Source organism: Bradyrhizobium sp. 164, from assembly GCF_023073715.1.
Classification (GTDB): domain Bacteria; phylum Pseudomonadota; class Alphaproteobacteria; order Rhizobiales; family Xanthobacteraceae; genus Bradyrhizobium.
The window spans coordinates 111,700-168,622 of record NZ_JADPKA010000006.1 but is presented as its reverse complement, the minus strand read 5'-3'; the positions used below and the strand labels follow the sequence as shown (position 1 = coordinate 168,622).

Below are 56,923 nucleotides of genomic sequence, written 5' to 3'. Positions count from 1 at the left end.
GGACGTCGTTTTGATCTCGCTTACCCTCCCCTCCCGGGGAGGGTAAGCAAATCACCCTTCCCCCGGCGCCTGCGCGTGGATCGCGAGCGCGTGCACGCCGCCGGCGAGTTCCGCGGCCAACGCCGAATTTATCATGCGGTGGCGATCGACCCGGCTCTTCCCTTTGAAGGCGGCAGATACGATATACACACGGAAGTGCGACTCGCCGCTCGGTCGATGGCCGGCGTGGCCCTCATGCAAATGTGACTCGTCGACGACTTGCAGGCTTTCCGGCGTGAAAGCTTCCTGCAACTTGTTGCTGATAACGTCTCTGATAGCCATGTGAGCCATTAAGGGACGCGATCGCGCTCCGTCAACACCATAGGCCGCCTCTGGCGGCCGTTCTGAAAAACGCCGAAGTGAAACTTCGGCTACGGGTTTCAAGCTAATTGCAATGTCAAGACTTGAAGGTTTTTGCATTGCGTAGTCAAAGTCAGCCATGCCGATCGATTCATCAAAGTTCTTCGACTCCATCCGGGTCAAGCCGCGGGGCAAGCAGCCGGAAGTGAAGCCGCGCGACACCGTGGTCAATTGCGAATGGACCGGGTGTCAGAACAAGGGCGCGCATCGTGCGCCCAAGGGTCGCGACAATCAGCGTGAGTACTGGCACTTCTGCCTGAACCACGTGCGCGAGTACAACCAGAATTACAATTTCTTCTCCGGCATGAATGCCGACGCGGTCGCGCGCTACCAGAAGGATGCGCTGACCGGTCACCGCCCGACCTGGAAGATGGGCGCCAATGGCGGCGTCAAGAAAGGCGCGGAGGCGGAGATCGACAGCGCCTTCGATCCGTTCAGTATGTTCCAGGAGCTCAACGGCCGCGCCAACTGGCGCGGCGGCCCGCAAGCCCCGCCCAAGGCCGAGACGCGCAAGATCATGAACGCCGAGCGCAAGGCGCTCCAGGTCATGGGCCTCGGACCCGAGTCCACCCTCGCCGACGTCAAGAGCAAGTACAAGGCGCTGGTGAAGCAGCATCATCCCGACGCCAACGGCGGCGACCGCTCCACGGAAGACCGTTTGATCGAGATCATCAAGGCGTATAATTACCTGAAGACGGTGGTCCGCGAGGCCTAGCGCATTCGGGAAGCGTGCATCGGCCTTCAGAGGATTTGCTTTGGCGACAGTCCAAAGCGCGATGACAAAGCGCGATGACGATGCATCCGGATCTGGTCGCGCTTACTTAGTGACGTCCGGGAACGCCATCTGGCACACCAGCCCTTCCGGCTTCCACTGCCGGGTGATCCTTCCGCGCAAGGTCCGGATGATGCCATCGACCGCGCCGATGCCAAAGCCCTTGCGCGTCGGCGGTTCGTTGACCGGGGGACCGTCGCGCTCTGACCAGTGCAGCACGAGAGGGTCTGCACCATTGGTCTCCCAGCGGATCTCCAGCCTGCCTGAAGGCGTCGACAGCGCCCCGTATTTAGCGGCGTTGGTCGCAAGCTCGTGCACGGCGACCGCGATCGATTGGGCGAGCGTCGCCGGCAGCCGGAGGTCGTCTCCAGCGATGCTGATACGTTCGCCGTCTGCGCCTGCGTACGGCCGGAGTTCCTCTTCGACGATGGTCTTCAGACTCGCACCGGTCCAGCGCGATTCCGAGAACAGCCTCTGCACATTGGCAAGCGCGCTGAGACGGCCTTGAAACGCGGCCTGGAATTCTGCAGCGGTCTCGGCCTTGGTCAGCCGCAGCATCGCCTGGGTCACCGCGAGCAGATTGTTCGAACGATGATCGACCTCGTAAGCCAGGAGCATCATCCGCTGCTCGGCCTGCTTGCGAGCCGTGATGTCGACCAGCATGTTCACCGCGCCGACCAGTCGGCCGCCTTCGTCGCGCAGCGGCGTCGGATACGGCATGAAGCAAATCCTTGAGCCGTCCGGCCGTTCGGCCACAGCCTCGACGTCGCGCACCGGCCGGTTCTGCTTGAGCGCGACGGCCATTGGGCACTCATCGTGGGGGAGCGGCGTGCCGTCGGGCAGATAGAGCTTCCATGTCACGCACCACATCTCGCCGATGTTTGGCGTGCGTCCGGCGAACTCGATGCAGGCTTGATTGAAGAAGGTGATGCGGCCCTCTGCGTCGGTGGTGTAGATCGCGGCGGGCAGCGCCTGGAGCAAGTCCCGGAAGCGCCTCTCGGAATCCCCACCGGCAGCGCTCCTGTTCGCTGCTTGCCTCGCGATCTCGCCGATCCTGGCCTCGTCCGAATGTCCAAGCAAGTCCAGCATCGCGTTCCTCTACGGGCCAGATCAGCTAATTCGCCGGCCGCGTATACGTTCCACGGTGCTCGCCCGGGACGTGCAGATCTCCTCAACCTGCACAGATCAGGACTTCGCCCGCACGACAGCGGAGTGGGAGCTCCGCTGTCGCCTTTCCCTTAGTCTTTAGTCGCCTGAAGCCTTCGGCATGGCCCCCACATAGGACGAGCTCGGCCGGATCAGCCGTCCCGTGCGCTGCTGCTCGCGCGCATGCGCGGTCCATCCTGCCGCGCGCGCCAGTGCGAAGATCGGCGTGAAGGCCTGCCTCGGAATTGCGAGTGCATCGAGCAGGATGGCGGTGAAGAACTCGACATTGGTCTCCAGCGGCCGGTCCGGATTCTTCTTGCGCAGCGCGCTGCGGATATAGGCCTCGACCTCGCCGGCAAAGGGCAGGTCGGCGCCATTGGAAGCCAGGGCCTCGATCGCGGTCTTCAGCACGTCGGCACGCGGGTCGCGGACGCGATAGACGCGGTGACCAAAGCCCATCATCCGCTCGCCGCGTGCCAGCGCCGCGTCGACCCAGCTCTGGATGCGTTCGCGCGAGCCGATCGCGTCGAGCATTTCCAGCACGGGCTCCGGCGCGCCGCCATGCAAGGGACCGGTGAGCGCGCAATAGCCCGCGGTCACGGCGGCGAACAGATCGGCTTGCGTCGAGGCCACCACGCGGGTCGTGAAGGTCGAGGCATTCATGCCGTGGTCGCAGACGGTGACGAGATACGCATCGAGCGCGGTGACCTCGCGCGTTGCAGGCGCCTGCCCGTGCAGCATGCGCAGCGTGTCGGCGGCGTGGCTCATGCTGCGATCGGGCGCGACCGGCTCGAGCCCCCCGGCACGGCGGACCAGCGCGCCCGCAATCACCGGAAACGCGCCGACGATAGTTGCTTCATGCTCCAGGCCGTATTCGGCGCGAAGGCCCGCGACGGCCGCACGAAACCCGTCGACGATGCCCATGCCGCGGGTTGCCGGCAACAGGTCCGGCAATCGAGCGAAGGCGCGCTCCCGCGCGGTGCCCAGGCTCGCCCGCACATTGGCCTCGCTTAAGCTGGTCTTGTTGGCGCCGTTCCAGAGCCGGGCGGTGACGCCCTCAAAACTCGATCTGGCGGCGAGGCTGCCGACATGCTCGCCGGCGATGATCAGCTCGCCGCGCTCGCCGTCGACATGGCTCAGCACGGTCTCAGCGGCGGGAACGCCGTCCAGTCCGATCTGGCTTTTGGTGAGGTGGATGTTCATGGCCCAATCTCCTGTTTGACGCAGGGGGAAGGGTCAGGCCTGTCGACAGATTGATCAATCTTGATTACATAAATCAATATGAAAAATTCCAACGAGCTCTACCTCTCCGCCCGGGAAGCCGCCGCCGAGCTCGCGATCTCGCCGGCCACGCTCTATGCCTATGTCAGCCGCGGTCTGATCCGCTCCGAGCCGACGCAGGATTCGCGAAAAAACCGCTACCGGGCCGAGGACGTCCGCGCGCTCAAGGAGCGCCGGGTGCCGTCGCCGGAGCCCAGGGGCCTGCGCAGCTTCGACGCCGATTTGCCGGTGATGGACACGGAGATCTCGACCATCACCGAGGAGGGCGCGATCTACCGCGGGGTGAATTGCGTCGATCTCGCCGAGAACGATGCGCTCGAGCATACGGCGACGCTGCTGTGGGACGTCTCTGGCGTCGATCCGTTCGATCAGGACAATCAGCCGCTTCTCTCCGAGGAGATGCGCATGATCGGGCAAGCCGCGCGTCGGGCCGCGCCGATCGACCGCGCCATTGCGGTGCTCGCGCTGGCTGCGAGCGCCGATCCCCGCGCTTTCACCCGCGCGCCCGATGGCCGTGCCATGGTCGGCGCGCGCATCGTCCGCCTGCTGGTCGCGACCATGCTCAATGCCGAGCCGTCGGCCGAGCCGCTGCATCAGCAGGTTGCGAAGGCATGGGCCGCGGACAACAAGCACGCGAGCGATCTGATCCGCCGCGCGCTCGTGCTGCTTGCCGACCATGAACTGAACGCCTCGACCTTCACCGCGCGCTGTGCCGCGTCGACCGGCCTCAATCTCTACGACTCGGTGATCGCCGGCCTCGCCGCGCTCAAGGGGCCCAAGCACGGCGGCGCCGGCGTGCTGGCCTCGCAGCTCGTGAAGACGCTGATCGATCGCGACGTCGAGCCGATGGTGCGCGAACGCGTCGCGCTCGGCGAGCGCTTTGCCGGCTTCGGCCATGGCGTCTACAAGCGCGGCGATCCTCGCGCGCAATCACTGCTGAATGCCTTGTCGCGCGCAGGCGCACCGCGGAAGTTCACCCGCGAGGTGCCGGAGCGGATCGCGGAAGCGACCGGCGAGTTCGTCAACATCGACTATGCACTCGCCGTGCTCGTGCACGCCCTGCGCCTGCCTGCCGGCAGCGAGCTCGCTCTGTTCGCCATGGCCCGCAGCGTCGGCTGGATCGCCCATTCCAGCGAGCAATTGCAATTCGGCAAGCTGATCAGGCCAAGGGCCAGGTATGTCGGACCGGCACCGGGACGGCGGGCGGGGGTTTTGGAGTCGAAGACCTGACCAGGAGCGCGCCTTCACCCTCCCCTGGAGGGGGAGGGTCGATCGCGCGTAGCGCGAGCGGGGTGGGGTGATCTCTCCACGCGGGCAGTGTTCGACGTAGAGAGACCTTCACCCCACCCCGTCTCACATTTCGCTGCGCTCCATGTGAGCCGACCCTCCCCCTCCAGGGGAGGGTAAGATCTACGCCCGCGGCTTGGCCGCCGCGATGCTACCGCCGTTGCGCCGGCGATGGATCAACACTCCCACGCCAAGCACGATCGCCACCCCTACCACCGTCAGCATCCAGATGTGCTTGCCGATATGGCCGTGATGATGCAGCCCGGCATATTCGTGGAGCGCTGAGACCGCCAGCACGCCGGGCAGCACATGCGCGGGCGCCCAGGCCAGGATCGCCGGGATGTTCACCGCGTAGAATTTCGCCGGCGCCATGCCGAGCGCACCCGCGGTAACAGGCACGAAGGCGCGGATCGGGGGCACGAAACGGGCGAAGAACACCGCCCAGGTGCCGAAGCGATGGAAGAAATTCTCGCTCTGCTCGACCACGCGCGGGTAGCTGGTCAGCGGCCAGGTGTTGAGGATCTCGCGCTGTCGCCGGTGCCCGATCCAATAGGCCGATCCGTCGCCGAGCACTGCCCCGAGTGCGGCCGCCAGCAACACCCATGGCAGCTTCAGTTCGCCGCCCGGAACCAGCGCGCTCAGTGCCAGGATGATGGTCGAGCCGGGGATTACCGACCCCACCACCGGCACCGCTTCGAGCAGCGCCGCGAGAAACAGGGTCAGATAAGCCAGCCACGCATGGGCCGAGACGAAGGCGATGAGGGGATCGAGGAAGGATGTCACGTCGTCTCTATGGTGGGCTGGAGCACTGGAAGTCAGACCCTACATGGGTAAGTGCATGCGGCAACAGGGCCATCCGCGCAGGCAGAGGGGTCAACCGCCCGAAATTCGAGCGTGATTCGCAAGGCAGCCCTCCAAAAACTGCGTTCCTTGCCTATCTAAATGAAAAGACACTGGAACTTTGATTAGGGGGCGGGCTTCTGCCCGCTCGTTGTCTCTGATAGGTTGATTTTCAGCACCCAGCCGCAGCCAACGTGCAAATAACCGGTTTCGGGACCGCCCGGGACCTCGGAGGATTGATGACGACCGCCGCTCTGTCCAAAGTTGAGGAAGTTTCCGGTCTGCCCGACATGAAGGTGTCGGTGCGCCAGGTGTTCGGAATCGACAGCGATCTCGAAGTCCCGGCCTATTCCGAAGTCGATCCTCACGTGCCCGAAGTCGATTCCGACTACCGCTTCGACCGCGCCACCACGCTTGCCATTCTCGCGGGCTTTGCCCGCAACCGCCGCGTCATGGTGACCGGCTATCACGGTACTGGCAAATCCACCCATATCGAGCAGGTCGCCGCGCGGCTGAACTGGCCCTGCGTGCGCGTCAACCTCGATAGCCACATCAGCCGTATCGACCTGGTCGGCAAGGACTCCATCGTGGTCCGCGACGGCAAGCAGGTCACCGAATTCCGCGACGGCATTTTGCCCTGGGCACTGCAGAACAACGTCGCGCTGGTGTTCGACGAATACGACGCCGGCCGCCCGGACGTGATGTTCGTGATCCAGCGCGTGCTGGAGGTCTCGGGGCGCCTGACCCTGCTCGACCAGAACAAGGTGATCAAGCCGCATCCGGCGTTCCGGCTGTTCGCCACGGCGAACACCGTCGGCCTCGGCGATACCTCCGGTCTCTATCACGGCACCCAGCAGATCAACCAGGGCCAGATGGACCGCTGGTCGATCGTCACCACGCTGAACTATCTCAGCCACGACGAGGAAGTGGAGATCGTGCTGGCCAAGGCCAAGCACTATCGCTCCCAGGAGGGCCGCGACATCGTCAACAAGATGGTGCGCCTCGCCGACCTCACCCGCAACGCCTTCGCCAACGGCGATCTGTCGACGGTGATGAGCCCGCGCACGGTGATCACCTGGGCGGAAAACTCCGACATCTTCGGCGACATCGGCTTTGCCTTCCGCGTCACCTTCCTCAACAAATGTGACGAGCTCGAGCGCCCGCTGGTCGCCGAGTTCTACCAGCGCTGCTTCAACGCGGAGCTGCCGGAATCGGCGGTGAACGTGGCGCTGAGCTAAAGGTTTGAGATGTCGTCCCGGCCTTTCGGGACGACGGATAGGGTGAGATGACCACCTCCAACTCCAAATTCCGCAGCAGCAAGGAAGCCCCGACCGAGCCGTTCAAGCGCTCGGTCGCCTCCTGTCTCAAGGCGATCGCGAAGACGCCCGAGCTCGACGTCTCCTTCGCCGCTGAGCGCCCGGGCCTTGCGCCCGGCAAGGCGCGGCTGCCCGAGCCTGCGCGCAAGATGACCAAGCGGGACGCCGCGGTCGTGCGCGGCCACGCCGATTCCATCGCGCTCAAGCTCGCCTGTCACGATCCGAAAGTGCATCGCAAGCTGATGCCCGGCAATCCGCAGGCGCGCGGCGTGTTCGAGGCGGTGGAGCAGGCGCGGGTCGAGGCGATCGGCGCGCGCCGCATGGCGGGCGTTGCGAAAAACCTCACCGCGATGCTCGACGATCACTTCCATCGCGGCAAGTTCGACGAGATCACCGACCGCGCCGATGCGCCGCTGGCCGACGCGCTGGCGATGCTGGTGCGCGAGCGCCTGACCGGCATGGCGCCGCCGGCGGCCGCCAGGAAGATGGTCGACCTCTGGCGTCCCATTCTCGAAGACAAGATCGGCAAGCGGCTCGACCGGCTCGACGGCGTGCTCGAGGACCAGACCCGGTTCGGCGATGCCGTGCACGATCTTTTGTCGGCGCTCGAGCTCGGCGACGAGCGTAACGCCGACACCGAGGACAATGACGAGAACGACGAGAACCAGGACGGCGACAACGACCAGTCCGGCGCCGAAGGCTCGCCCGATTCCGACGCCGCGCAGGAGATGAGCGCCGACCAGGCCGAGGCGACGTCGGAGGAGATGAGCGAGAGCGCGATGGAAAGCGCGCAGGCCTCGACTTCGGACACCTTCGACGACGGCGAACTCGGCGACGACGAGACGCCGGGCGAGGCGACGCGGCCGAATTCGCGCGGGGCCAACGAGCCGCGCGGGCCGGAATACCATGCGTTTGCGCCGAAATTCGACGAGGTCATCGCCGCCGAAGACCTCTGCGACCATGACGAGCTGGAGCGGCTGCGCGCCTATCTCGACAAGCAGCTCGCGCACCTGCAAGGCATCGTTGCCCGCCTCGCAAACCGCCTGCAGCGCCGCTTGATGGCGCAGCAGAACCGCGCCTGGGAGTTCGATCTCGAAGAGGGCATCCTCGATCCCGCGCGGCTGTCGCGCGTCGTGACCGATCCCTATCACCCGCTGTCCTTCATGCACGAGAAGGAGGCGACGTTCCGCGATACCGTGGTGACGCTGCTGCTGGACAATTCCGGCTCGATGCGCGGACGTCCGATCACGGTCGCCGCCACCTGCGCCGACATCCTCGCCCGCACGCTGGAGCGTTGCGGCGTCAAGGTCGAGATTTTAGGCTTCACCACGCGCGCCTGGAAGGGCGGGCAATCGCGCGAGGCCTGGCTTGCCGCTGGCAAGCCGACCAATCCCGGCCGCCTCAACGATCTCCGCCACATCATCTACAAATCCGCCGACGCCCCCTGGCGTCGTGCGCGGAAAAATCTCGGCCTGATGATGCGCGAGGGGCTCCTCAAGGAGAACATCGACGGCGAGGCGCTGGACTGGGCGCACAAGCGCCTCTTGGCGAGGGCCGAGCAGCGCAAGATTCTGATGATGATCTCGGACGGCGCGCCGGTCGACGATTCCACGCTGTCGGTCAATCCCGGCAACTATCTCGAGCGGCACCTGCGCCACATCATCGAGGAGATCGAGACCCGCTCGCCGGTCGAGCTGATCGCGATCGGGATCGGCCATGACGTGACGCGCTATTACCGCCGCGCGGTGACGATCGTGGACGCCGAGGAGCTCGGCGGCGCCATCACCGAGAAGCTCGCCGAACTCTTCAGCGAGACCAACACCGCGCCGAGCCAGCCGGCCAGCCGGCAGCGCCGCAAACTGCATTCGTGAGCGCAGCTTCGTCCCGCCGCAGCTTTCTCGGCCACGCGGCGGCGGGATTTTCCATTCTGACGATGCCGCGATTGGCGCGAGCGCAGGCGCAATTGCACCCTGCGATCGAGCCGCCGCCGCGCGCGCTCCACCTCGAGCACGCCGTCGCCGCGCTCGTCAGCGTGGAGGTCAATGCGCGCACCATCCCCAATTTCGAGCCGCGCGACCGCGCGCGCACGCGCTTCGGCTCGCTGGATTTTCGCAGCGGCCTGGTGCTGACCTCGCCCTATCGCGGATTTGGCGGCCTGTCCGGCCTCCGCTTCCTCGACAACAAAGGTGAACGCTTCCTCGCGATCTCCGACCAGGGCGGCTGGTTCACCGGTGCCATCCGCTATTCCGGCCGCGAGATGGTTGGGCTCGCAGACGTCGAGGCCGCGCCGCTGCTCGGTGCGGACGGGCGGCCGATCACGGACAAGCGGCTCTGGTACGACACCGAGGCGCTCGCGCGCGACGGCAACCTCGTCTATGTCGGGCTCGAGCGCGTCAACCAGATTCTGCGCTACGATTTCGCCAAGGGCGGCACCCGCGCCCGCGGCGAGGTGATTGCCGTGCCGCCGGCGTTGCGCAAGCTGCCCTCCAACAAGGGGCTGGAGGCGATGGTCATCGTGCCGAAAGGGCAAGGCCAGAGCCAGCCGCTCGCCGGCACGCTGATCGCCTTCTCCGAGCGCGGGCTCGATGCCGACGGCAACCTCACAGCCTTCCTGATCGGCGGCCCGGCCCCGGGCCAGTTCAGCGTGCGGCGCTCCGAAAACTTCGACATCAGCGACGCCGTGCTGCTGCCCTCTGGCGATCTCCTCATCCTCGAGCGCAAATTCTCCTGGTTCACCGGCGTCAATATCCGCATCCGCGCGATCCCGCTCAAGGCAATCGCGCCGGGTGCGCTGGTCGACGGCCTCACGCTGTTCGCCGCCGATCTCGGCCACGAGATCGACAACATGGAAGGCATCGACGCCCACGTCACGGCCGGGGGCGAGACCGTGCTGACCCTGATCTCCGACGACAATTTCTCGATGCTCCAGCGGACCCTGCTGCTGCAGTTTACGCTTGTGGAATAGCCGGCGGTCTCTCCCCGTCATTGCCGATGCGGAGGCGGGCTCGCGCCAAGCCAACAGCGCAATGCGTGGCGCCACTATCGGCCATTCCCCCGCGCGCCTAGCAATCCGCACGTCGCTCACTACACTCCTGCCATTGCCCCTCCATCCTTCGGAACCTCCCCGCATGTCCGTTCTGTTTTCCCCGATCAAGCTGCGCGGCCTGACGTTGAAGAATCGCGTCGTGGTGTCGCCGATGTGCCAGTATTCGGCCGACGACGGCGTCGCCACCGACTGGCACTTCACCCACATCAACAATCTCAGCCTGTCGGGCGCGGCGATGTTCTGCATCGAGGCGACGCATGTCGAGGCGATCGGCCGCATCACGCCGGGCTGTCTCGGGCTCTACAGCGATGCCTGCGAAGCGGCCTTGAAGCCGATCCTCAATTCGGTGCGCAAATATTCCTCGACGGCCATCGCGATGCAGCTCGCCCATGCCGGCCGCAAAGCCTCCAGCGCGCGGCCCTGGGAGGGCGGCCAGCTGATTCCGGTTGAACACGGCGGCTGGCAGACGGTTGCGCCGTCGGCCGTGCCGCACAAGGAGGGCGAGGCCGCGCCGCTGGCGCTCGACGCCGCGGGCCTCAAACGCATCCGCAACGCCTTCGCCGACTCAGCAAAGCGCGCCGCCCGCCTCGGCATCGACGCGATCGAGGTGCACGGCGCGCACGGCTATCTCCTGCATCAGTTCCTGTCGCCGATCTCGAACCGGCGCACCGACGAATATGGCGGCAGCCTCGAAAACCGCATGCGCTTTCCGCTGGAGGTGTTCGATGCGGTGCGCGCCGCATTCCCTGCTGACAAGCCGGTCGGCATGCGGGTGTCGTCGACCGACTGGGTCGAGGGCGGCTGGGACCTGGCGCAGACCATCGCATTTGCGAAAGCGCTGAAGGCGCGCGGCGTCGACTGGATCGATGCCTCCTCCGGCGGCGTCTCGCCGCAGCAGAAGATTGCGCTCGGCCCCGGCTATCAGGTGCAGTTCGCAGAGGCGATCAAGCGCGAGACCGAATTGCCGACTATCGCCGTCGGCCTGATCAGCGAAGCCAGGCAAGCCGAGGAGATCGTTGCATCCGGCAAGGCCGACATGATCGCGCTCGCCCGCGGCATGCTTTACGACCCGCGCTGGGCCTGGCACGCGGCCGCCGAGCTCGGCGGCGAAGTCGAAGCCCCGCCGCAATATTGGCGCTCGCAGCCCTCGACGCAAAAGGCGCTGTTCGGCAGGACCACGTTCGGGGCGCGGTGATTTCTTCACCTCTCCCCGCATGCGGCGCCGCGTGCGGGGGAGTAAACTCACGCATCCGTAACCCCGCTCACCTTCCACCTCCCGCAAAACTGGCCTAACCTCCGTCCCCTCAACGGCTCACGGAGGCCGGCCATGCGTTTTGGTGTTCGCAAAACTGCCCATGTGTTCGAGCGCGTGGGTCTTGCGATGGCGGGCGCGGCGTGCGGATTGTTCGTCGGCGCCTATGTGGGATCGGCGATCCCCACGCTCACCACGCAGGGGTTCTTGCTGCTGATGATGGTGCTCGGCTTCATCGGCTTCTATATCGGGATCGACACGCCGCAAATGCCGTTCGACGAGGCGCACAGCCAGATCGACGCCGCGGAGTTTTTGAGCTCGGCCGGCACGCTCTGCGCCACGCTTACCGCGCTCGCCTCCGTCGCCGTCATCGTGCTCCGCCTCGATCCGCACATCGCCTGGACCTGGCTCGCTCTGCTCGGCTGGATCGGCGGTGTCGCCATGCAGATCGTCGCGGGGACGAAGGCGCGTATGCGGGCGTAGCGCGGCTCTTACCCTCCCCTCCAGGGGAGGGTAAGCGGGGCATCTCGGCCTTCGGCCCTAGAACACCACGCCCACCCGCGTGCCGCGCTTCCACGCGATGCGGCAGCGCTTCTTGGTGTTGACCTGCAAGAGCTCGAACCGATCGGGAATGCTCACCTGTCCGCCGAGATCGACGCAGGCCCCGCCGGGCGAATAGTCGATCAGCGTGCAGGGAATCACCGGCGCGCGCGGGTCGGTGATGATCTTGGCCTGGCGCGACACCAATCCCGAAGGTTTCACGCGGGCATATTTGCGCGGATACATTGGCACTCTCCTCCAATTCCGCAGATATCGCGGGGATCGGTTCCAATGTTGGAAGAGAGATGATGCGATCCCGCTAAAGCAGGCTTGAGAATTTTAACGAAAAGTAGCGGCGAAAGAACAAAGCGGCGGTAGCGGGCTGCCACCCTCCCCTGGAGGGGGAGGGTCGATCGCGCGCAGCGCGAGCGGGGTGGGGTGATCTCCCCACACGGACAGCGCTTGCGTGGAGAGACTGTCACCCCCCGTCTCACATTTCGCTCCGCTCCATGTGAGCCGACCCTCCCTCTCCAGGGGAGAGTGGCAGTATGCCCGCATCGTCTCCCCCATGCGGCCCCACCGGCATCGGCACGGTCACGTAACTCTTCGGCAGATTCACCGGCCGATAGTCCGGCCCCACCGCCATCCGCTTGACCACGCTCTCATGCACATGCGCGCCTTCCGGAATGACGCGCGGCTCGCTATCGGGAATGTAGAAGCCGAGCACCACCTTCCGCTCCGGCCACTCCTTGTACTTCGCGCGCTTCGGCAAATATTCCAGCAGCCGCCAAGCTGCCGTCATGGAATCGTGCAGCTCGCCCGTCTTCCCGGTAAAAGCAGGCGCGACATAGCTGAACGGCGAGTTCTTGCGCTGAATGCCGAAGGCGAGCTGGTTCACCGTGCGCGGGTTGAAGTTCAGCCCCGCCTTTGCGGCCTCCTCGATCATCCACAGCAGCGGATATTTCGACTGCCCGCTCTCGGCTTCCGGATAGCCGCCGCCGACGTCGCCATGCACGCCGGCGAACCACACCTGCAGAATGTCCTGCGGCACCTTCTTCTCGTCCGGCACATAGCGGTTGCTCCAGAACTCCTGCGGCGCGTCATACGCCTTGAGGCGGAACATGCAGCGCCGCTCGTCGATCGCGATCGCCTGCCGGAAGATTTTGACGCTGGGATTGCGCAGCGTGAAGGCGAGCTCCTCGAAGCTCGGCCAATACAGCCGGTCGGCGCGGGGCACGATCACGCTCGCCACGGTATCCCAGACGCCGATGAAGTGGATGGTCGGCCAGCGCGTCGAGGTGATGCGCGCGAACTGCGCTGCGAGGTCGAATTGGTCTTTCGGTAGCGGCCCCTGATCGTCGAAAGTGACGTCGCTGAGGTCCTCGACGTCGTTGCCGCGCCCGGTGCCGGAATATTGCTTGTAGGCGATGAGGCCGCTGCCCGCGAGGTTCACCTGCTCCGGCGAGACCAGCCCGAGCTTGTGGATCAGCCCCGCCAGCACCCGCACGGTATAGGCACCGCGCGAGAAGCCGAACAGGTAGATCTTGTCTCCGGCTGCGTAATGCTGAACCAGGAAGCAATAGGCGCTGAGCACGTTGTGATCGAGCCCATAGCCGGTGGCGAGCCCCAGCACCATATTGATATTGGCCTTCCAGCGATGCCACGTCGTCGGCTCCGTCACCGTGCCGACTCCCGGATCGTAAAACACCATCTGCCGCGGCTGCGTCTTGTCGGTCTTGCGCAGGCAGCGATAGAGCTTCAGGACGTTGGAGATGTTCTCGCTGATCTCGTTGCCGGTGCCGTCACAGCAGATGACGAGGTTTTTCGGCTCGGGTTTGCGGTCGGTGCTGGCTGCATGCTCCATGGGATGCGCCTCCGGGTGATGCGACTGCAGTATAGCGGAAATGGATGGCAGCGAGGAGACGAAGCCGGCGCCGCCGGCGTGGTGCCTCATTTATCTTCTGTTGACATTAACCACTTGTTAACCATGCCGTCGCCTAATGTGGACGAGTGGGGGATCACCATGTCGGCCCATGTGACGCGACCGAAGTTGATGCCTGTTTCGGCCCGTCCAGCCTTTGCTGAGCTTGCCAGGCTGGCGGTTCGCGCCACGGCCGTCCTACGGACCAAAACGGCTGTCGTACGGAGCAAAGCCATGTTTGGAAAGGACGACTTAGTGGACAATCTCAGCCGCGATCTCGAGCGCGCGCGCGGAAGACGCGATGCACTCGCATCCGAAGCCACGACCCTGACGGCCCAGATCGCCGAAATTGAAGCCCGCCTTTCGGAGGAGAAGAAAAGGCGGGAGCGTGAGCGCGTTTTGGTCGAGATCGAAGCGATCAAAACCCGAATCAAGCAAGCCGCCGGCGCGTTTGCGCCCGTCGTCGATGGCCTCTCCAAGGCGATCGAATCGGCTGCGGCAATCGTGCCCGAGGCGCGCGAGCTCAATAGTTTCCTGGTGTCGGTGGCGACCGAAATCGACAGTGTGCTCGATCCTCTGTTGCGCGAACTGGATCAGCGCGCGGATGCGGTGCGAACCGGCCACGTCGCGCTGGACCTCCCGAGTTCGCCCGATGAACCTGCCATCGAGCTGCCGAAAGACAGCAACGAACGCCTGCTTCGTTTTCCGGCATGGCTGTCCCGCGACAAGGAGACGGACAAGAAGGAAACACCGGAGAGCCCGCGCAGCACGGCAGCGTGAACTGGCGGCTGGCTTCCTTGCGCATCCTTCGAGACGCCCGCCTTCGGCGGGCTCCTCAGGATGAGGTCTCGTTTCGCGGCGAGCTATCAGACCCTCATGGTGAGGAGCCCGCCACTCATCCGGCAGCCTCCAACTCTCATATGCGATAGCCTTCTCTGCAAGCCGCTCCGTCATCGAGCTGACGAAAGACAGCAACGAACGCCTGCTACGTTTTCCGGCGTGGCTGTCCCGCGATAAGGAGTCGGAAGAAGGAAACACAGGAGGGCCCCCGCAGCACGGCAGCGTGAACCTGGCGGGTGGCTTCCTTGCGGCGCATCCTTCGAGACGCCCGCCGTCGGCGGGCTCCACAGGATGAGGTCTCGTTTGGCGGCGCGATATCAAACCCTCATGGTGAGGAGCCCGCCAAAGCGGGCGTCTCGAACCATGCAGGCCGAACTCATCCGGCAGCCTCCAACTGTCATATGCGATAGCCTTCTCCGCAAGCCGCTCCGTCATTCCGGGGTGCGCCTCTTGGCGCGAGCCCGAGAATCCATTGCTCAACAATCACCGCGGTTCGATGCATGCTCAGATGCGCCATGGCGCATCATAGCTCGCGATGTCGTCGCGCCCCGGTGACGACCGTAACTCCCTCCTGCCACCGTTCAGTTGGCGGCGCGGCGCAGGAAGGCCGGGACGTCGAGAACGGCCTCGTCGGGCGCATTGCGCATAGCGGTGCGGCCGTAAGGATCGAGCGGCCGGTCGGCCGGCTGGCGTGCATGTTCCAGGCTCGGCCTTGCCGGCGGCCCCACCGGGTGGTGCGGCTGCGGGCGGAGCGGCGGACTTTCCACCTGCGCAAGGGGCGCACTGCGCTCGATGCGATCGGCGATACGGCGGCCGTCGTTGCGCAGCCTGCCGGCGAGCTGCGTGAGGGCGGTCTCCACCGGCTGCGCCTGCTGCGCCGGGTCGAGATTATCGATTCCGGTCGCCACCACCGAGACGCGGACGATGCCTTCGAGGCTGTCATCAAACGACGCGCCGACGATGATGTTGGCGTCCGGGTCGGCCTCGTCGCGAATGCGGGTCGCGGCTTCGTCGACCTCGTACAGCATGAGATCCTTGCCGCCGGTGATGGAGATGATGAGGCCACTGGCGCGCTTGATCGAGGGATTCTCGATCAATGGATTGGAGATCGCGGCCACGGCGGCGGCAAGCACGCGCTTCTCGCCGGAAGCCTCGCCCCGTCCCATCATGGCCTTGCCCTTCTCCTTCATGACGGAGAGGACGTCGGCAAAATCGAGGTTGATCAGGCCTTCCTTGACGATGAGGTCGCTGATGCAGGCGACGCCCGAATAAAGCACCTGGTCGGCAAGGGCGAAGGCATCGGCGAATGTGGTCTTCTCGCTGGCCACCCGGAACAGGTTCTGGTTCGGGATGATCAGGAGCGTGTCGACCGTCTTCAGCAGCTCCTCGATGCCGGCTTCGGCAAAGCGCATGCGGCGCTGGCCCTCGAAGTAGAACGGCTTGGTGACCACGCCGATCGTGAGAATGCCAAGCTCGCGTGCGATCCTGGCGACGATGGGGGCAGCCCCGGTGCCGGTGCCGCCGCCCATGCCGGCCGTCACGAACACCATGTGCGCGCCGGTCAATTGATCGCGAATCGTATCGATCGCCTCTTCGGCTGCGGCGCGGCCCAATTCCGGCTGCGAGCCGGCGCCGAGGCCTGCGGTCACCTGTGTGCCGAGCTGGATCAGGCGCCTCGCCTTCGACATCGCAAGCGCCTGCGCGTCGGTGTTGGCGACCACGAACTCGACCCCTTGCAGCCCGGCTGTGATCATGTTGTTGACCGCATTGCCGCCGGCGCCGCCCACGCCAAACACGACAATGCGGGCCTTCATTTCGTGGATATCGGTGGTGCCAGTCATACTTCCCTCGTGATTGCTCCGGCAAGCCGGGGATGGAGATGAGTCTCGAGTGTTACCTGCGAGCCGCCCGGTCTGCCTGCACGATCGCAGCGGCCAGATGTCCCAATCGAAGCGCGGCTTGCCCCGCGATCGTGCCGCCCGCCCGGCGACCGGCCTGGAGAACCGCCACTTCGTCTTCCAGTCGTGCCGCCCACGCATTGGCGGCGGTCGTCTCGGCGGCCGCCTGCGTCAGCTCGACGGCCAGGCGATCGGCACGTTCGCGCTCGCGCTCGAATACTGCCCTGTAGGCGGTTGCGACGGCCTCGAGCCGCGCCACCTCCGCCTTGAAGGCCTGGATCTTGATGGCCTCGATCTTCGCCAGGGAGACATCGATCGGGTCTGCCCGGCGGACGCGTCGTGGGCGGGGTGTGTAGCGGAGCTCGGCGAAATCGACCCTGACCAGGGCCTTGCCGTCCTCCGACCGCGAGCGCGGCAAATGGCGGCGTCGCGCAAGCGAACGCGCGGCCTCTCGGGAGATGTCGAGGCGGGCACTGAGATCGGCATACGTCAACAATGCAACGCACATCGGCGCTTCTCCTGGAGCGAACCGGGACGGCATTTCGGGCTAATGATGGCTGGACGATTACCGCAGGCTAGGCTGCGTTGGTTAATGCACGGTTAACGCGCGAGGGGTGTTGTTTACAAGTGCCGTCACCGTGCCGACCGCGGATTTTCAGGACGTTGGAGATGTTCTCGCTGATCTCGTTGCCAGTACCGTCACAGCAGATGATGAGGTTTTCGGCTCGGGTTTGCGGTCGGTGTTGGGTGCGTGCTCCACGGAATGCGCCTCCGGGTGATGCTATCTGGGCAAGTATAGCGGAAAATGGGGAAAATTGGACAACACGCATTTGCTAGCTGGGTCGAGAACAATGAATCTACATAACGTACCGCGCAATTCCAGTTACCCCTAGAGCACCATCATAGGCAAACGTGACGCTGTGCCGGGCACGAGAAACTCCGACATACATTTTCGAGGCCGACTTTTCCACGTGTCTGATGTCGCCACTAGCCAGCCAAGATTTGGCGAGCTTGTGCGGAAATATTACGACTCGTTCAAAGGTGAGTCCTTTCGATTCGCCAAAATTCATCGCCTCGTAGCCGTGGCAATCTGTCTTGACATCCAGGCGGAGTACTTGCGGTCGGAATCTTTCAAGGTAGGCTGCTATATCGCTGTTATTAACGGCAAAGACTCCGTCGTGGCCGATTAGCTTATCGTTGAGTGATCTCGTCTTGGGCTCCCGCGGAAAGAAACCATCGGCAATATCGGCAATGCCCTGATTGCAGCGATGGGTCTCGGCTTGGTAGGTGGTCTTGCATAGTTTGAGTTTTTCCCACTCTCGAACTTTCTTAATGACCTTGATGCCGGAATAGGCGCTGTTCCTAACGGAGTTGTTTGTGCGAAATGTTGCCTGTCGGTGGTCACCAACAAGGTTCACTTGTACGCGTGAGCGCAAAATCAACTCGATTAAATCGAGATCATAGCCGGCGAGATCCTGAAATTCGTCGATGTAGATCATATCAAAGCGCTCTTCCAGCCTGCGGATCACGGCGCCGGCGGACGCTTCGTTGCAGGCGAGTACAAACTGCGCGATCTTGTCGGAGTAGATAAGGCCCTGATTTCCGAAGTAGAAACGTTTGATCTCAGTCTGCTTGGCGTATCTGTCAGATCGCCCTTGAGTCCAATGAACTCCTCGTATCCGAGAGCCGATTAGGCTCGATTGATAGGGTCGAGCAAGTTCGCGGAGCAGAAAGGAGTACCATGACCATACTTCTACATGTGCTGGGATGCAGCGATTGATTTGATAGATCTTCCCTTTGATCTCAGCGACATTATTTTGGGTATAAGTTACTAGAGCGCAGCGCCTTGTGGTCTCTCCAAGGGCTTCGGTGACAATTCTAGTGGTTTTTCCTCCGCCGGCAGCGGATACCACCACGTTATTCATGGACAACATTTTTGATGTAGGTCGGAATCGTCCAACAATGGTCAGTCTCGAAGAATTTTAGAGCGCATTCAGTCTTGTTGTCGGCCATGTAAGAGAGCAAATCCTCCGCGGTCTGGAATGACTTTCCAATAATGGAATTGACGATGTCCAGGCCATTGCTCTTGACCAATTGCGGCTCCAGCGTCTTCGCTGTCTCATCCTTGTCATATTCGAACTCGACTGAAGGGAAATTGAAGTAGTCTTTGTACCTCTTTTCAAGTCTGCTGACGTCTCCGTCGTTATCAGTAACGACATCTACGTCGATGGAAAGAAGAGCTGCGATATCTATGAAACGCTTAAAGGCGAGGGAGCTTACCGAGATCACGTCTACTCCCATCGCGAGGGGCATCTTGCCAAAGCGCATTAGAAATGCCTTTTGAACGATGAGTTCGTCGGAGGGGCCTTCAACTAAGATCGCCCGCTTTGCCAAGATGAGCCGAAGGGTGTCGTATCCTGGCAGCTTCATGAAGTAATTGTACGTGTCTTTGGGTAGATCCTTTAGAGGTCTTGCATTGCCCGACCTGAACAGAAATACAGAATCCATTCCAAGCTTGTTCAACACAAAGCTGCTGTGAGTTGTCAGTACTAGTTGTCGACCACTTAATCTGGTCGAGATGTGGCTGATGAGAATGCTTAAGTTCGAAAACGAGAGGTGGTTTTCTGGTTCTTCAATAAGAAATACGTGTGACTGCGCTGAGGCTTCCATCGCGAGTTTGATTTTAACGCTGTTTTGCTCCCCCTTACCTACAAGCGGCATCGGAATGTCATCAAGGTGAGGAACGACGCTCAGCTCCCAGCTTGCTCGCGACGATGTATCCAAGGAAATCGACAGTGTCTTCTGAGATACGATTCCCTTCTTTTGGTCGAGCGATCCATTTATTTCACGCACCCGCTCGTCCGTGAGAAATTCGTCCTTCATCAATCGATATGAGAGAGCGAGATCGACCTGCTCCTTTTTACTCAGGCCGTCCTTAACAAGATCAAGAACGTAGCGACTTGCTGCGGAGTTGTTTCTTATCGTGCTGGCATCAATGAAGCTGGATTTGATCGGTATCGATCTCGCTGTAATGTCGTTGTCAGCAAAGTCGCGCCATCGCACGACATAGTATTCGACAGGTATCGTTCTTATAATTGTCGGGTCTGCTACGTACTCGGCATATTCTTCCTGATATTCTTCGTTGAACTCAATCAATAACTTTACGCCAGCGGCGTCCTGCCGCAGCGAATTGTTCTTTCCCCTAAATCTTGCGATCCCTGGGTCATCAAGAAAGTAGAGTTCGATTAGGATCGTTGGCGGAGCCTTGGAAAACATACTGCCAAAAGATTTGACATATTGCCTCACCGCTTCGGCGTTGAAGAGGTGTGGGTGGAGTTCGGCTTGAATGGGGCGACCGTTTAACTGTCCGGACAATGCTAGGTGAATTGCTTCTAGGAAAGTCGATTTCCCGCACTCGTTGTCGCCAACAATTATGTTCAGGTGCTCGTTCAGCGTAACTTGGCTATTAGATAAGCAGCGGTAGTTCTTGATGATGACTTTGGATATCTTCACGATGTCTGCCACTCAAAGTGGGCTTCGTCGAAACGACTATTGGCGTAAAGAATTCGTTGCTTCAACAATGCGCGTAATGCCGTCGTTCTGCCCATAATATTGAATAGTCCGAAAGATTGTTGGGATTCCCAAGGCCATCAATGTTACGAGACCTTGGCCGACCTGCAATTCATGATGACTGTGATCGGGATTCTCATAGGAGGCCGATGCCACCTTGTTGGTCCCGATATCGCGAAAGCAGAGAATAACTGGCTTTCCGTTGGATTCTGCTAACTGGAGTTCGATGCCAAGACCGGTGGATGGAAAGCTGGCTTCAGCGATGACTAGATCAGCCTCTTCCACCATTGCTCGATCCCAAAGATAGCAAAGTCGAGCTCGCTCGGTTTCCGGTTTTGTGGCGAGTTGAGGGTCACTGTTTACGAGGGCGTACTTGACTGCTGCGGTTGGATCATTCTCCCGGAGTCTTTTGGCTAACTCGTGAATAAAGGCGACATGCTCGTCAAACAGCGAGCGCGGAACGTGGGTCAGAGCGCACGCGATGTAGATATTCATCAGCTCGCTGCCCGGATGTTTGGAACTAGGAATTGAATGCCTGTTAGCTCCGATGCAATCTCGTCGATGAACTGTTCAGCAGACATCTGAATAAATTCGCTTAGTAACCAATTCTTCTGTCCAGCTAGGAGGGATGCCATCTGCGGCGGATTATAACGGCTGATCTCGCTGAGCCGGTGCATCGCGCCTAAGATGAGCGTAGGCAGTTGGCGTTCAATGCGCTTTGGGCCGCGCGTTCGAGACCTGATGTACCAAAGTGGCTCCGTGCCGTTTATAAAGAATAACTCGCTGCGCAGGCTCTGGTTTAGATCGGCAATGTTGGCTAGAGCCCTCGCGCCCAACTTACCGGGCTTTTGGCAGGCCGCGGAGGCTACAGACCGAATTGCCCGAGGGCCAAACTTCTCGTCGGCAACAAAAAGGACTGGGAGTCGCTTAACGGCCGTCGCGAAGGGAATGTTCTTCGTAATGTCTGCGCGAAAATATACTTGCTTGGATGGCCTATCTGCAACGAAACCGCAGTTAGCGATTGGAATAAACATTTCGGATTGCGATGTATAGGTTAGGCAATAGGTTCGGTGTATGAAAACCATGTTGAAGAATAGTTCTTGAAGAGTGTGAGTCTTGTTGGTTTCGGATTCTTGGTAGTAAGTCGACAGGCTTGGCAATACTCCATGTTGCTGGATTTTGATGCCAAGGTGATTGAGAGAGGAACTTCCTCGTTGCGAGGCCGGAGTGTGCTCTGAAACGCCGTGACGTTCGTTAAATACAATTCCCTTGGCTGATAGAAGCGCCTTCGTTGCATTCAAGAAAGAATAGTAAAGCAGCAGAGGTGCCGATTGAGGAGGAAGGCCGAGGGATACCTTGTGGAATTCCTGCGCTTGCTGCCAATAGAGGAGTGCCTTGTCCTTGCCTCCTCTCTTGAGCCACAAGGCAACGTATGTCCACGGGCTGTTCGTCAGAACATTTCGAGCTCCAATTACCGGAGCAATTATTGCCTTATGAGGCGGAATCGCTCGCCCTCTAAACTTTATCTGAAGTAGGTCCTTTGAGATATCGTCCATTGCTCTATCTGATTCGAGGCGCAGTTAGCTTACGCCGCGCTCTGTAGTTGCAGAAGAGCAAAGCTTCCCAAACAAAAACGGCCGGATCTTCCGATCCGGCCGCAACGCAACTCTACTGGCTAAGCCTACGCCACGCGACGCAACTTAGCCCCCGCCCAATTCTGAAATCTTAGCTCGCCTTCTTCGCCGGCGCGTCGCCGACCTTTTTCTGGATGGCGCGCTTCAGCTCGAGGGCGCGCGGCGACAGGACGTCGGCGCTGGCCTTGAGCAGGAAGGCATCTAAGCCGCCATTATGGTCGACGCTCTTGACCGCGTTGGTGGAGACGCGCAGGCGCACGTTGCGCTCCAGGGCTTCCGAGATGAACGTCACGTTGACGAGGTTCGGCAGGAAGCGACGCTTGGTCTTGATGTTGGAGTGGCTGACCTTGTGGCCGACGAGGGGGCCCTTGGCCGTCAGTTCGCAGCGGCGAGACATGGTAGAAATCCTCAGGTTCGAGCCCCCAACGATTTGCGGCCGCCATTCGGGGCGCCACGGGGGCAAATTCTTTCGTCCTTGCAGGGAGCGGGCGGACGTATAGGGGGGAAGGGGCGGGACGTCAAGGCGACGGGCCGTTTTTGGCCCGTCGTCCCGGGGCGCGGGGAGCGCGAACCCGGGATCTCGCGCGGCACCCGCGGTGCGCTCCCTCCCCCGCGCGCGGGGGAGGGTTGGGGAGAGGGCTGTCTCCGCGGAGGGGCAGTCGCGACAGTGCCCCCAAAGGAGAGAGCCCTCACCCGCGCTTCGCGCGACCTCTCCCGCAAGCGGGAGAGGTGACCGCGCCCGCGACCACACCTTCCCCGATCACCAAAACGGCAATGATCGGAACGCCTTACCATCACATAAAGGGCGTATTCGCGGCCGAAGAGTCCTGGGGAGTTCCGCCGCTTTTGGCGCCCAGCACATTGTTTGCCGCTGTTTTTGGCTTAACTAACAAGGCCTGACGGCCCCATTGGATGGCTTCGTGAATATCCTGACCTCTCATCCGCCGCGGCGGCGCGCCGGCCAGTTGGCCCTGGCGGCGCTGTGCGGGCTCGCCTTGGCGTGGGGGGCGGCGCCGGCAGCGGCGCAAGGCAAGCTCGAGGCGCAATATGAGGCGACGTTATCAGGCATTCCCGTCGGCAAGGGCGCCTGGAACATCGACATCCAGGACGACGTGTTCGCCGCCGCGGCCTCCGGCGGCACCACGGGGCTGCTGAAATCGTTCGCGGGTGGCTCGGGCACCGGCGCCTCGCAGGGCCGCGTCGTCAACGGCGCGCTGGTTGCGACCGGCTATCAGGCCTCCACCACCACCTCGAAGAAGACCGAAGAGATCCGCATCACGCTCGACAAGGGCAATGTGAAGGATTTTGCGATCCTGCCGGAGCCGCCGGTCGACCCCGATCGCATCGTCGTCACCGAAGCGCATCGCCGCGGCGTCTGGGACCCGATGACGGCCTCGCTGCTGCGCGTGCCCGGCAATGGCGATCCGGTGTCGCCGGAAGCCTGCCATAACAGCGCGCCCGTCTTCGACGGCCGCATGCGCTACGACTTGAAACTCGATTTCAAGCGCATGGAGAGCGTGAAGGCCGAGAAGGGATACAAGGGCCCGGTCGTGGTCTGCGCGCTCTATTTCGTGCCCGTGGCCGGCTACATCCCCGACCGCCCCGTAATCAAATACCTCGCCGCCCAGCGCAACATCGAGATCGCCTTTGCGCCGGTGGCGGGAACGCGCATCCTGGTCCCGTTCTGGCTGAAAGTGCCGACGCCCTTGGGGCCTGCGATGCTGGAAGCGACGAGCTTCATCACCTCCCCCCAGCCGCCACGCGTCGCCAAGACGCAGTAGCAGTTCTTAACCCTCCCCTGGAGGGGAGGGTCGGCGCACATGAGCGCAGCGAAATGTGCGACGGGGTGGGGTGATCTCTCCCCACGGGCGCTGTGCCGGGCGGAAAGATCACCCCACCCCGCTCGCGCTGCGCGCGATCGACCACGGGCGAGCTACGCTCGTCCCGGACCCCTCCAGGGGAGGGTAAGAACGTATGAGATATCAATGACTTCCCTACTGTGCATGGGGTTGTTTTCGCATTTTTGTTTTGGCAGGTCGGGGAACCTGGAATCCATTTGACTCCCGCCCGATTCTGATTCGACTCCCCGCCGCCCCAGCTTTAAGGAATCCGTCATCAAATCGTCGCTTGTACGGCAGCCCGAGCCTTCATCTAGTGCGCACCTGTGGCGAGTCCCGCGACATGTTGCGTGAACGGAACGGGACGCAATCGGGAGTCAGCGATTCGGCCGCGATTCGTTCTAGAGTCGTTCCGAAGCTTAAGGCGAGCGGGAAAAGCGTCGCAAACTGAGACAGTTGCGCGAGGTTGGGAAGACTGCTCCGCGCTCGCTGTCATCGCCCGGCTTGACCGGGCGATCCAGTACGCCGAGGCGGTCGTGGTTGAGCCGATGAGCCACGGCGTGCCACATGCCCCGGTCAAGCCGGGGCATGACAGCGGAGCGCGTGGTGGCGTTCGGAGACATCGCTGACACCTGATCGCCTCATCGCCTCAAACAGCACTGACATTCGCCCAAATCGGCACTACCTATCTCCGGAATGGCTTTTTCTTCCTCCCCCTTCGCTTCCGAGCGTGCCCCCGGCGCCGGCGTCACTGCGGTGCTCGGGCCGACCAACACCGGCAAGACCCATCTCGCCATCGAGCGGATGCTCGCGCATCCCTCCGGCATGATCGGGCTGCCGCTGCGCCTGCTTGCGCGCGAGGTCTATAACAAGATCGCCGATCGCGCGGGGCCAGAGAGCGTCGCGCTCGTGACCGGCGAGGAGAAGATCAAGCCGAAGAAGCCGCGCTATTGGGTCTCGACCGTCGAGGCGATGCCGCGCGATCTCGACGTCTCCTTCCTCGCCATCGACGAGGTCCAGATCGCCTCCGACCTCGAACGCGGCCACGTCTTCACCGACCGCATTCTCAACCGCCGTGGCCGCGACGAGACGCTGCTCTTGGGCGCCGCCACGATGCGCCCGATCATCGAGCGCCTCTTGCCGGGCGTGTCCATGATCACGCGGCCGCGCCTGTCGCAGCTCGAATTCGCCGGCGACCGCAAGATCACGCGCCAGCCGCGCCGCACCGCCATCGTCGCCTTCTCCGCCGACGAGGTCTACGCCATTGCCGAGCTGATCCGCCGCCAGCATGGCGGCGCCGCCGTGGTGCTGGGCTCGCTCAGCCCTCGCACCCGCAACGCGCAGGTGGCAATGTTCCAGAACGGCGACGTCGACTATCTCGTCGCCACCGACGCGGTCGGCATGGGCCTCAATCTCGACGTCGACCACGTTGCCTTTGCCTCCGATCGCAAGTTCGACGGCTACCAGTTCCGCCGCCTGACGCCCTCGGAATTTGCGCAGATCGCCGGCCGCGCCGGCCGCGCCACGCGCAACGGCACCTTCGGCACCACCGGCCGCTGCGCCCCGTTCGAGCCCGAACTCGTCAACGCGCTCCAGAACCACACCTTCGACGCCGTGAAGATGCTGCAATGGCGCAACTCGAAGCTGGATTTCTCCTCGCTCGGCGCGCTCCAGGTGTCGCTGAACCTGGCCCCAGGGCACGAGGCGCTGACGCGCGCCCCGATCGCCGAGGACATGCGCGTGCTCGATCATGCTGCGCGCGACGTCGATGTGCGCGATATCGCGCATGGCAAGGTGGCCGTGGAGCGCCTCTGGGAGGCCTGCCAGGTCCCCGATTACCGAAAGCTGTCGCCGGCCGCCCATGCCGAGCTGGTGACGACGCTGTACGGCTTCCTGATGCAGAAGGGATGCATCCCCGATAGCTGGTTTGCCGCCCAGGTCGATCAGGCCGACCGCGTCGATGGCGACATCGACACGCTGTCGGCCCGGATCGCGCAGATTCGCACCTGGACCTTCGTCGCCAACCGCCCGGATTGGCTGAAAGACCCCGAACGCTGGCAGGGGATCGCGCGCGAGGTCGAAAATAAATTATCGGATGCGCTCCATGAACGCTTGACTGAGCGTTTCGTTGATCGCCGGACCAGTGTATTGATGCGCCGCCTGCGGGAGAACACGAGCTTGAATACTGAAATCGGCAAGACCGGCGAAGTCATCGTCGAAGGCCACGTCATCGGCCGCCTCGACGGCTTCACCTTTGCACCGGACGCTGCGGAAGCCGGCTCCGATGCGAAAGCCTTGCAGGCTGCAGCGCAAGCGGTGCTCGCCGGCGAGATCAACGCGCGCGCCGAAAAGCTGGGCAATGCACCGGACGAGCAGTTCGTGCTGACCTCCGAAGGCATCATCCGCTGGACCGGCGATGCCGTGGCGCGCCTGTCCGCCGCAGACGACGCGCTGCATCCGCGCATCCGCATCATCTCGGACGAGAGATTGACTGGGGCGCCCCGCGAGAAGGTGCAGGCCCGACTCGAGCTCTGGCTCAAGACGCATATCGAAAAGCTGCTCGGGCCGATGTTCGAGCTGTCAAAGGCCGAGGATGTCATCGGCATCGCCCGCGGCATCGCCTATCAGCTGGTCGAGGCGCTCGGCGTGCTGGAGCGGCCGAAGATCGCCAGCGAGCTGAAGGATCTCGACCAGTCCTCGCGCGCGGTCTTGCGCAAATACGGCGTCCGCTTCGGGGCCTATCACATCTATTTCCCCGGTCTGCTCAAGCCCGCCGCGCGCGCGCTCGCAGCGCTGCTCTGGGCGTTGAAGCAGGACAATGTCGATCTCTCCGCGCTGTCTGGCGCTCAGCATCTGGCATCTTCGGGCCGCACCTCGTTCCCGGTCGACAAGCAGCTGCCGCGCGATGCCTATCGCGTGCTCGGCTACAAGCAGGCCGGCGAGCGCGCCGTGCGCGTCGATATTTTGGAGCGGCTTGCCGATCTGATCCGCCCGGCGCTGGCCTGGCGCGAGAACTCGCCCGGCGAAAAGCCGGCCGGCGCGTTCGACGGCCGCGGTTTTGTGGTGACGCAGGCGATGACCTCGCTCACCGGGTCGGCCGGCGAGGACTTTGCGTCCGTGCTGCGCGCGCTCGGCTATCGCATGGAGAAGCGTCCGCCGTTGCCGCCAAAGCCTGTGGTGACCGAGACGGTCGCGGCAGAGACGCCGCCCGTCGAGGGCAGCGCGGAGACGTCGACCGAGACCGCAGCGGAGGCCGTAGCGGGTCTGTCGGCAGAAGCATCCGGTGAAGTCGCTCCCGAAGCCGTCACGGTCGAAGACGCCCCCGGCATGGAGCAGCACGACGGGGGCGCGCAGGACGCAGAGCCTGCGCCGGAAGCTCCGCCTGAGGCTGCCGTCACGCCCGAAGATGCGCCCGGCATCGCGCCACCGGCGGAAGAGATTGCTGCGCCGGCAGAGGCTGCCGGCCTCGAAGCCGCTGCCGCCGAGACCGCGGCAACGGAAGCTGCTGCATCGCCTGATGCTGCCGCGCCTGAAGCCGTCGCGCCTGAGGCTGCGGCGACGCCGGCCGAGCCCGAGCTCGTCGAGGTCTGGCGTCCCGGCGGCCGTCACGAGGATCGCAAGCCGCGCCACGAGCGCCATCGCCATCAGCGTCACCATCAGCCGCGTCCGCAGGCGAGTGCAGAAGGCAGCACGGCCGCGTCCGGCGAAGCAGCCGAAGGCGCGAAGCCGGGCGAGCGCCATCGTCATGGTGGTGGTCATCGCCGCGACGGGGCCAAGGATTTTCGCAAGGGCCGCGAAGGTGGTGGAGACGGTGCGCCGCGTCCCGAGGGGCGTGACGACAGGAATCGCCGTTTCGAGGGCAAGGACCGCGACAACAAGGATCGCGATCGCAACCGCGACAACAAAGGCAAGTTCGGCGGCGATCGCGACAAGGGCCGCGACAACCGTGGCCGCGACCGCGACAAGGGCCGCGACCGCCGCGACCGCGAGTCCGGTCCGTCGCTGCGTCCCTATGCCTCCAGCGCGAATCCGCGCGAACGCGATCGTCCTGTTGATCCGAACTCGCCCTTCGCAAAGCTCGCAGCGCTGAAAGAGCAACTGGCGGGGCGCAAGGAGTAATCCTACGACCGAGCGGCAGCGCATCGACAAATGGCTGTGGCACGCCCGGGTGGTGAAGGCGCGCACCTCCGCCGCTGAGCTGGTGGTCACCGGCCACGTTCGCGTCAACGGCGCACGCGAGACATCGCCGGGGCATGCGATCAAGGTCGGCGACGTGCTCACCATCGCGCTCGATCGCACCGTGCGCGTCTTGAAGGTCATCGCCTTCAACGAGCGCCGCGGCGATGCCGCCTCGGCCCGCGTGCTCTACGAAGAGCTCGGCGAGCGCAATTAATTGCGCGGTGCATTCATTTCTTGGCTGGTCAAACGCACACAAGTGTCATGATCGGCCGTTCCCGACCTTGCGGCGCCGGGCCATCCGCGCTACGCAAGCCGCGACTTTTGAAAGAGCTTTTCGGAGCGTTGGATGACTTACGTCGTCACTGAAAACTGCATCAAGTGCAAGTACACCGACTGCGTCGAGGTCTGCCCGGTCGACTGTTTCTACGAGGGCGACAACATGCTCGTCATCCATCCCGACGAGTGCATCGATTGCGGCGTGTGCGAGCCGGAATGCCCCGCCGACGCCATCAAGCCGGACACGGAACCGGGCTTGGAAAAGTGGCTCCAAGTCAACGCCGACTACGCCAAGAGCTGGCCCAACATCACCCAGAAGAAAGAATCACCCGCCGACGCCAAGGAATTCGATGGCATGGAAGGCAAGTTCGAGAAATATTTTTCTCCGAACCCGGGCTCGGGAGACTAATTAGGGCCCAAACTTAACCCTAATAGCTGCGTTACCGCCGAAAACCAGCCCTGAAGACCCCTAAATCATTGATTTTTGCGGGAAATGTGCTATATTGGGCACATTAAGCCGAACCCCGTCAGCCCCGTTGGCCCCTCTGGGTTCCCGTGAAACCAAATGTCGAACAGGGGCGTGGCAGTTTCCGCGCGCAGGCTGTGTCACAGAAAACGCGTAAAAAGAGTACTTCAGCGAGGGCTTCCCATAAGGAGGCCAAAAAAGTCGCCGCGGCCAGCCGTAGCGCATCCAAGGGTCGGACCGCGACGAAGGCGCCGGCTGCAAAGTCCTCGAAGAACAAAAGAAGCGCAATGCCTAACAAGACTGCCAAATCGGCCGCGAAAGCGACCGTTGCCAAGCCTGCTGCTGCCAAGGCTCACCCGGCGAAGGCTCACGCTGCCAAGCCCGCCGCGCCGAAGGCTCCCGTTGCTGCTGCTCATGCCAAGGCTCCTGCCGCTACCAAGCCGGCCGCCAAGCCCGCTGCTGCGCCGAAAGTCGAGGAAAAGAAGGTCGTCACCCAGCGTCAGGGCTTTAAGGCCAACGAATTCGTCGTTTATCCCGCTCACGGCGTCGGCCAGATCCTGGCCATCGAGGAGCAGGAGATCGCCGGTGCCAAGCTCGAGCTGTTCGTCATCAACTTCATCAAGGACAAGATGACGCTGCGCGTTCCGACTGCCAAGGTCGCCAATGTCGGCATGCGCAAGCTGTCCGATCCGGCGCTGGTCAAGAAGGCGCTGGAGACCCTCAAGGGCCGCGCCCGCGTCAAGCGCACCATGTGGTCGCGCCGCGCCCAGGAATATGAAGCGAAGATCAATTCGGGCGACATCGTTGCGATCGCGGAAGTCGTGCGCGACCTCTACCGCTCGGAGTCGCAGCCGGAGCAGTCCTACAGCGAACGCCAGCTCTATGAAGCGGCGCTCGACCGTCTGTCCCGCGAGATCGCGGTGGTGCAGCATTCGACCGAGACCGAGGCGGTCAAGGAGATCGAGGCCCAGCTTGCCAAGAGCCCGCGCCGCAACGCCAAGGCGGAAGCCGCCGAGGGCGAAGCAGATACGGATGCAGAGGGCGATACCGACGACACCGATGGCGACGACACCACCGTTGCCGACGAGGCTGCGTAAGCAACCCGTCGTATCGATTGCAACAGATCAAAGCCCGGCCGTTCGGCCGGGCTTTTTGTTTGGGGGACGCCGGTCCGGACGACACCTTATTTGACCGGCCGTTTCTCCAGCTTCCTTGCCAGCGTCCGCCGATGCATGCCGAGCCTTCGGGCCGCTTCCGAGATGTTGAAATCCGTCTCGATCAGGGTCTGGTGGATGCGCTCCCATTCCAGCGTCTTGATCGATGTCGGTCGTGCATCGAGCGCGACCTCGGCGTTGCCTTCGGCCTTGTTGAAGGCGGCCTCGATGTCGTCGGTGTTCGACGGTTTTGCCAGGTAGTGGCAGGCTCCCAGCTTGATGGCCTCGACGGCGGTCGAAATGCTGGCAAAGCCGGTCAGCACCACGATCAGCATGTCGGGATCATGCGTGTGCAAGAGCTCGACGCAGGCAAGCCCGGAGGCGCCGCCGAGCTTGAGGTCGACCACGGCGTGGCCGAACGAGCGCTCCTCCAGCACTTGGCGTACCTCTTCGATCGAGGCGGCGAGCACGACCTCGTAGCCACGGCGCTCGAACGAGCGTTTCAGTGTGCGGGCGAAGCCGGCATCGTCCTCGACGACGATGAGCGAGCGGTCAGGCGTCAAAATTCCCTCCGATCGCGAGCGTTGCGAGCGGCAGCGTGAGACGAACGGTGGCGCCGCGCTTCCTGTGGTTCTCGGCGGTCACGCTGCCTCCTAATTTGCGCACCACGTTCACCACCAGGAACAGGCCGAGCCCGCCGCCGGCGCGGCCCTTGCTGGACTGATAGGGCTTTCCGAGCTGCGCCAGCATCTCCGGCGCAAAGCCCGGGCCGCGGTCGCTGATCGACAGCACGAGATTGTCGCCCTCGCGCTCGGCGACGAGCTCGACCCAATCGCGCGAGACCTCATAGGCGTTGTCGAGCACGTTGAAGATCACCTGCTTCAGCGCGATGTCGGAGACGATCGCGACGTCCTCGCCGAAGGTGTTGACGAAGTAGAGCGTCCGCGCCGAGCGCGCGTCGCGCCATTCCTCCACCAGCGCGGTGACGAACGCCGTCACCGTCGTCGGCGAGGAGCCTTCGCCGCGTGCTTCGCCCGCCGACACCAGGATGCCCGTCACGATCGATTTGCAGCGTTGCAGCGAGGTCTCCATCTCCGCGAGATCCTCGGCGAGCTCCTGATCGGCGGCGAGATCTGGCATGCGGCGCCAGTCGCTGAGGATCACCGAAAGCGAGGCGAGCGGGGTGCCGAGCTCGTGGGCCGCGCCGGAGGCGAGCAGGCCCATGCGCACGATGTGATCCTGCTCGGCCGCGTGCTGGCGCAGCGCCGCCAGATGCGCGTCGCGCTCGCGCAAATTCCTGTTGATGCGGGTGACGAACACCACCAGCAGCACGGCGTTGAGGACGAAGCCCAACAGCATGCCTGCTACGGTGAGGCTGTAGGTCTCGCTGATGGGATTTGGCGGCAGGTCGAGCGGCCTGTAGGCGAGCGTCAGCCACACGAAACTCGCGCAGGTCAGCGCAACCAGCGACCAGGTCGAGCGGGCGTCGAGCAGCACCGCGCCCAGCGTGACCTGGAGCAGGAACAGCGAGGTGAAGGGATTGGTGGCGCCGCCAGAGAGGTAGAGCTGCGCGGTCAGCGCGGCGACGTCGAGCATCAGCGCGACCAAAAGCTCGTTGTTGGTGATCGCCGCGCGATGGCGCACCCAGACCAGGCTGGAGACGTTGAGCAGCACCAGCGCGCCGATCACCGCGCCCATCCGTTCCAAGGGCAGGGGGATGCCAAGCCCGAAATGCACGGCGCCGATGGTCACGATCTGGCCGACCACCGCGGTCCAGCGCAGCTGGATCAGCAGCGCCATGTTCTTGCGGTTGGTCTCGTCGTCGGTGGGAGCAGTGCCGATCAGCTCGCCGCGCGCGTCCTCCTGCGATTGCAGCGTCACGGCCAGCTCGCCGCCATGGGCCAGCGTCCGGGGGCTCGACTTTGCGTCGTCAGGTCGGCTCGACGATCGTTCCAGCATCTGATCCCGTCCTGCGGGCAGCGGCGTCGGAGCCGCCGGCCGGTTCGTGGACGAAGCGTTTGCGGCGCAATAGCCCGCCGCCGAATGTGACGAAAAGTCGACCGGCTAGCATGAAAGCCAGGGCAAACCACGTCAGTGCGTAGATCAGGTGGTTATTGGGAAAGCGGATCACGGTCAATCCGCCGATCGGACCGCCGGCAATTTGTGATCCGGCGTCGGCATCCACGAAAAAGGGCGCGACCTCGTGGAGGCCGCGTGCCGCCGCGATCGCGGCGACATCCCGCGAGTACCAGCGGTTGTGCTGCGGCACGTTGTTCCTGAGGAATCCGCCCCTGCGCTCCGTGATGCGCAACAGACCCGTGATCTCAACCTCGCCGTCGGGATTGCCGTCCCGGCGCGTCGAGGCGTCGCGCCGCTCGGAGGGCACGAAGCCGCGGTTGATCAGGACCTGCGTGCCGTCGCTGCGCAGAAGCGGCGTCAGCACCCAATAGCCGGGGCCTTCCTCGGTGACGGCCTGCACCAGCGTCTCGCGGTCATGCAGGAAACGGCCGGTGAGGGTGACGTGCCTGTACTCGTCGTTCGCGGTGGAGATCGTGGGCCACGCAGCGGGCGAGGGAACCGGCTGGGCCGGGGCATGAACGCGCTGCTCGACCCGGTCGATCAGCGCCAGCTTCCAGGCGCGGCGTTCGACCTGCCAGATGCCCAGCGCGATCAGAACGGCAATCGCCGTGAGCGAGAGGACCGTGAGCCACAGGGAGGGGGATCGCGCAGCCTTGCCGCGCGTCCCGCCTGCCTTGTTCGTCCCGGTCCAGATCTTGCTCACGTCAGAGGCTCGCTCACTTCATTCCGCTCATCTGATGAATCGGCATCATGTTGCTGTTGAGGTGGTTCATCACCCACAGCGAACCGGAAAGCGCGATCACCACCATGACGATAGTGAAGATCAGCGCCATCATGCTCCAGCCGTTCTCCGACGTCGTATTCATGTGCAGGAAGTAGATCATGTGCACGACGATCTGCACGACTGCGAAGGCCATGATGAGCAGCGCGGTGATCTGCTTGCTCGGCAGCGCGCCGCTCATCACCAGCCAGAACGGGATCGCGGTGAGCACGACCGAGAGCACGAAGCCGAGCATATAGGTCGAGAACGTGCCGTGGGCGTGGCCGTCGCCATGGTGATGATCGTCGGCGTGCGCGGCGTGAGTATCGGTGTTCATCGCAGAACTCCCAGGAGATAGACGAAGGTGAAGACGCCGATCCAGACTACGTCGAGGAAGTGCCAGAACATCGACAGGCACATCAGGCGGCGGCGGTTGGCTTCGATCAGGCCGAACTTCCAGACCTGCACCATCAGCGTCACCAGCCAGATCAGGCCGCAGGAGACGTGCAGGCCGTGGGTGCCGACCAGGGTGAAGAACGCGGACAGGAAGGCGCTGCGCTGCGGCGTGGCGCCCTCGTGGATCATGTGGGCGAACTCGGTGAGCTCGATGCCGATGAAGGCGAGGCCGAACAGGCCGGTGATCGCCAGCCAGATCTGCGTCTGGCCGACCTTGTTCTGCTGCATCGTCAGCATGGCGAAGCCGTAGGTGATCGACGACAGCAGCAGCATCGAGGTGTTCACCGCGACCAGATTCAGGTCGAACAGGTCCTTCGGCGCCGGACCGGCGGCATAGTTGCCGCCGAGCACGCCGAAGGTGGCGAACAGGATCGCGAAGATGAGGCAGTCGCTCATCAGATAGATCCAGAAGCCGAGCGCGGTGCTCCAGCCTTCCGGATGCGGGTGCTCGTCGGCGAGGTAGAAGATCGGCTCGCCAGATTGGGTGGGATTGATCGCGACAGTCATTTTACTTGGCTCCGGCGAGCAGTTTGGTGCGCGCGTCCTCGGTCCGGATGACGTCTTCAGCCGGAATGTCGAAGTCGCGGTGATAGTTGAAGGTGTGACCGATACCGACGGCGAACATCGCGATGAAGCTCGCGGCGGCCAGCCACCAGATGTACCAGATCAGGCCGAACCCCATCGCGGTGGCAAGACCGGCGAGGATGATGCCGGTGCCGGTGCTGCTGGGCATGTGGATCGGCTTGAACCCGTTGAGCGGACGCTGGTAGCCGCGCTTTTTCATGTCCCACCACGCGTCGTTGTCGTGCACGACGGGCGTGAAGGCGAAGTTATAGTCCGGCGGGGGTGAAGAGGTCGCCCATTCCAGCGTGCGTGCATCCCAGGGATCGCCGGTGACGTCCTTGAGCTGCTCGCGCTTGAGGAAGCTCACCGCGAACTGCACCAGCATGCAGATGATACCGAGCAAGACGAGCCCGGCGCCGATCGCGGCGATGACGAACCAGATCTGGAGCGAGGGATCGTCGAACACGCGCAGGCGGCGGGTCACGCCCATTAGGCCGAGCACATAGAGCGGCATGAAGGCAAGATAGAAGCCGGTGACCCAGAACCAGAACGACAGCTTGCCCCAGAACGGATCGAGCTTGAAGCCGAACGCCTTCGGGAACCAGTAGCTGATGCCTGCGAACGCGCCGAACACCACGCCGCCGATGATCACATTATGGAAGTGCGCGATCAGGAACAGGCTGTTGTGCAGGACGAAGTCGGCCGGCGGTACCGCGAGCAGAACGCCGGTCATGCCGCCGATCACGAAGGTCAGCATGAAGGCAATGGTCCACATCATCGGTAGCTCGTAGCGGATGCGGCCGCGATACATCGTGAACAGCCAGTTGAACATCTTCGCCCCCGTCGGGATCGAGATGATCATCGTGGTGATGCCGAAGAACGAGTTGACGCTGGCGCCCGAGCCCATCGTGAAGAAGTGATGCAGCCAGACCAGGTACGACAGGATGGTGATGACGACCGTGGCGTAGACCATCGAGGTGTAGCCGAACAGCCGCTTGCCGGAGAAGGTCGAGGTGACTTCCGAGAAGATGCCGAAGGCGGGGAGAACTAGGATGTAGACCTCGGGGTGGCCCCAGATCCAGATCAGGTTCACGTACATCATCGGGCTGCCGCCGAAATCGTTCGTGAAGAAGTTGGTGCCGACGTAGCGGTCGAGCGAGAGCAGCGCGAGCACGACCGTGAGGACGGGGAAAGAGGCGACGATCAGGACGTTGGTGCAGAGCGAGGTCCAGGTGAACACCGGCATCCGCATCATGGTCATGCCCGGAGCTCGCAGCTTGACGATAGTACAGACCAGGTTGATGCCGGATAGCGTCGTGCCGACGCCGGCGACCTGAAGCGCCCAGATGTAATAGTCGACGCCGACGTCGGGACTGTAGCCGATGTTCGACAGCGGCGGGTAAGCCAGCCAGCCGGTGCGGGCGAATTCGCCGATGAACAGCGAGGCCATCACCAGCACTGCGCCGCCGACCGTCATCCAGAAGCTGAAATTGTTCAGGAACGGGAACGACACGTCGCGCGCGCCGATCTGGAGCGGCACGACGTAGTTCATCAGGCCGGTGACCAGCGGCATCGCCACGAAGAAGATCATGATCACGCCGTGGGCGGTGAAGACCTGATCGTAGTGATGGGCGTTGAGATAGCCTTCGGAACCGCCAAAGGCGAGCATCTGCTGGCCGCGCATCATCAGCGCGTCGGCGAAGCCGCGCAGCAGCATCACGATGCCGAGGATCATGTACATGATGCCGATGCGCTTGTGGTCGACGGTGGTGAACCACTCGCGCCACAGATAGCCCCAGAGACGGAAATAGGTGAGGGCGCCGAGCAACGCGGCGCCGCCGAGCGCGACCACCGCGAAGGTGCCGACGACGATCGGCTCGTGCAGCGGCAGCGATTCGAAGCCGAGCCGGCCGAAGATGAGCTTGAGAAGATCAGGAGACATGCGGGATCTCTTTAAGAATCTGACTTCGGACGCTGTCCGAGGAAGAAGGACGAGGACTTCAGCGGCGTGAACGACGGCCGCTTCAGGCCGGCGCCGAGCAGCGGCGCGGTGTCGGTCGGCGCCTTGATTGACGCGGTGGTCGCGGCGCCTTGCGGCGCATCCGGGGTGCAGGTGCCGGCAACGAAGCTCGGCTCCAGCCCAAGCGCCGTGCCGCGGCGGGCGTATTTGTCGTAGGCGAGCGGCAGCGTATTGTTCACGCCCTGATGGCCGGCTCCGCCCTTGGCGTCAATCGCCATCATCTCGCTCTGGCACATCTTGCCGGTCTCGACGCACATATTAAGGATCAGGCGGTAGAGATCGGAATCGATCGTGCCGTAGCGCCGGACCGGTTCGTTCTGACTGGGTTTTTCGAGCTGGAGATATTCGGCGCGGCCGAGCGAGCCGCCGGCCGACTTGGCGCTGGCGATCCAGGCATCAAAGCCCTTGTCGTCGAGGCCCTGGAAGTTGAAGTGCATGCCGGAGAAGCCGGCGCCGCTGTAATTCGCCGAAAAACCCTTGTAGGTGCCGGCGTGGTTGACGACGGCGTGGAGCTTGGTCTCCATGCCCGGCATCGCGTAGATCTGGCCGGCGAGCGCGGGGATGTAGAACGAGTTCATCACCGAGGACGCCGTGATGCGGAAGGTGATCGGACGGTCGACCGGAGCTGCGAGCTCGTTGACGGTGGCAATGCCGTAGTCCGGGTAGATGAAGAGCCATTTCCAGTCGAGCGCGACGACGTCGACCTCGAGCGGGGCCTTGGATTGATCGACGGCGCGCTCGGCATGGATGCGGCCGAGCGTGCGATAAGGGTCGAGCAGATGCGTTCCCATCCAGGTCAGCGCGCCCAGGCAGACGATGATCAAGAGCGGCGCCGACCAGATCACCAGCTCGAGCTTGGTCGAGTGGTCCCAATCCGGCTCGTAGCGAGCCTCAGTGTTGGACTGGCGGTAGCGCCAGGCGAACAGCACCGTCAGCGCCATCACGGGGACGACAATCAGGAGCATCAGGACGGTGGAGATGATGACGAGGTCGCGCTGCTGGGCAGCGATATCGCCGGCGGGCGCCAGCACGACGTAGTTGCAGCCACTAAGCGCAGCCGCCAGGGGTAGCAGCGCCAGAATCTTGAGACGGGACACGAGCCGAGCCTTTGAGAATGAGTTTCCTTTGCCGGCCCAACGGGTAGCTGCGGCGCAGCAATCCGGACATTGGACAATTTGTCCAATGTTGCAGTGCGGAATGTTGAGTCAGAGAGGTCCAGATTGCCTGGCGTCCCGCCGGGCGGTTGGCTTTGGTTTTCAGGACGTTAAGGGCGCACGCATGGCGACGGCACAGACCCCCGCAATGGCAGACCTCCACTCGGGCGAGCACGGCCACGACCAGGCGAGCCCCGGCGAGATCGCCATCGGCGTCATCATTGGCCGTACCTCGGAATTCTTCGACTTCTTCGTCTTCGCGATCGCCTCCGTGATCGTGTTCCCCCGCCTGGTGTTCCCGTTCGCGAGCGAACTGACGGGCACGCTCTATTCCTTCATGATCTTCGCGCTGGCCTTCATGGCCCGCCCCATCGGCACCGTCATTTTCATGACGATCGACCGCGCCTACGGCAAGACGGCCAAGCTGATCTCGGCGCTTTTCCTGCTCGGCACTGCCACCGTCGCGATCGCGTTCCTGCCGGGCTATCACGAGATCGGCGTTGCCGCGATCTGGCTGCTGGCGCTGGCGCGTATCGCGCAGGGTTTGGCCTGGGGCGGCGCCTGGGACGGTCTCGCCTCGCTGCTGGCGCTGAATGCGCCGCCCTCCAAGCGTGGCTGGTACGCAATGGTGCCGCAGCTAGGGGCCCCGCTCGGGCTGATCGTGGCGAGCGCGCTGTTCGCCTATTTCGCCGGCAACCTCTCGGCCGACGATTTCTTCGACTGGGGCTGGCGCTATCCGTTCTTCGTCGCCTTCGCCATCAACGTCGTGGCGCTGTTCGCCCGCCTGCGCATGGTGACGACCGAGGAATATGCTTCGCTGTTCGAGACTCGCGAATTGCAGCCGGCGCGCATCTCAGACACCGTCGCGCGCGAAGGTCAGAACATCATGCTCGGTGCGTTCGCGCCGCTGGCGAGCTTCGCGCTGTTCCACATGGTGACGGTGTTTCCGCTGTCCTGGGTGTTCCTGTTCACCCGCGAAAGCCCGGTGCGCTTCCTGATCATCGAAATCGTTGCTGCCGTGTTCGGCGTCGCCGCGATCGTGATCTCCGGCATCATCGCCGACCGTGTCGGCCGCAAGTCGCTGCTGATGGGATCGGCGATCGCGATCGCGATCTATAGCGGCTTCGCCCCGCAGCTGCTCGACGCTGGTGCGTTCGGCGAGACCATCTACATGGTGATCGGCTTCATCCTGCTCGGCCTGTCCTTCGGCCAGTCCTCGGGCGCGATCGCCTCGAATTTCAAGCAGACGTACCGTTACACGGCGTCCGCACTGACGTCGGATATGGCCTGGCTGTTCGGCGCCGGCTTCGCGCCGCTGGTGGCGCTTTTGCTCGCCACCAATCTCGGCGTCATCGCCTCGGGTGCGTACCTGTTGTCGGGCGCGTTCTGGACCCTGCTCGCGCTCTGGCTCAGCGGCCAGCGCGAGGCCGGCGACATGGACGCGGGGCGGTAGCCATCCGGGCTACGCGTCGATGTCAATCCGCGACGATCTTCACCCGATCACGCACCTTCACCTGCGCGTTGCGGTCGAGGCCGTTGAGCACGCGGAAACGCTCGGCGGGATGGTCGACGCCGGCCATGCGATGGGAGAGCGATTCCACGGTGTCGCCGGGCTGCACCGTGATGACCTTGATCCGTAGCGGGCGCGCGGCCTGGATCTCCTCGAGCGTCAGGCGGCGGAATGAATTGACGGTCTCGCGCGCGTTGCGGTCGCTCTCGGTCGACTTCTGCCTGGCCGCGAAGATGAAGCGGTAGACGTCGCTGCCGAAGCGCAAAGCATAGACCTTGAACTGCCACTGATCGCCCTTGGCGGTGGCGGATGCCGCCGGAAAGCCGTTGATGGTGAGATCCTCGGTGGAAGCCTTCTCGACACCTTCCATCCAGCCGGAGTTCAGGTAATCGCCGAGCGACTGCTCGGCGGGCACGCGCACCACGTCGAAGCGCATCGCCTGCGAGCCACCCTCGCGCACGCCGATCACCGCCTGCGCGGTGTTGTCGAGCGTGAAATTGTCCGGCGCCTGGAAGGTAAAGCCGAGCTTGGGATGCAGGAACCTGCGGCCGCGGACAAAGCCTTCGCTGGGGTCTTCGCCATAGACGAGATTGTCGATCGCGGCGAGATAGGTCTCGCGGTCGCGCTCGGCGCCTTCGGGCGCTGCATATTGTCGCGCGATGGTCTGCGCATTCTGCACGCGCTCCGGGGTGGCCGGATGCGACGAGGTGAAATCCTGCGCGCGCGGATCGAGCGAGCTTTTCCCGGCCTTCAGCTCGGCATTACGCTCCATCGCCGAGAGGAAGCGCGCCGCACCGTAAGGGTCAAAATGCGCGCGGGCGGAAATGCCGACGCCGATGCCGTCGGCCTCGATCTCCTGCTTGCGCGAGAAGCTCGCCATGGTGAGCTTGGTCTTGGCGAGCGCGAGCGCGGTCAGATCTGGATCGTTGCTCATGTCGGTGACGACACGGGTGACGATCGCGGCTTGGCGCGCCTGGTCCTCGCGCATCGCGGCGTGCTTGGACAGGACATGCGCCATCTCGTGACTGAGCACGGAGGACAATTCCGAGGTGTCGCTGGCGAGCGCGAGCAGGCCGCGCGTGACGTAGAGCTGGCCGTTCGGCAGTGCGAACGCATTCACCGCGCCGGAATTGAGGATGGTGACCTTATAGCCCTGATCGGGGCGGTCGGAGACGGCGACCAGCCGGTCGACGGTCTTGCTGACGAGCGATTCCAGCCGCGGATCGTCATAGGTGCCGCCATAGCTCGCCAGGATGCGCTCGTGCTCCTTCTCGGTGGCCGGGGTCTGCGCGACGGCGGGTTTCGGCTTGGGCATCGCGACAGCCGGTGGGGTCGCGGCGGCCTGGAACCTGCCCATGTCGCCGCAGCCGGCGAGAAGCCCGCCCAGAACAAGGCACAGCGCGGCCGGCGCAGCCCGCAGGCGGCGGCCATCACCTCGTTCGTGCCGTTCTAGCACCCCATTCACGTCGCTTAACCCGTGCCCGGCCCTTTTAGGGCCTTACCCCTGTCGGCTCGTTTGCGCCCAGCAACTCGACCTGTCCCACGAGGCGTATATCGATACGCGGCCCCGTATTCCCTTCAACCCAGCCCCGAACGCGAATACGTCGATTCTCCAAGGACTTGAGGGTAATTCCGGCGTTTTCGAATGCCGGCAGCGTGCGCCTTGAAATAGTCGCCGCAAAGCCCCGTGTCCAGTTTCGTCCGAAGTTGAGGTAGGTCATTGCCCCAGCTTGCCGGACCGACAGGACTTTGCCCTCGACCACCATAAAACGCCCAATCCCTGCCAAAATATCGTCCGGACTTTCCGCGTTTTTTATGGCCGACGGATCAGCCCAGCTGCCCATTTTTTGGCGCCGCGCCTCGGCTTCCGACGCCATCAGGGCGGCCGCGCAGTCCTTGTCCGTGATCTCGGCGGAGACGATGGCATCGCCTTGGGCGAGCAGCGTGGCCTGTACCGAGATATCGCTCTCGCCGACGAACACAAAAGCGCCTTGCCGGCCGTAGCGGTCAGGTGTGTCGTCTGTGCCGCGCAGGGCCACGTCGCGGCCGGCGAGCAGCGACGTCAGGGCCTGCTTTGTCGTCGCCGTCGTCTCGATGCCGATCAGGCGGATTTCGCGGCCATCGTCGAGACGCACGCTGCGCGCATCGACGATGGCCGCGACGCGGCCTTCGCCCTGAGACTCGAACTGGCATGGGCTCGCGGATGCGCTGTGACCCGCGACGAGAAGAAGTGCGACGATGAGGTGAAGGCGTGGCGTCACGTGACCCGGAGAGGTTGTATTGCGTGCCAAGCTTAGCTCATGCGTAGTGGCTCGCGAAGAGGCTTCCTCATACTCCGTCATTGCGAGCGCAGCGAAGCAATCCAGAGCCCCTCCGCGGAAAGATTCTGGATTGCTTCGCTACGCTCGCAATGACGTGGAGACATTTGTCCGCGCCTCACCATTCCGCTTTGCGGAAAACACACGCGGCAATCGTGCGCACGCAACGTACCTTCGCTTGCTGCGCTCTCGCGCATACGGCATGATTGCAGCAACACCAATAGCCAAGCCGCCATCAGAGCACGGCGCGATAAGGGAGACCTTTTTCATGAAGCGTATTTTGTCGGTCATTTTTGCCGCAGCGTTTGCCCTGAGCGCGAGCGCCGTGCAGGCGGAGGACAAGCCGCCGCTCAAGATCGGCGGCATCCTCGACATGTCGAGCCTCTATGCGGACATCACCGGCCCCGGCAGCGAGACCGCGGCCAAGATGGCTGTCGAAGACTTTGGCGGCGAGGTGCTGGGACGCAAGATCCAGGTGCTGGCGGCCGACCATCTCAACAAGGCCGATCTGTCCGCCAACATCGCCCGCGACATGCTCGACAATCAGGGCGTCGAGATGATCTACGACGTCGCGGCCTCGGCGACCGCGCTCGCCGCCGGAGAGATCGCGAAAGCGCGTAACAAGATCATCATCTTCAACGGCCCGGGCTCGATCCGCCTCAGCAACGAAGCCTGCGGTCCCTATACCGTGCACTACGTGTTCGACACGTTCGCCCAGGCCAACGTGACCGGCCTTGCCGCGGTCAAATCGGGCCTCGACACCTGGTTCTTTCTCACCGCCGATTATGCCTTCGGCCAGGATCTGGAGAAGGATACCAGCAACGTCGTCACCAAGACCGGTGGCAAGGTGCTCGGCAGCGTGCGTCATCCGCTCAACACCTCGGATTTCTCGTCGTTCCTGCTGCAGGCGCAGGCCTCGAAGGCCAAGGTGATTGGGCTCGCCAATGCCGGCGGCGACACCGTCAACGCCATCAAGCAGTCGGCGGAGTTCGGCATCATGAAGGGCGGCCAGAAGCTGTCGCCGCTGCTCGCCTTCGTCACCGACATCGACTCGATCGGGCTTGAGACCGCGCAGGGCCTGCTGCTGGCCGAAGCGTTCTACTGGGACATGAACGAGGAGACGCGCGCCTTCTCGAAGCGCTTCCAGGAACGCGTGAAGCGGCCGCCGACCTCGGCGCAGGCCGGCGTCTATTCCTCCGTCACGCATTATCTGAAAGCGGTGAAGGCAGCCGGCACGACCGACGCTGCGGCGGTCATGAAGGTGATGAAGGAGACGCCGATCAACGACTTCTTCGCCAAGGGTGGCAAGATCCGCGAGGACGGCCGCATGATCCACGACATGTACCTGTTCGAGGTGAAGAAGCCGTCGGAATCCAAGGGCCGCTGGGACGATTACAAGCTGCTCGCCACCGTCCCCGGCAATGAGGCGTTCCAGTCGCTGGAGCAGTCGCGCTGCCCGCTGGTGAAGAAATGACAGCGTGACGAACTCGCAACGTCATTGCGAGGAGCGAAGCGACGAAGCAATCCAGACGGCATCTGCGGAAACACTTCTGGATTGCTTCGCTTTGCTCGCAATGACGGTGTGGTGATAGCTAAAACAACAAGGGAGACGTCCCATGAACGACATGGTCCTGCAAAAGCTCGAAGGCGGGCTGCTCACCATCACGATGAATCGCCCGGAGCGGAAGAACGCGCTCAACCCCGACATGGTCGCCGGACTGGTCGAGGCGGCGCGGCGCGCGGCCGATGATCCGGAGGTGCGGGCGGTGCTGTTCAAGGGCGCGGGCGGCAGTTTCTGCGTCGGCGGCGACGTCAAGTCGATGGCGGAGGGCCGCGCGCCGCTGCCGTTCGAGCAGAAGCTCGCAAACCTGCGCCGCGGCATGGAGGTCTCGCGCATCCTGCATCAGATGCCAAAGCCCATCGTGGCGCAGCTCGACGGCGCGGCGGCCGGCGCCGGCCTGTCGATGGCGCTGTCCTGCGACCTGCGCATCGCCAGCGAATCCTGCAAGATCACCACGGCCTTCGCCAAGGTCGGCTTCTCCGGCGATTACGGCGGGACCTATTTTCTGACGCAACTGCTCGGCAGCGCGCGGGCGCGCGAGCTCTATCTGATGTCGCCGGTGCTGACTGCAAAAGAGGCGCATGCGATCGGCATGGTGACGAAGGTGGTTCCCGACACCGAGATCGACGCTGCCGCGCACGAGCTCGCGCTGTCGCTGGCGCAGGGCCCATCGATTGCGCTTGGCTTCATCAAGCGCAACATCAACAATGCCGAGCATCTGGCGCTGGAGGATTGCTTCGATGGCGAGGCGATCCATCACACCCGATGCGGCGACACCGAGGACCACAAGGAGGCCGCCAAAGCCTTCGTCGAGAAGCGCAAGCCGACCTTCAAGGGCGCATGACGATGGCGCCCTATATCCGGCTGCGTCAGATCTGCCTGGTGGCGCCGCAGCTTGAGCCTGTCATCACGGACATCGCCAGGATCATGGGCCTCACTGTGTGCTATCGCGACGGCAATGTCGCGAAATACGGTCTGGAGAACGCGCTGCTCCCGGTCGACACAATCCTGCTGGAAGTCGTGGCGCCCTTCAAGGACGGCACCACGGCCGGCCGCTTCATTGAGAAGACCGGCGGCCGCGGCGGCTACATGGCGATCTTCTGCTGCAACGATCCGGACGAGCGCGGCCGCAACGCCAACGCGCTGGGCGTGCGCACCGCCAACGTCATCGACCATGCGCCCTATCACGGCGTGCAGCTCCACCCCCGCGACTGCCGCGCCGCCTTCATCGAGTTCAATCACACCGAAGGCAGCGACGACATTCTCGGCGTCTATCCGCCGGCGGGACCCGACTGGCAAAAATTCATCCGCAAGGATGTGACGCAGGCGCTGACGACCGTGGAGATGCAAAGCCCAGACCCGCAGGGGCTGGCGGAGCACTGGGGTAAGATCATTGGTATTGCGCCGCGCGACGCCGAACTGAAGCTGCCCAATGCAAGCTTCCGATTCGTGAAGGGGGCCAGCGAGATCATGAGCGCGCTGGAGTTTCGGGTGGCTGACGTGGCGGGCGTGCTGCATGCGGCCAAGGCGAAGGGGCTGGCCGTTGCCGGCAACGAGTTCTTGTTAGGTGGTGTAACGTTCCGCGTCGCTTGATTTGTCGGCTCATCTCTCACCGTGTCGTCGTGCCCGGGCTTGTCCCGGGCATCCGCGTTCTTGAGCTGGAATGACGGCGTTGGATGGTCGGGACAAGCCCGGCCATCACGGATAGACTAATCGAAAAACAACAGGGACACGCCATGCCGCATCCGCTCGACAGCTTCTTTGCGCCCGCGAGCATCGCGCTGATCGGGGCCTCGCGCGATCACGAGAAGATTCCGGGGCGGCTTTTGTCGATGCTGCGCAAGAACGATTATCCCGGCAAGATCTATCCGGTGAACCCGAACTATGCCGACATCGATGGGCTCGCCTGCTGTAAATCGATCGCCGAGATCGGCGCTCCGGTCGATCTCGCCGTCATCGTCATTCCGGCCCGCGCAGTGCTGCCAGCGCTCGAGCAATGCGCCGCCGCCGGGGTCAAGAACGCCGTCATCATCTCCTCTGGCTTCGCGGAGGAGGGCGGCGACAGCGCAGCAATGCAGGACGCGATCGCGGCGCTGGCGAGACGCACCGGCATGCGGATTTCCGGCCCCAATGCCGAGGGCTTCTTCAGCCAAATGCAGCGCGTGGCGGCCACCTTCAGTCCCGCAGCGGACGTCAAGCCGGGTGTGGTACCGCTGGTCGCTACGCAAAAGCGGATCGGCATCGTCGCGCAGAGCGGCGGCATCGGCTTTGCCTATTATCATCGTGCGAAGGCGATCGGTATCGCCGTGAGCTACGTTGTCAGCGCCGGCAACGAATCCGATCTCGGCGCCGGCGAGTTCCTGGACTATTTGGTGCAGGACGCCTCGACCGACGTGATCCTGCTGTTCATCGAAGGCATCCGTGACGTCGACAAGTTTCTGGCCGCGGCGCGGCGCGCTGCCGAGACGAGAAAGCCCGTCATCGTGACAAAAGTCGGCCGTTCCGGCGCAGGCCAGCGGGCGGCAGCCTCGCACACGGCGAGCATGGCCGGCTGGTCGACGGCCTATGACGCGGTGTTCGCGAAATACGGATTCATCGTCTCCAACGATCTCGACGAGGCGCTGACGATCGCGGCGCTGCTCGCCAGCAATCCGCTGCCAAAGGGCGATCGCGTCGCCGTTGTCACCGTCTCCGGCGGCGCCGGCATCTGGGCCGCGGATGCTGTGGCACTGCAAGGCTTGCAGGTGCCGGAGCTCTCCGAAATGATCCAGGCCGGGATCCGAACGCTGATGCCATCCTACGGCACCGCACGCAACCCGATCGACGTTACGGCGCAAGGCGTGACCTCCGGCGGATTGCAGAAGAGCGTCGACCTGCTCACCGCCTCCGACGAGGTCGACGCGGTGCTGGTCGTGCTCTCACTGTCGAGCGAGGTGCGCAAACCGTTCGACGAGGCCGAGCTGACGCCGGCGCTGGCGGCGCAGAAGAAGCCGGTCGCGTTCTATTCCTACACGGTGCCCTCCGACTTCGCGCGGCGGGAGCTCGCGAAGTCCGGTGTCGTGGTCCTCTCCGGTTTGACTCATGTCGGCGTCGCGATGCGGCGGCTCGTCGACTACGCAATGTTCAATCTGCCGAAGCCCGCGGACGAGACGCGGTTGCCGGTGCGCGATCTCTCTGCGCATTTGAAGCAGCAGGCATTGTCCGAGGCCGACAGCAAGGCATTGCTCCGCGGCGCCGGCATCGGGCTGCCGGACGAAGTGTTGGTGACGGAAAAGGCCGGGCTGGATGAAGCCGTCGCCCGCGTAGGCTTTCCGCTGGTGATGAAGATCCAGTCGCCCGACATCGCGCACAAGAGCGAAGTCGATGGCGTGCGGGTCAACATCACCACCAAGGGCGAGGTCTTCCTGGCATTCGAAGCGTTGCTCAACAATGCGCGCAGGCAGCGGCCGGCGGCGGTCATTCAAGGTGTGCTGGTCGGGCCGATGGCGAAGAAGGGCGTCGAGATCATCGTGGGAACGATGACGGACAAGACATTTGGCCCGATGGTGATGGTGGGGCTCGGCGGCGTCACGACCGAGCTATTCCGCGATGTGATCTATCGTCCGGCGCCTGTCGGTGCGGAGGAGGCCGGCGCGATGCTGGCAGGATTGAAGGCTGCGCCGCTCCTGAACGGTTTTCGCGGAGGGGCGAGGGCGGATGTCACGGGTCTGGCGCAGCTCGTCGCCGATATCTCCGTGCTTGCCGCACGGCATGCAGCGGAGATCGCGGAGATCGAGCTCAACCCGGTGCTGGTGCACCCGGAGGGGCAGGGCGTGACGATCGTCGACGCGCTGGTGGTGGGGCGCACTTAAACCCTCTCCCCTTGTGGGAGAGGGGGGCTCGCCGCATCCCGGCGAGACGGGTGAGGGGTATCTCTCCGCAAATACGGACTTGATCGCATGGATAGATACCCCTCATCCGGCGCTTCGCGCCACCTTCTCCCACAAGGGGAGAAGGAACAAAGAGGTGCCTTCACCCGACGAGCTACCTTCCCCTAAAATTCGCCACGCGCCGTTCTTCCGTCGCCTTCACGCCCTCCTTAAAATCCTCCGTCGCGCGCAGCCGCGTCTGCTCGGCGAGTTCGTGATTGGTCGCCGCCATGACGCGGTCGGCCAATCCGGCGCGCATCGTGGCGCGGGTGGAGAGCAGGCCGAGCGGGGAGCATTCGGCGATCTCGCTGGCGAGCTTCATCGCGGCCGCCTTGACCTGGTCCTGCGGCACCAGCTCGTTGGCGAGGCCCCATTTGTAAGCCTCCTCGCCGGTGACGCGGCGGCTGGTATAGAACATCAGCTCGGCGTTGTTCTTGCCGATCAGCTCGGGCAGCGTCACGGTCAGGCCGAAGCCGGGATGGAAGCCGAGCTTGGTAAAGTTCGCGGAGAAGCGGGCTTCGGGACAGGTGACGCGGAAGTCCGCGGAGACCGCCAGGCCCAGGCCGCCGCCGATGGCAGCGCCCTGCACGGCGGCGACGATCGGCTTCTTGGCGCGGAAGATGCGCACGGCCTGGATGTAGAGATGGTTGATCGGCCCGAGACTGTCGGCCGGATCGCCCTTGGCGGTCTTCTCCGCTTCGCGCGCTTCCTGCGCCTGCCGCGCCGGATCGCCGAAATTGGCGCCGGCGCAGAATGCCTTGCCCTGTGCCGATAGAACCGAGGCGCGGATTTCGATGTCGCGGTCGAACTCGTCGAGCGCATCCGCGATCTGGTTGATCAGCGAGATGTCGAAGAAGTTGAGCGGCGGGCGGCGGATCTCGATGGTGCCGACATGTCCGACCTTCTCGACGCCGATGTCATTATAGGTGCTCATAGGTTGTCTCCAAACATCTCGATCTCTCAGTAGCGAAGAACCACCTCTCCCATCGGGAGAGGTCGGCGCGTAGCGCCGGGTGAGGGGCTGCGGTCCTGGTGAGGGCGTAACCCCTCACCCGATTTGCTGACGCAAATCGACCTCTCCCTATGGGAGAGGTGGCCGGAGCGAGCCGCGATCGTGTCGTCCATTCGTCCTAACGCAAGCCCAGTCCGCGGGCGATGATGCCGCGCAGCACCTCGGTGGTGCCGCCCTGGATGGTGAGTTTCGGTGCGGTCTTGATGGCGAAATCGAGCTGCCGCTCCAGCGTCTCGCGGTTGGTCGCGGTCTCCTCGACGAAGGCGGCGAGATCGCGCACCCGGTGCGGCAGCTGCTGCTCCCAGACCGTGCCGATATCCTTGACGATGGACGCTTCCACCACCGGCTCCTTGCCGGCCTGCAGCATGCCGGCAACCGAAACCGACATGCGCCGCATGGTGTGGAGCTGCGCAACCAGGCGCCCGATGCCCTCGGCGCTGCGCGTGTCCGGGTTGGGGCCGATCGCGCGCACCAGCTCGGTCAGCACGTAATAGGTTTCGAGGAAGCGTTCGGGGCCTGAACGCTCATAGGCAAGCTCCGATGTCGCCTGCTTCCAGGCGCCATCGACCTCGCCGAGCACATGATCGTCGGGAATGAAGTGATCAGTGAAGACGACCTCGTTGAACTCGTACTGGCCGGTGATCTGGCCGATCGGGTTCACCTTGATGCCCGGCTGCTTCATCTTGACCAGGAACTGGGTCAGGCCGTGGCGGCGGTTTTCCTTGGTCGGCGGCGAGGTCCGGAAGATCGCGATCATGTAGTCGGCAATATGCGCCGACGAGGTCCAGATCTTGGTGCCGTTGATGAGATAGCCGCCGTCGGTCTTGGTCGCGCGTGTCTTTGCCGCGAACAGGTCGGAGCCGGAGTTCGGCTCGCTCATGCCGATAGCGAAACAGATCTCGCCGCGGCAGATGCGCGGCAGGATCTCCATCTTGATGTGCTCGGGCGCATATTTCAGCAGCACCGGTCCGCTCTGGCGATCGGCGACGAAGAAGCGCCGCGTCGGCGCATTCGCCACGCGCATCTCTTCGGTCACGACGTAACGTTCGAGGAACGAGCGCTCCTGGCCGCCATATTTTTTGGGCCAGGTCATGCCGAGCCAGCCCTTGGCGCCGACCCGGCGCGAAAATTCCGGCGCGTCGGTGTCCTCGCGGTTGGGCTTGTGCGGATCGAAGGTGCCGGCGGCAATTTCTTCGGCGAGGAAGGCGCGCACTTCCTTGCGCAATTGCTCGCATTTTTCGGGGAGGCGGATCGGATCGAAACGGAGGGCAGCGGTCATTGTGGTCGTCCCCTGATCAGCGCGAAGCCACGAGCGGCCACAATTCATCGGCGCCGCGGTTTGCAACGAGCCTGCCGAGCTCGACGGCCCAATGGCTCTCCGACCCGAAATCGTCGCGCCATGCCAGCGCCCGCAGCGAGTAGCGGTGCAGGATATGCTCCATGGTGAAGCCGATCGCGCCGTGGACCTGGTGCGCGATGGCGCCGCCCTTTTCCGCAGCTTCCGCGCAACGGATTTTTGCGGAGGCGGCTTCGAGATAAACCTCGTCGTCGAACGCCTTGGCGTTCGCAATCGCATCGGCGGCAGAGGTCGCGGCCGCCAGCGCTGCGGCGGATTCACCAGCGAGGCGTGCGAGATTGTGCTGCACCGCCTGGAATTTCGAGATCTTCTTCTCGAAGGCGACGCGCTCGTTGGAATAGCGAACGGAGATATCGAGCATGGATTCCAGCGCGCCGGCGATCTGAAGGCTGCGCGCGACGCCGCCCATCAGCATCAGCGTGGTCTGCTCAAAGCTTTGTGGCGCGGGCTTGAGGGTGACGGGCTGAACCTTATCGAGCGTCACGGTGTCGCTGTGGTCGTAGCCGACATTGAGCCCGGCTTCGATCCGGGACTTGTTCGCATCGACCAGCGCGATGGACATGCCGTCCTTGCCCCGCGCCAGCACCGCAAAATGCTTCGCCGCCTTGGCAAAGGGCACGCCGCGCGCGCGGCCGAAGAGCGCGCCGTCGGCATCGAGCGTGATGTGATCCTTTGGCGAGGCCGGCAGCACCGTCATCTCGCCCTCGGGCGAGGCAATCTTGGCCTGCGCGAGCAGCCAGCCCGCGAGCATGGTCTCGGCCAGCGGAACCGCGACCGCAAAGCGGCCCGCAGCGTTCAGAAGGGCAAAGCCGTCGGCAAGGCTGGCGCCGGAGCCGCCGAGGTCGTCAGGCACCCACGAGAGCGGCAGGCCGGCCTCGCTCAGCGCCTGCCACAGCGGCGCCTGCCACGAATTCTTCTTGTCGTTGTTGATGGTTTGCGGATCGGCGAGATCAGCGAAGATTTTTTCCGCGGTCTCGACGACGATATTGTCACTCTCCGCCACAGCGTTCCCCGTGCTTTGCCATTGGCGCGTCCGCCCGTGGATGGGCGCGCGGTGTCTTCTTGCGCCCGATGATCGGAAAAAGCCATGGCCCTGACAAGCGTTGATCGCAGGCCAACCTGCAGCGCCGGCATGGGCGACAAGCTAATTCCGCTTAGCGGAGTTTGCTCGATTTGCAGGGCGCGGCAAACTCGCTAAACAAGACGCCGACATCAGATCAGGGAGGAACATCAGGGATGGCAAAGGACAGCTTGTGCGCAGTCGTGACGGGGTCGGCATCCGGCCTGGGTGCTGCAACCGCGGAAATTCTCGCGCGGAGCGGGGCCCGGCTCGTCATCAACTATTCCTCGAGCCAGAAGGAAGCCGAGGCCACGGCTGAGCTCTGCCGCAAGGCCGGCGCCGCGGAAGTCCTGGTCGCGCAGGGCGACGTCTCAAAGGATGACGATTGCCGCAAGATCGTCGCAGCGGCGGCCGGGTGGGGCCGGCTCGACGTGCTCGTCAACAATGCCGGCACCACCAAGCACGTCGCTCACGCCGATCTCGACGGCTTGTCGGCGGAAGATTTCCAGCGGGTCTATGGTGTCAACACCATCGGATCGTTCCAGATGGTACGCGCGGCACGCAGCCTGCTCGAGGCCGGCGCCAAGGCTTCGGGCCGGTCGTCGGCGGTGGTCAACGTGTCCTCGGTCGCCGGCATCAGCGGCGTCGGCTCGTCGATCGCCTATGCCGCGAGCAAGGGGGCGCTCAACACCATGACCTTGTCGCTGTCGCGCGCGCTGGCGCCGCTGATCCGCGTCAATACGGTCTGCCCCGGCTATATCGACACGCCCTGGTTCACCAAGGGCCGCGGCGAGGCCGGCGCAAAACAGGTGCGCGACAGCGTGGTGGCGAAAGTGCCGCTCAAGGTCGCCTCGAGCGCGGAAGACATCGCGCAGCTCGTCTGCTTCCTCGCGATGCCGGCCTCCAGCAATATGACCGGCGAGGTCGTGCGCATGGATGCGGGGATGCATTTGATTACGTGACCCTGTCATTGCGAGCTAAGCGAAGCAAATCCAGAAAGCGTCCGCGGCGACGGTCTGGATTGCTTCGTCGCAAGAGCTCCTCGCAATGACGCCGTGTGAGGCGGCAGGCTCCCCTACGGCCTGCGGCGATCATCCCTTGATCACGCCGCTGGCCACCAGGCGGTGCCAGATGAACAGCACCACCACGGCGCCGATCGTGGCCATGATGAAGCCGGCGCCCTGGTCGGGGCTGTAATGGCCGATGGCCTGGCCGACGAAGGTCGCGAGAAACGCGCCGGCGATGCCGAGGATGGTGGTGAGGATGAAGCCGCTCGGATTGTTCGGCCCCGGCGCGAGCCAGCGCGCGATGAGGCCGGCAACGAAGCCGACGAGGATGATCCACAACAGGCCGCCCATGCTCATGACAGTGCTCCCCTCCCTTTGACGACAATCAGATGCGGCCCGAGAGCTCGTCCTCGGTCGGCAGCCTTCCGTCCGGCGTCAGATGGTCGACCACCTGCGGCAGATACTGGCTGAGGCCGGAGAGCAGCTCCTCGCGCGACAGGCCGCTCTGGGCGGACAGGCTGTCGATCTGGTCGGCGCCGAGCGCGCTGGCGAGATCGCCCGGTGCAATCGGCTTGTTCTCGCCCTTGCCGACCCAGGAATTTGCGGCGTCGCCATGGCCGCTCTGCTGGAGCTGGTTGAGGAGATCGCCAAGCCCGCCGCTCAGCACGGTGCCGGCCGCGCCGCCCGCTAGCAGGCCGCCAAGGCCGCCCTTCAGCAAGCCTCCGAGACCGCCAAGCCCACCGCTGTCTGCGGTGTTCACCGGCGGCGGCGCAGGCGTCGGCGACGGTTGCGGGGCCGTGCCAGATTGGTTTGCGGTGATATGCTTGAAGGCTTTCCAGGCGAGCAGGCCGAGCAGCGCCATGGTCATCGGCGACATGCCGCCGGAGGATTGCTCGGAGCTGGGCGTGCTGGGGCCGCGCGGGCCGTTCTGCATGCCGTTGAGGACGTCGAGTAGACCCATCGTGCTCTCCCTTTGGCGTCTCGTTCGGCGAGCGCTCGCCGCTGACAGGCCCCCGGGGCGAGAACATATGGGGCAGTCATGACGGTTACAAGGCGGCTGCGACGCGATGGGCAGCCGGCTTCGCCTCTGCTATCGAAGGCCGGTCATTCAGGGAGCGAGATCAGTGCTTACGGATCGACCGATCGTGGTGGCCGGCGCCGGCGCCATCGGCTGTTTCGTCGGCGGCATGCTGGCGGCCGCGGGCCGCCGCGTCGCGCTGCTGGTGCGGCCGCGGGTGAAGGGCGAGATCGAACACTTCGGCCTGCGGCTGACGGACCACGATGGCTCCGAGAACAAGCTCGGTGCTGGCCAGCTCGCTTTGTCGGAGGACCCTTCGATCTTCCACAGCGCCGGCATCGTGCTGGTGACGGTGAAGAGCGCCGACACCGCCGATGTCGCGGAGCAGATCGGGCAGCATGCGCCGCACGACGCCGTCGTGGTCTCGCTTCAGAACGGCATCGGCAATGTCGCGGTGCTAGGCGAGCGTCTCGGCGGCCGGCGCGTGCTCGCCGGCATGGTGCCGTTCAACGTGATCGCGATGGGTGAGGGCCGTTTCCACCGTTCGACCTCCGGCGATATTCATATCGGAGAGGATGCGGAGAACACGGCCGCGGCGCTCTCGGTTCCGGGGCTCACCATGCGCGCGAGCCGCGACATCACCGGCGTGCAATGGGGTAAGCTGATCATCAATCTGAACAACGCGCTCAGCGCGCTCTCCGACATGCCGCTCGCCGCTCAATTGGCGAGCCGCGACTGGCGAAGGCTGTTCGCGGACCAGATGGCCGAGGGCCTCGCCGCGCTGAAGGCCGCCGGCATCGCGCCGGTTTCGGCAACGCCGATCCCAATGGGATGGACGCCGACCTTGCTGAGGCTGCCAGATGTAATCTTCAATGCGATCCTGGGCCGCACGATGAAGATCGACCCCGAGGCGCGTTCCTCGATGTGGCAGGACCTGAAGCAAGGGCGCAAGACCGAGATCGACTATCTTCAGGGCGCGGTCATCGCGCTGGCCGAACAGAACAATATCGACGTGCCGCTGATGCGCCGCATTGTTGCGTTGATCAAGGAAGCCGAAGTCGCGGGCAAGGGCTCACCCGGGCTGACGCCACGGCAGATTCGCGGATCAGCGTGAGCGCGAAGGAGCAGTGCGATGAAGCGTTGTTTGATGATCGGGCTCGCGCTGGCTGCGCTCTGCGGCGCATCCACGTTCGCTGATGCAAGACCGCCGACGGTCGTGAACTCTCCGGGCTATGACGCGCGATTGCAGGAGAGCCGCAAGGCGTTGAGCGCTCCGCCAACGGCAGCGGCGCCCGCAATCAAACCCAAGCGCACTAAGAAGAAGCACGCGAACTGACGCCACGCTCTGCGCCGCCGTCCCGGACAAGCGCGCCCAAAGCGCGCGCCGATCCCCGACCCATAATCACAGGATTGGGTGTGGCGAAGACTCGTGGTTGCCGACTGCGTGCGACAACTCCTCCCTGTGGCGATGGGTCTCGGATCTGCGCTTAAGGTTGTCCGGGACGACAGCGGAGTTGGGAGCGGCCAGCTAACCCTTCTTCGCCGGCTTGCTCTGCGTTGGATTGAACAACTTCTTCAAATCGTTCAAGCTTTCCGACAGGCGCGGCCACTCGCAGGAGAACGAGCCCTTGGTGCAGGGCGCGCCCTTCGGCTTCGGGCCGACAGTCTGCTGCACCTTCGGCCGCTCAACCGGGACGGGCACGCGTGCGCGTTCGACCTCGGTTCGCAGTGCGATCTGCTGGAGCTGCTGGACCTGTTGTTCCTGCTGCTCGCGCTGCTGTCGCGCGGTGGCTTGGGCCGCTTCATTGCTGCGGCGCTGACTGGCGAGATAGGCGGTGTAGGCTTCGTCGATCTTCTTCTGCTCCTCGGGGGTCGGATTCGGCCCGGCGATGTCGAAGGTGCGATCCTGGAGGAAGTCGTAATAGGAATAGCCGCCGCCTGCCTTGCGGCGGCCAGCGAACTTGGCGTTGCAATCGGCGAGCGCCGCCGTCTTCTCAGCCTTGGTCGGAGATTTCTCGGCGGCGTCAGCGCATTGCTCGAAGTCGACCGGCGCGCGCTTCCACCATTGCGCCCGGGCATGCGGCAGCGTCAGCAGAAATAATCCTGCTGCGGTAACGAGAAGCGGCGCCGCACGACGCGATGCAACTACGACCGACATTTTACGAGAGCATTCCTTGCACGACTCAACCCCACCTGAGTCGAGCCGGATTTTTGCCTCTTTATCGCCGGCTTGTCACCCATGGAACCCGGGAATTTCATGGCTGGGCTGCTGACATTTTTTGCTTGACGTGGCGCGGGAGTCACAGCCGCGCGGCAGGTGATGCGCTTAAACTTTTATTGGTCTGAATTCGAAGGAGAATGTCCGTTGCGAGCGCTGGCAGGTATCGTCGCAACCGCCCTGGTGCGAACGTGGCGCCGGCCGCGCTCGAACAGCGCTATGTCGAGCGCGAGGTGATCTATCTGCTCGGCACCCTCGAACCAATCCGGAGCATCGCGCGCTCGACAAGAGCTGCATGGCGAAGGCGCAAGGCGCCACGCGCTACGCCCGCGGACATGCCTATGCGGAGGCGATGGCCAAGCGCAACCACCGCACGCCCAATCACAAGATCTGGACGTTCCCGGCGTCGGCCATGACGGCGACCAGATGCTGACCTCGCGGTGCGGGCTCGCGGCACTGTTCGATAGTGCGGGCTGCAGCGCGGAGCGCTGATGCGCATGCCTTGAAGGCTTGTGCCTTGAAGGCTTGGCTTTGGCTGTTACACTTCGCACTGTGAGCGCCTCATCGTGAGGCGGCGCCAAAAAGACGAAGTGGAAACGCCTGATGCTGCTGCCTCTGTCCGACGTGCCGCGCTGGTACGCTGAGCGCAAACCGCACGGCACGATCGCCGTCCGTCATGGGCAGGAGACGCTGACATGGGACGAGCTCGAGCGTGGCGCCAACCGGCGCGCGCGGGCGTTCATGGCCAAGGGCGTCAAGCCCGGTGACTTCGTCGCGATCGGATTACCCAACAGCAACGCGTTCTTCGAGACATCCTTTGCGGTGTGGAAGTGCGGGGCAACGCCGACCTCGCTGTCGTGGCGGCTGCCGCGCGGCGAAGCCGCCGCGGTGCTCGACATCCTCAAGCCGGCGCTGGTGGTCGGCGGCGAGGCCGATTGGAACGCGCCGAACCGTCTCCCGGCTGATTTCGTGCCGCAAGGTTTTTCGGACGAGCCGCTCGACCCGCCGGTGGCGCGCTACTGGAAGGCCATGACCTCAGGCGGCTCGACCGGCCGTCCCAAGGTGATCCTCGACCATCATCCGGCAGTGACCGACACCGTCGCTGCGCCGCCGCTGAATATCGCCTTCGGGGTCTCACTGCTCAATCCCGGCCCGCTGTATCACAATGCGCCGTTCATCGTGTCGCATTACGCGCTGTTCGCCGGCGGCAAGCTCACCGGCCTCGTCAAGTTCGACGCTGAGGAGACGCTGCGGCAGATCGAACGCGAGCGCGTGCAATGGGTCAATTTCGTGCCGACCATGATGCACCGGATCTGGGCGCTGCCGGAGACCGTGCGCAACGCCTACGATGTATCGAGTCTTCAGACGGTTTTCCATATGGCTGCTCCGATGCCGCCCTGGCTGAAGGAGAACTGGATCGCCTGGCTCGGGCCCGAGCGGATCTGGGAGCTCTATGGCGGCACCGAGCGCCAGGGCGCCTGCATCATCTCCGGTACGGAATGGCTGACGCACAAGGGTTCGGTCGGCAAGATCGGCGACATGGCGAAGCTTCGCATCATCGGCGAGGACGGCAACGATGTCGCGCTTGGCGAGACCGGCGAGATCTATTTCCTCAACAATGACGGCACGGACGCGACCTATCACTATCTCGGCGCCGAGCCGAAGCGCCGTGCCGACGGCTGGGAATCGCTTGGCGATATCGGCCGGCTGGATGCGGAAGGCTATCTCTATCTCGGTGACCGTCTTGCCGACATGATCCTGCGCGGCGGCGCCAACATCTATCCGGCCGAGGTTGAGGCCGCCGTCTCCGCCTGTCCCGGCGTGCGTTCCTGCGTCGTGGTGGGATTGCCCGATCCGGAATTGGGCCAGCGCGTCCACGCCATCATCGAGCCGGAGCCCGATGCCGACGGTCAGGCCATCGCTGATGGCGTGGCCGATTTCCTGAAGGACAAGCTCAGCCGCTACAAGCACCCGGAGAGTTTCGAGATCGTCAACGCGCCGCCGCGCGATGATTCCGGCAAAGTCCGCCGCACCCTGTTGCGCGACGAGCGCGCGGCGTGGATGAAGGAGGGGCGCGCCTTCCGGATTTGGCCGGCGAAGGCGCGGGCGCACGCCGAATAAGACAAAAACACGGACAAGAACACGGAAGGACGACATGACGATCACCATCGCAGCGAGCAGCGTGCCGAAGCCGCCGGCGAGCATCATCGCAGGTTTCGGCGACGCGCCGACCTCGGTGATCTCAGACAATCTGGCCCGGCTGCCGGGCGCAGTGGGGTTAAGGCCCTTTCATCGCGGCGGCAAGCTGGTGGGAGCGGCCTTCACGGTGCGCACCCGTCCCGGCGACAATCTCGCCATCCACCGCGCGCTCGAGCTGGTCGGCCCTGGCGACGTCATCGTGGTCGATGGCGGCGGCGACGAGTCGCGAGCCCTGGTCGGCGAGATCATGAAGAACATCGCGCAATGGCGCAAAGCCGAAGGCTATGTCATCGACGGCGCGATCCGCGACGTTGCGGCGTTCGCGGCCGACGACTTTCCCTGCTACGCCCGCGCGGTGATCCATCGCGGCCCCTACAAGAACGGCCCCGGCGAGATCAACGTGCCGGTCACGATCGGCGGCAGCGTGATTGCGCCCGGCGATATCGTCGTCGGCGACGAGGACGGCGTGGTGTCGTTTCCCGCCGCGGGCGCCGCGGCTCTGCTGGAGGCGGTGCGCGTCCAGGTCGCGCGCGAGGAGGAGACGCTGAAGGCGATTCGCGAGGGGCGCTACCAGGGCTCCTACGGCAAGTCCTGATCAGGCGACGACAAGAGAGGATGGCATGAGCCAGAAGAATGAATTCCACAATATCGATGATCCCAGCGACGGGCTGTTTCGCGAACTCGCGGCTGGGGTGACCACGCGCATCTTCTCCGGCGAGCAGGCGATGCTGTCGGTGGTGACGCTCGCGCCGCACGCGCAGGGCACGCTGCACCATCATCCCGAGGAGCAATGGGGCGTGCTGCTCGACGGCTCCGCCATCCGCGTCCAGGGCGATGAGGAAATCCCGGTCAAGAAGGGCGATTTCTGGCGCACACCCGGCAACGTGCCGCACACGATGCGCGCCGGCCCCGACGGCGCCCGCGTGCTGGACATCTTTAGTCCACCAAGGCCAGAATACAGGAAACCGGGATCCGGTTTCGGGACGACCTGAAGCGCTCAAAAGAAAAAGCAAAGCGCGCGGGGATCAAAGGGAGGGGACCATGACGATCACGCGACGTACGCTCCT

The 56,923-nt window shown here is 63.8% G+C and carries 54 protein-coding genes and 1 pseudogene (2 of these 55 running past the window's edge); 27 read left to right on the top strand and 28 right to left on the bottom strand.

Going from position 1 to position 56,923, the window contains the following annotated elements:
* On the top strand, positions 1-14 hold the end of the coding sequence (locus IVB01_RS02530; RefSeq protein ID WP_247494231.1) for a hemolysin family protein. Its footprint begins 1,339 nt before the window's first position; the window shows 14 of its 1,353 coding nt (coding positions 1,340-1,353); its start codon lies off the left edge, out of view; the stop codon is at positions 12-14.
* 37 nt (positions 15-51) lie between these two features.
* Here the strand turns inward: IVB01_RS02530 and IVB01_RS02525 are convergent, their stop codons facing one another.
* Positions 52-321 carry a BolA family protein gene (locus IVB01_RS02525; RefSeq protein ID WP_247276440.1) on the bottom strand — a complete coding sequence of 90 codons (270 nt, stop codon included), beginning with the start codon at positions 319-321 and terminating at the stop codon, positions 52-54.
* Between the two features lie 157 nt (positions 322-478).
* On the opposite strand from IVB01_RS02525, the gene IVB01_RS02520 reads away from it, so the two are divergent.
* Complete coding sequence (locus IVB01_RS02520; RefSeq protein ID WP_247276295.1) at positions 479-1,114, top strand: DnaJ domain-containing protein; 636 nt, start codon at positions 479-481, stop codon at positions 1,112-1,114.
* Between the two features lie 102 nt (positions 1,115-1,216).
* Here the strand turns inward: IVB01_RS02520 and IVB01_RS02515 are convergent, their stop codons facing one another.
* Entirely contained in the window at positions 1,217-2,260 is a 1,044-nt protein-coding gene (locus IVB01_RS02515) for a sensor histidine kinase (protein WP_247276296.1), read from the bottom strand.
* Positions 2,261-2,416: 156 nt separating this feature from the next.
* Complete coding sequence (locus IVB01_RS02510) at positions 2,417-3,520, bottom strand: citrate synthase/methylcitrate synthase (protein WP_247276297.1); 1,104 nt, start codon at positions 3,518-3,520, stop codon at positions 2,417-2,419.
* A 78-nt stretch (positions 3,521-3,598) separates the two neighbouring features.
* On the opposite strand from IVB01_RS02510, the gene IVB01_RS02505 reads away from it, so the two are divergent.
* Positions 3,599-4,828, top strand: a complete 1,230-nt coding sequence (locus IVB01_RS02505) for a citrate synthase family protein (RefSeq protein WP_247276298.1) — start codon at positions 3,599-3,601, stop codon at positions 4,826-4,828.
* 180 nt (positions 4,829-5,008) lie between these two features.
* Here the strand turns inward: IVB01_RS02505 and IVB01_RS02500 are convergent, their stop codons facing one another.
* Positions 5,009-5,668: a DedA family protein gene (locus IVB01_RS02500; RefSeq protein WP_247276299.1), complete on the bottom strand. Its 660-nt coding sequence runs from the start codon at positions 5,666-5,668 to the stop codon at positions 5,009-5,011.
* 296 nt (positions 5,669-5,964) lie between these two features.
* Between IVB01_RS02500 and cobS the strand changes: the two genes are divergently transcribed.
* From cobS to IVB01_RS02475, 5 genes are all read left to right on the top strand, one after another.
* On the top strand, positions 5,965-6,963 hold the full coding sequence (gene cobS, locus IVB01_RS02495; RefSeq protein WP_247276300.1) for a cobaltochelatase subunit CobS: 999 nt from the start codon (positions 5,965-5,967) through the stop codon (positions 6,961-6,963).
* A gap of 47 nt (positions 6,964-7,010) precedes the next feature.
* Positions 7,011-8,912, top strand: coding sequence for a cobaltochelatase subunit CobT (cobT, locus tag IVB01_RS02490; protein ID WP_247494230.1), 1,902 nt, complete (start codon positions 7,011-7,013; stop codon positions 8,910-8,912).
* On the top strand, positions 8,909-10,006 hold the full coding sequence (locus IVB01_RS02485; RefSeq protein WP_247494229.1) for an esterase-like activity of phytase family protein: 1,098 nt from the start codon (positions 8,909-8,911) through the stop codon (positions 10,004-10,006). Before cobT ends, IVB01_RS02485 begins: the two co-directional genes overlap by 4 nt.
* A 163-nt stretch (positions 10,007-10,169) precedes the next feature.
* On the top strand, positions 10,170-11,282 hold the full coding sequence (locus IVB01_RS02480; protein WP_247450037.1) for an NADH:flavin oxidoreductase/NADH oxidase: 1,113 nt from the start codon (positions 10,170-10,172) through the stop codon (positions 11,280-11,282).
* 132 nt (positions 11,283-11,414) lie between these two features.
* Complete coding sequence (locus IVB01_RS02475) at positions 11,415-11,822, top strand: hypothetical protein (protein ID WP_247276304.1); 408 nt, start codon at positions 11,415-11,417, stop codon at positions 11,820-11,822.
* A gap of 57 nt (positions 11,823-11,879) precedes the next feature.
* On the opposite strand, the gene IVB01_RS02470 is transcribed toward IVB01_RS02475, so the two are convergent.
* Together IVB01_RS02470 and IVB01_RS02465 are read right to left on the bottom strand one after the other, a co-directional pair.
* Positions 11,880-12,125 (bottom strand): PilZ domain-containing protein, encoded by a 246-nt coding sequence (locus IVB01_RS02470; protein ID WP_247276305.1) that lies wholly within the window; start codon positions 12,123-12,125, stop codon positions 11,880-11,882.
* 244 nt (positions 12,126-12,369) lie between these two features.
* Positions 12,370-13,743: a DUF2235 domain-containing protein gene (locus IVB01_RS02465; RefSeq protein WP_247276441.1), complete on the bottom strand. Its 1,374-nt coding sequence runs from the start codon at positions 13,741-13,743 to the stop codon at positions 12,370-12,372.
* A 159-nt stretch (positions 13,744-13,902) separates the two neighbouring features.
* On the opposite strand from IVB01_RS02465, the gene IVB01_RS02460 reads away from it, so the two are divergent.
* Entirely contained in the window at positions 13,903-14,580 is a 678-nt protein-coding gene (locus IVB01_RS02460; RefSeq protein WP_247276306.1) for a hypothetical protein, read from the top strand.
* Positions 14,581-15,221: 641 nt separating this feature from the next.
* On the opposite strand, the gene ftsZ is transcribed toward IVB01_RS02460, so the two are convergent.
* The 7 genes from ftsZ to rpmB all read right to left on the bottom strand — a co-directional run bounded on the left by ftsZ (position 15,222) and on the right by rpmB (position 22,139).
* Positions 15,222-16,481 (bottom strand): cell division protein FtsZ, encoded by a 1,260-nt coding sequence (gene ftsZ, locus IVB01_RS02455; protein ID WP_247276307.1) that lies wholly within the window; start codon positions 16,479-16,481, stop codon positions 15,222-15,224.
* Between the two features lie 52 nt (positions 16,482-16,533).
* Complete coding sequence (locus IVB01_RS02450; protein ID WP_247276308.1) at positions 16,534-17,046, bottom strand: hypothetical protein; 513 nt, start codon at positions 17,044-17,046, stop codon at positions 16,534-16,536.
* 349 nt (positions 17,047-17,395) lie between these two features.
* Positions 17,396-18,463: a UvrD-helicase domain-containing protein gene (locus IVB01_RS02440; protein ID WP_247494228.1), complete on the bottom strand. Its 1,068-nt coding sequence runs from the start codon at positions 18,461-18,463 to the stop codon at positions 17,396-17,398.
* Complete coding sequence (locus tag IVB01_RS35620) at positions 18,456-20,063, bottom strand: AAA family ATPase (protein ID WP_247276310.1); 1,608 nt, start codon at positions 20,061-20,063, stop codon at positions 18,456-18,458. The genes IVB01_RS02440 and IVB01_RS35620 overlap by 8 nt, the downstream gene beginning before the upstream one ends.
* A 24-nt stretch (positions 20,064-20,087) precedes the next feature.
* Positions 20,088-20,603 (bottom strand): nucleoside 2-deoxyribosyltransferase, encoded by a 516-nt coding sequence (locus tag IVB01_RS02430; protein WP_247276311.1) that lies wholly within the window; start codon positions 20,601-20,603, stop codon positions 20,088-20,090.
* Positions 20,603-21,664, bottom strand: a complete 1,062-nt coding sequence (locus tag IVB01_RS02425) for a YaaC family protein (RefSeq protein ID WP_247276312.1) — start codon at positions 21,662-21,664, stop codon at positions 20,603-20,605. The genes IVB01_RS02430 and IVB01_RS02425 overlap by 1 nt, the downstream gene beginning before the upstream one ends.
* Before the next feature lie 169 nt (positions 21,665-21,833).
* Complete coding sequence (gene rpmB / locus IVB01_RS02420) at positions 21,834-22,139, bottom strand: 50S ribosomal protein L28 (protein ID WP_247276313.1); 306 nt, start codon at positions 22,137-22,139, stop codon at positions 21,834-21,836.
* Between the two features lie 574 nt (positions 22,140-22,713).
* Between rpmB and IVB01_RS02415 the strand changes: the two genes are divergently transcribed.
* The 5 genes from IVB01_RS02415 (at position 22,714) to IVB01_RS02395 (ending at position 29,598) form a co-directional block, all read left to right on the top strand.
* The gene (locus IVB01_RS02415) at positions 22,714-23,523 is read left to right on the top strand and encodes a DUF3108 domain-containing protein (protein WP_247276442.1); all 810 of its coding nucleotides are present in this window, start codon (positions 22,714-22,716) and stop codon (positions 23,521-23,523) included.
* Between the two features lie 753 nt (positions 23,524-24,276).
* Positions 24,277-27,699 (top strand): helicase-related protein, encoded by a 3,423-nt coding sequence (locus IVB01_RS02410; RefSeq protein WP_247494227.1) that lies wholly within the window; start codon positions 24,277-24,279, stop codon positions 27,697-27,699.
* A 22-nt stretch (positions 27,700-27,721) separates the two neighbouring features.
* Positions 27,722-27,973, top strand: a complete 252-nt coding sequence (locus IVB01_RS02405; RefSeq protein WP_346015473.1) for a S4 domain-containing protein — start codon at positions 27,722-27,724, stop codon at positions 27,971-27,973.
* Positions 27,974-28,105: 132 nt separating this feature from the next.
* The gene (fdxA, locus tag IVB01_RS02400) at positions 28,106-28,444 is read left to right on the top strand and encodes a ferredoxin FdxA (protein ID WP_018643465.1); all 339 of its coding nucleotides are present in this window, start codon (positions 28,106-28,108) and stop codon (positions 28,442-28,444) included.
* A 344-nt stretch (positions 28,445-28,788) separates the two neighbouring features.
* A complete protein-coding gene (locus IVB01_RS02395) occupies positions 28,789-29,598 on the top strand; it encodes a CarD family transcriptional regulator (RefSeq protein WP_247276316.1) in 810 nt (269 codons plus the stop codon).
* 86 nt (positions 29,599-29,684) lie between these two features.
* Here IVB01_RS02395 and IVB01_RS02390 read toward each other — a convergent pair whose 3' ends face one another.
* Genes IVB01_RS02390 through cyoA form a run of 7 tightly spaced genes read right to left on the bottom strand, consistent with a single transcriptional unit; the run spans position 29,685 to position 36,631 of the window.
* Positions 29,685-30,218 carry a response regulator transcription factor gene (locus IVB01_RS02390; RefSeq protein WP_247276317.1) on the bottom strand — a complete coding sequence of 178 codons (534 nt, stop codon included), beginning with the start codon at positions 30,216-30,218 and terminating at the stop codon, positions 29,685-29,687.
* On the bottom strand, positions 30,208-31,614 hold the full coding sequence (locus tag IVB01_RS02385) for an ATP-binding protein (RefSeq protein ID WP_247276318.1): 1,407 nt from the start codon (positions 31,612-31,614) through the stop codon (positions 30,208-30,210). The genes IVB01_RS02390 and IVB01_RS02385 overlap by 11 nt, the downstream gene beginning before the upstream one ends.
* A complete protein-coding gene (locus IVB01_RS02380) occupies positions 31,586-32,437 on the bottom strand; it encodes an SURF1 family protein (RefSeq protein WP_247276319.1) in 852 nt (283 codons plus the stop codon). Before IVB01_RS02380 ends, IVB01_RS02385 begins: the two co-directional genes overlap by 29 nt.
* Positions 32,438-32,450: 13 nt before the next feature.
* Positions 32,451-32,831 (bottom strand): cytochrome o ubiquinol oxidase subunit IV, encoded by a 381-nt coding sequence (cyoD, locus tag IVB01_RS02375; RefSeq protein ID WP_247276320.1) that lies wholly within the window; start codon positions 32,829-32,831, stop codon positions 32,451-32,453.
* Entirely contained in the window at positions 32,828-33,457 is a 630-nt protein-coding gene (cyoC, locus tag IVB01_RS02370; protein ID WP_247276321.1) for a cytochrome o ubiquinol oxidase subunit III, read from the bottom strand. Before cyoC ends, cyoD begins: the two co-directional genes overlap by 4 nt.
* Before the next feature lies 1 nt (position 33,458).
* Positions 33,459-35,456, bottom strand: coding sequence for a cytochrome o ubiquinol oxidase subunit I (gene cyoB / locus IVB01_RS02365; protein WP_247276322.1), 1,998 nt, complete (start codon positions 35,454-35,456; stop codon positions 33,459-33,461).
* 11 nt (positions 35,457-35,467) lie between these two features.
* On the bottom strand, positions 35,468-36,631 hold the full coding sequence (cyoA, locus tag IVB01_RS02360; RefSeq protein ID WP_247416973.1) for a ubiquinol oxidase subunit II: 1,164 nt from the start codon (positions 36,629-36,631) through the stop codon (positions 35,468-35,470).
* 181 nt (positions 36,632-36,812) lie between these two features.
* On the opposite strand from cyoA, the gene IVB01_RS02355 reads away from it, so the two are divergent.
* Complete coding sequence (locus IVB01_RS02355) at positions 36,813-38,141, top strand: MFS transporter (protein ID WP_247276324.1); 1,329 nt, start codon at positions 36,813-36,815, stop codon at positions 38,139-38,141.
* A gap of 22 nt (positions 38,142-38,163) precedes the next feature.
* Here the strand turns inward: IVB01_RS02355 and IVB01_RS02350 are convergent, their stop codons facing one another.
* Positions 38,164-39,555, bottom strand: a complete 1,392-nt coding sequence (locus tag IVB01_RS02350; RefSeq protein WP_247276443.1) for a M48 family metalloprotease — start codon at positions 39,553-39,555, stop codon at positions 38,164-38,166.
* Positions 39,556-39,688: 133 nt separating this feature from the next.
* The gene (locus IVB01_RS02345) at positions 39,689-40,540 is read right to left on the bottom strand and encodes a thermonuclease family protein (protein WP_247276325.1); all 852 of its coding nucleotides are present in this window, start codon (positions 40,538-40,540) and stop codon (positions 39,689-39,691) included.
* Positions 40,541-40,784: 244 nt separating this feature from the next.
* Here IVB01_RS02345 and IVB01_RS02340 point away from each other — a divergent pair, with 244 nt between their 5' ends.
* The 4 genes from IVB01_RS02340 (at position 40,785) to IVB01_RS02325 (ending at position 45,928) form a co-directional block, all read left to right on the top strand.
* Positions 40,785-41,990 carry an ABC transporter substrate-binding protein gene (locus tag IVB01_RS02340; RefSeq protein WP_247276326.1) on the top strand — a complete coding sequence of 402 codons (1,206 nt, stop codon included), beginning with the start codon at positions 40,785-40,787 and terminating at the stop codon, positions 41,988-41,990.
* A 142-nt stretch (positions 41,991-42,132) separates the two neighbouring features.
* Complete coding sequence (locus tag IVB01_RS02335; protein ID WP_247276327.1) at positions 42,133-42,921, top strand: enoyl-CoA hydratase; 789 nt, start codon at positions 42,133-42,135, stop codon at positions 42,919-42,921.
* A gap of 2 nt (positions 42,922-42,923) precedes the next feature.
* A complete protein-coding gene (locus tag IVB01_RS02330; RefSeq protein WP_247276328.1) occupies positions 42,924-43,670 on the top strand; it encodes a hypothetical protein in 747 nt (248 codons plus the stop codon).
* Positions 43,671-43,813: 143 nt separating this feature from the next.
* Complete coding sequence (locus IVB01_RS02325; RefSeq protein WP_247276329.1) at positions 43,814-45,928, top strand: acetate--CoA ligase family protein; 2,115 nt, start codon at positions 43,814-43,816, stop codon at positions 45,926-45,928.
* 172 nt (positions 45,929-46,100) lie between these two features.
* On the opposite strand, the gene IVB01_RS02320 is transcribed toward IVB01_RS02325, so the two are convergent.
* From IVB01_RS02320 to IVB01_RS02310, 3 genes are all read right to left on the bottom strand, one after another.
* The gene (locus IVB01_RS02320; RefSeq protein ID WP_247276330.1) at positions 46,101-46,919 is read right to left on the bottom strand and encodes an enoyl-CoA hydratase/isomerase family protein; all 819 of its coding nucleotides are present in this window, start codon (positions 46,917-46,919) and stop codon (positions 46,101-46,103) included.
* A gap of 196 nt (positions 46,920-47,115) precedes the next feature.
* The gene (locus IVB01_RS02315; protein WP_247276331.1) at positions 47,116-48,276 is read right to left on the bottom strand and encodes an acyl-CoA dehydrogenase family protein; all 1,161 of its coding nucleotides are present in this window, start codon (positions 48,274-48,276) and stop codon (positions 47,116-47,118) included.
* 16 nt (positions 48,277-48,292) lie between these two features.
* Positions 48,293-49,357, bottom strand: a complete 1,065-nt coding sequence (locus IVB01_RS02310) for an acyl-CoA dehydrogenase family protein (protein ID WP_247276332.1) — start codon at positions 49,355-49,357, stop codon at positions 48,293-48,295.
* 233 nt (positions 49,358-49,590) lie between these two features.
* On the opposite strand from IVB01_RS02310, the gene IVB01_RS02305 reads away from it, so the two are divergent.
* Positions 49,591-50,376, top strand: coding sequence for an SDR family oxidoreductase (locus IVB01_RS02305; protein WP_247276333.1), 786 nt, complete (start codon positions 49,591-49,593; stop codon positions 50,374-50,376).
* A gap of 129 nt (positions 50,377-50,505) precedes the next feature.
* Here IVB01_RS02305 and IVB01_RS02300 read toward each other — a convergent pair whose 3' ends face one another.
* Together IVB01_RS02300 and IVB01_RS02295 are read right to left on the bottom strand one after the other, a co-directional pair.
* Positions 50,506-50,778 carry a GlsB/YeaQ/YmgE family stress response membrane protein gene (locus tag IVB01_RS02300; protein ID WP_247276334.1) on the bottom strand — a complete coding sequence of 91 codons (273 nt, stop codon included), beginning with the start codon at positions 50,776-50,778 and terminating at the stop codon, positions 50,506-50,508.
* 28 nt (positions 50,779-50,806) lie between these two features.
* On the bottom strand, positions 50,807-51,382 hold the full coding sequence (locus IVB01_RS02295) for a YidB family protein (protein ID WP_247276335.1): 576 nt from the start codon (positions 51,380-51,382) through the stop codon (positions 50,807-50,809).
* Positions 51,383-51,545: 163 nt separating this feature from the next.
* On the opposite strand from IVB01_RS02295, the gene IVB01_RS02290 reads away from it, so the two are divergent.
* Positions 51,546-52,553: a 2-dehydropantoate 2-reductase gene (locus IVB01_RS02290; RefSeq protein WP_247276336.1), complete on the top strand. Its 1,008-nt coding sequence runs from the start codon at positions 51,546-51,548 to the stop codon at positions 52,551-52,553.
* Positions 52,554-52,571: 18 nt separating this feature from the next.
* On the top strand, positions 52,572-52,775 hold the full coding sequence (locus tag IVB01_RS02285) for a hypothetical protein (protein ID WP_247276337.1): 204 nt from the start codon (positions 52,572-52,574) through the stop codon (positions 52,773-52,775).
* A gap of 192 nt (positions 52,776-52,967) precedes the next feature.
* Here the strand turns inward: IVB01_RS02285 and IVB01_RS02280 are convergent, their stop codons facing one another.
* On the bottom strand, positions 52,968-53,597 hold the full coding sequence (locus IVB01_RS02280) for a hypothetical protein (RefSeq protein ID WP_247276338.1): 630 nt from the start codon (positions 53,595-53,597) through the stop codon (positions 52,968-52,970).
* 260 nt (positions 53,598-53,857) lie between these two features.
* On the opposite strand from IVB01_RS02280, the pseudogene IVB01_RS02275 reads away from it, so the two are divergent.
* The 5 genes and pseudogenes from IVB01_RS02275 to IVB01_RS02255 form a co-directional block, all read left to right on the top strand.
* Positions 53,858-54,149, top strand: a pseudogene (locus IVB01_RS02275) (alpha/beta hydrolase); the annotation flags it as partial.
* A gap of 111 nt (positions 54,150-54,260) precedes the next feature.
* Entirely contained in the window at positions 54,261-55,778 is a 1,518-nt protein-coding gene (locus tag IVB01_RS02270; RefSeq protein ID WP_247494226.1) for an AMP-binding protein, read from the top strand.
* Positions 55,779-55,812: 34 nt separating this feature from the next.
* Positions 55,813-56,451, top strand: coding sequence for an RraA family protein (locus IVB01_RS02265; RefSeq protein WP_247276340.1), 639 nt, complete (start codon positions 55,813-55,815; stop codon positions 56,449-56,451).
* 25 nt (positions 56,452-56,476) lie between these two features.
* Positions 56,477-56,848: a cupin domain-containing protein gene (locus IVB01_RS02260; protein ID WP_247276341.1), complete on the top strand. Its 372-nt coding sequence runs from the start codon at positions 56,477-56,479 to the stop codon at positions 56,846-56,848.
* Between the two features lie 49 nt (positions 56,849-56,897).
* Positions 56,898-56,923, top strand: the 5' end (the start) of a protein-coding gene (locus IVB01_RS02255; protein ID WP_247276342.1) for a tripartite tricarboxylate transporter substrate-binding protein. Its footprint extends 931 nt past the window's final position; the window shows 26 of its 957 coding nt (coding positions 1-26); the start codon lies at positions 56,898-56,900; its stop codon lies off the right edge, out of view.

Coding starts and splice junctions, on each gene's coding strand:
- IVB01_RS02525 (WP_247276440.1), bottom strand. CDS start 321: ATGGCTATCAGAGACGTTATCAGCAACAAGTTGCAGGAAGCTTTCACG.
- IVB01_RS02520 (WP_247276295.1), top strand. CDS start 479: ATGCCGATCGATTCATCAAAGTTCTTCGACTCCATCCGGGTCAAGCCG.
- IVB01_RS02515 (WP_247276296.1), bottom strand. CDS start 2,260: ATGCTGGACTTGCTTGGACATTCGGACGAGGCCAGGATCGGCGAGATC.
- IVB01_RS02510 (WP_247276297.1), bottom strand. CDS start 3,520: ATGAACATCCACCTCACCAAAAGCCAGATCGGACTGGACGGCGTTCCC.
- IVB01_RS02505 (WP_247276298.1), top strand. CDS start 3,599: ATGAAAAATTCCAACGAGCTCTACCTCTCCGCCCGGGAAGCCGCCGCC.
- cobS (WP_247276300.1), top strand. CDS start 5,965: ATGACGACCGCCGCTCTGTCCAAAGTTGAGGAAGTTTCCGGTCTGCCC.
- cobT (WP_247494230.1), top strand. CDS start 7,011: ATGACCACCTCCAACTCCAAATTCCGCAGCAGCAAGGAAGCCCCGACC.
- IVB01_RS02480 (WP_247450037.1), top strand. CDS start 10,170: ATGTCCGTTCTGTTTTCCCCGATCAAGCTGCGCGGCCTGACGTTGAAG.
- IVB01_RS02475 (WP_247276304.1), top strand. CDS start 11,415: ATGCGTTTTGGTGTTCGCAAAACTGCCCATGTGTTCGAGCGCGTGGGT.
- IVB01_RS02470 (WP_247276305.1), bottom strand. CDS start 12,125: ATGTATCCGCGCAAATATGCCCGCGTGAAACCTTCGGGATTGGTGTCG.
- IVB01_RS02465 (WP_247276441.1), bottom strand. CDS start 13,743: ATGGAGCATGCAGCCAGCACCGACCGCAAACCCGAGCCGAAAAACCTC.
- IVB01_RS02460 (WP_247276306.1), top strand. CDS start 13,903: ATGTCGGCCCATGTGACGCGACCGAAGTTGATGCCTGTTTCGGCCCGT.
- ftsZ (WP_247276307.1), bottom strand. CDS start 16,481: ATGACTGGCACCACCGATATCCACGAAATGAAGGCCCGCATTGTCGTG.
- IVB01_RS02450 (WP_247276308.1), bottom strand. CDS start 17,046: ATGTGCGTTGCATTGTTGACGTATGCCGATCTCAGTGCCCGCCTCGAC.
- IVB01_RS02440 (WP_247494228.1), bottom strand. CDS start 18,463: ATGAATAACGTGGTGGTATCCGCTGCCGGCGGAGGAAAAACCACTAGA.
- IVB01_RS02430 (WP_247276311.1), bottom strand. CDS start 20,603: ATGAATATCTACATCGCGTGCGCTCTGACCCACGTTCCGCGCTCGCTG.
- IVB01_RS02425 (WP_247276312.1), bottom strand. CDS start 21,664: ATGGACGATATCTCAAAGGACCTACTTCAGATAAAGTTTAGAGGGCGA.
- rpmB (WP_247276313.1), bottom strand. CDS start 22,139: ATGTCTCGCCGCTGCGAACTGACGGCCAAGGGCCCCCTCGTCGGCCAC.
- IVB01_RS02410 (WP_247494227.1), top strand. CDS start 24,277: ATGGCTTTTTCTTCCTCCCCCTTCGCTTCCGAGCGTGCCCCCGGCGCC.
- fdxA (WP_018643465.1), top strand. CDS start 28,106: ATGACTTACGTCGTCACTGAAAACTGCATCAAGTGCAAGTACACCGAC.
- IVB01_RS02395 (WP_247276316.1), top strand. CDS start 28,789: ATGCCTAACAAGACTGCCAAATCGGCCGCGAAAGCGACCGTTGCCAAG.
- IVB01_RS02385 (WP_247276318.1), bottom strand. CDS start 31,614: ATGCTGGAACGATCGTCGAGCCGACCTGACGACGCAAAGTCGAGCCCC.
- cyoD (WP_247276320.1), bottom strand. CDS start 32,831: ATGAACACCGATACTCACGCCGCGCACGCCGACGATCATCACCATGGC.
- cyoC (WP_247276321.1), bottom strand. CDS start 33,457: ATGACTGTCGCGATCAATCCCACCCAATCTGGCGAGCCGATCTTCTAC.
- cyoB (WP_247276322.1), bottom strand. CDS start 35,456: ATGTCTCCTGATCTTCTCAAGCTCATCTTCGGCCGGCTCGGCTTCGAA.
- IVB01_RS02355 (WP_247276324.1), top strand. CDS start 36,813: ATGGCGACGGCACAGACCCCCGCAATGGCAGACCTCCACTCGGGCGAG.
- IVB01_RS02350 (WP_247276443.1), bottom strand. CDS start 39,555: ATGGGCAGGTTCCAGGCCGCCGCGACCCCACCGGCTGTCGCGATGCCC.
- IVB01_RS02345 (WP_247276325.1), bottom strand. CDS start 40,540: ATGACGGAGTATGAGGAAGCCTCTTCGCGAGCCACTACGCATGAGCTA.
- IVB01_RS02340 (WP_247276326.1), top strand. CDS start 40,785: ATGAAGCGTATTTTGTCGGTCATTTTTGCCGCAGCGTTTGCCCTGAGC.
- IVB01_RS02335 (WP_247276327.1), top strand. CDS start 42,133: ATGAACGACATGGTCCTGCAAAAGCTCGAAGGCGGGCTGCTCACCATC.
- IVB01_RS02330 (WP_247276328.1), top strand. CDS start 42,924: ATGGCGCCCTATATCCGGCTGCGTCAGATCTGCCTGGTGGCGCCGCAG.
- IVB01_RS02325 (WP_247276329.1), top strand. CDS start 43,814: ATGCCGCATCCGCTCGACAGCTTCTTTGCGCCCGCGAGCATCGCGCTG.
- IVB01_RS02320 (WP_247276330.1), bottom strand. CDS start 46,919: ATGAGCACCTATAATGACATCGGCGTCGAGAAGGTCGGACATGTCGGC.
- IVB01_RS02315 (WP_247276331.1), bottom strand. CDS start 48,276: ATGACCGCTGCCCTCCGTTTCGATCCGATCCGCCTCCCCGAAAAATGC.
- IVB01_RS02305 (WP_247276333.1), top strand. CDS start 49,591: ATGGCAAAGGACAGCTTGTGCGCAGTCGTGACGGGGTCGGCATCCGGC.
- IVB01_RS02300 (WP_247276334.1), bottom strand. CDS start 50,778: ATGAGCATGGGCGGCCTGTTGTGGATCATCCTCGTCGGCTTCGTTGCC.
- IVB01_RS02295 (WP_247276335.1), bottom strand. CDS start 51,382: ATGGGTCTACTCGACGTCCTCAACGGCATGCAGAACGGCCCGCGCGGC.
- IVB01_RS02285 (WP_247276337.1), top strand. CDS start 52,572: ATGAAGCGTTGTTTGATGATCGGGCTCGCGCTGGCTGCGCTCTGCGGC.
- IVB01_RS02280 (WP_247276338.1), bottom strand. CDS start 53,597: ATGTCGGTCGTAGTTGCATCGCGTCGTGCGGCGCCGCTTCTCGTTACC.
- IVB01_RS02270 (WP_247494226.1), top strand. CDS start 54,261: ATGCTGCTGCCTCTGTCCGACGTGCCGCGCTGGTACGCTGAGCGCAAA.
- IVB01_RS02265 (WP_247276340.1), top strand. CDS start 55,813: ATGACGATCACCATCGCAGCGAGCAGCGTGCCGAAGCCGCCGGCGAGC.
- IVB01_RS02260 (WP_247276341.1), top strand. CDS start 56,477: ATGAGCCAGAAGAATGAATTCCACAATATCGATGATCCCAGCGACGGG.